The following is a 57,409-nucleotide window of genomic DNA, read 5'->3' as shown; positions in this document are numbered from 1 at the left end:
TCCACGTTCACCGGATTGTTGGGGTTTTTGATAAACGTGCCGACGCCATAGCCGGGCTCTTTCATCAACTGCACCGCAAACTCGATGTCAGCCGAAGTAAACGGCGTGCCATTGTTCCACTTCAGCCCCTCGCGCAGCTTGAAAGTATATGTGCGCGCGTCCTCGCTGACTTCCCAGCTTTCCGCCAGATTGGGGATGATTTCCTTCCATTCGCGGTCGTAACGCACCAGGCCATCATAGGCGACGGTGCGGCCGATCCAGGCATTGTCGAGCCCGCCCCGCAGCGCCGAGCGCCAGGTGCCGCCATAAACACCAACGCTTTCCACCGGCTCCACCACCAGCGGATTGGCCGGCAGGCGCTCTTCGAGTGGCGGCAATTCACCGCTCGCCACCATTTCGTCCAGCATAGGCGCCTGCTGCTGCGCCAGTGCTGCGCCGCTCAACATCAGCAAGGCGGCCAGACTTGTTGTTATGGCTAGGCCGGCACGATGGCGCCGCCCGGATCGGGTGTTCATCATGGATTTCTCTCCCTCGATGGCCGTCTGTTGTCCGGCCGGCGCCTTGTGACGCGTAACGAAAGCTAGGGCAGAATTTGCGCTCTTGCAAGCAATTTGCGCAATTCACGCAATAAACGCAAATAGCGAGATTTGCGCTGTGGCCACAGTCACATAGGGGAGGGAAAAGCGACCCGATGCGCACCCAAACGATAACAGTCTGCTAACAAAAAGGGAGGGTCAGTGACTCAGAATATGGTCTCGCAAGTATCAGCAAGGAGCCCCAAAACCGACCGGGATGCGAAGCTCAATGCTAGCAGTCTGCTAACGCAAACCGCTCATCGGTGACACGGTGCTACAGCCTCGGCCCTAGCGATGAGCAAAGGTCCCGACATTGAAAATGGTCTCACCGGGCACCAGCGAAACCCCGGTTTCCAGCTGCTGGATGGCCGTTTCCCCATCCATGTGCTGCGCCAGGAGCCGCACCGCTCCCCGCCCGATGGACTCACGATCCACGCGCATCGTGCTCAGCCGCGGCGTCGCCATCCCGGCAATCGGCAAATCGTCGAACCCGATAATGGAAAAGCTTGGCGTAAAGGGGCTTTCCGGCCCATAAAGCGCCTCCAGCATTTCCACGGCCGCTATATCGTTCCAGCTGAACAGCGCCGTCACATGATGCTTGCCGGCCATGAGATCAGCCAGCAGCAGCGCCGTATTGCGCTCCGCTGTATTGACGATGGTGCCGACCGCTCCCGGAGTTGCCGCAATCGCCGCTTCGAACCCTCGTTGCCGCTGCAGAATGGTGGGGCGATAACGGTGCGTATAGTGCAAGATATGCCGGTGCCCGGCATCAAGCAGTCTCTGCGTCGCCTGGAATGCCCCATAGAAATTGGCCGGCGAAACCGAGCTCAGCCGCATCTTGGGATCGCTCCCATTGACCAGAACAGCCGGGATATTTTCTTGCCCGCACCATTCGATCAACTCGTCCCAGGGATCGATCCCGGCAAGAAGAACCCCGCCCGCATCGGCCTGCGCGATCTGCTTGCGGATCATGTCGAGCGTGACGACGGCTTCGTTGACCAGCCGCACATCGAGCACCATGCCGGCCTCCGCCGCCTGCGCCCGCATCCCTTCCACAATGCCGAAATAAAACCCGGAAAGACCGCTCGTGGCACTTCCCAACGGCACCAGGGCGACCGCGCGCTTATCCCCGGCCGCCATGCCGGTGATATGCTTGGATTTATACCCCAGCGTTCGGGCCATGCGCTGCACATCGCGCCGCACGGCCTCGCTGATCCCGATCTCGTTGGCCAGCGCACGCGACACCGTGCTGACTGACACACCGAGCCGTTCTGCAATATCAGCCTGGTTTGCGCGCTTCTGCATGGATGGGCCCGAACTTATCCTCCTTCAACGCAATATTTGCGTTTTTTGAGTAAAGCAAGCCCGGAATTCCCTAGCCGAAGAGTTTCCCCAGCCAGGCCATCTGCTCGCGGTCCTGGAAAGGCCCGCCACCTTCATGGTTGTTGTACTCGTATTCTACCATGCTCTTGAGCCCCGCATAGGCATTGAACGCCCCATAAACGGTCGAGGGCGGGCAGATATCGTCCATCAGTGCCACCGAGAACAGGGCCGGTGCTTGGGACTGCCGGGCAAAACACACGCCATCAAAATAGCGCAGTGTTTCAAACACTTGAGCCTTCTTATCCCTGTGCTGCGCCAGCAAGCGTACAATCTCTCCATAAGGATCACGCACCGCCTTTTGCAGGGCACGGGGAAAGTCACACAGGAACGGAACATCGGGCATGACAGCCTTCACCCGCTTATCGATGCCGGCCACCGCCAGCGTAATGCCGCCGCCCTGGCTGCCGCCGCAAACCGCCACGCGCTCTGCATCAACGAAATCCTGTTCGAGCAGCATGTCGATTGCCCGTACCGCATCGGTAAACACGCGCCGGTAATAATAGTCGTTCTTGTCCAGGATACCCTTGGTCATCATGCCCGGAATGGATGGCGTCGTGCCCACCGGGTCGGCTGTCGCCCCCGTGCTCCAGCCACTCCCCTGCCCGCGGGTATCCATGCGGAAATAGGCATAGCCCGACGCGGCCCAATGCAGGTTCTCATGAGGAAAGCCGCGCCCGCCGCCATAGCCGACATATTGCACCACAAGCGGCAACCGCCCGCTTCGCTCTCGCGGCAAATGCAGCCACCCCTTGACCGGATGCCCGCCAAAGCCCGGGAATGTCACATCGAAAACCTCGACGAGCTTGAGGCTTGTCTCCGCCGGCACCATGCTGGTTGCGCCACCAGCCTGACGCGCCTCAGCGATGGTCGCGTCCCAGAACTGCGTGAAATCGGCAGGTGTTTCCACCCGGCTCTGATAGGCGCCGAGTTCAGGTTGAATGAGATCTGGAAAGGGCATGGTATCCTCGCAAGGCTTTTTGCCGACCATGCACGGCCAAAGGCCCTCAGGCCAGAGGCCTGAAGGCTAACGCACAGCTAAACCGCTTTACTGGGAGAACGGCACCGAAGCGCGCAGCACTTCGCCGGAATCGTTGAACTCCACTTCGAAGTCCACGGTGATGTCGCCATTGGCGAGGAGGATCTTGGACCCGATCCGCACGTCGCTGCCGCTACGGTCCTTGTCACGCTCCTGCAGGTCAAAGCTGATCCGCTCGCCCTGCAGCCGCCCCACGGCCAGCCCGGTAAAGCCCGCATTGGAGCTCATCGCCGCTTCATAGCGCTGCGCCTGGTCGTTGAAGGCAATGGTGCCGCTGATCGAAAGATTGGCGCTGACGAGGCTGCAGCGGCCAGTATAGTTGATCTTTTCGGCATTGCCCTTGGCAACGCTGAGCCGGCAGGTAAAGGGCTCGGACTTGCCTCCGCCCACAAGGGCCCCAGCCCCGCGCCAATCCCCGATATAGGATGTCAGGACATTGAGCTCCTTTGGACCGGCCACGGCAGGCGCAACGCTAAACAACGCCACCAGGGCTGCCAGTCCAGCGGCCGGCATCTTTGATCTAATCGTCATGAGGCATACGCATCCAGCTTGGGGTAAAATTCATTGTGGCTATATTGCGTGTGCTTGGGGCAATGTCGAGATGGATCACCAAGCCGCATGAGCCCTAAACGCCCGGAAACCCGGCAACTGCGTCCTCGCGGCCTGGACAATATTAGTTTACCCCTTTTGTGCCATAAAGGTAGGAACCGTTCCACAAGCGGGCAAACAGACACGGGATTTGGCTCTTGCATACGACTGCCTCTGCGATCATCGATGCCCAGAACATTGTGTATTCCCTTGAGATTGCCTCTCGCCCACTTCACATCCTCAAGGGCGTGTCGCTGCGCGTAGCCCCTGCTGAGGTTGTTGCCATTGTTGGACCTTCCGGTAGCGGCAAGACATCGCTGCTGATGCTGCTGGCCGGCCTTGAGCGGGCAACATCAGGTAACGTCATCGTACGCAACAAGAATTTGTCGGAAATGGGCGAAGACGAGCTCGCCCGCTTCCGCCGCAAGACGCTGGGCATTGTGTTCCAGAGCTTTCACCTGATCCCATCCTTGACGGCCCTTGACAATGTCGCCCTGGCGCTGGAGATCGCCGCGCCCGAACTAGCCATGAAGGACGTCCGGGCCCGCGCCGCTGAGGCGCTCGCAGCCGTAGGCCTGGGCCAGCGCCTCGATCACCGCCCCACTGCCCTCTCCGGTGGCGAGCAGCAGCGCGTGGGCCTTGCCCGTGCCATGGTCGCCAATCCGCCCCTCCTCCTGGCCGACGAGCCCACCGGCAATCTCGACCAAAGCACTGGCGCCGTTGTGGTGGAGCTCATGTTCGACCTGGCCCGCAAGAATGGCACGGCCGTCGTCCTCATCACCCATGATCCCGCCCTGGCAGCCAGGGCCGACCGGGTCTTCACCATGACCCAGGGCGAACTCACCGAGACCACGGTAACAGCCTGATGGGCAATCTTTGGGCGGCCGTCCGCATCGGCCTTCTCGACCTGCGTGGCGACCTGCGCCGCTTTGTTCTCCTCGTTGTTTGCCTCGCCGTCGGCACGGCCCTGATCGCCGGCGTCAGTTCCGTCGGCTCCAGCATTGCCGGCGCCATTGATACCAATGCGGCAGTCCTGATGGGTGGCGACCTCGAGCTATCGCGCGCCGATCGCCCCGCCAACCCCGACGAACTCGCCATTTTGGAAGGCTTCGGCGCCGTTTCCAGCGTCATCGACACCAATGTGCGCGCCCAATCCCCCCAGGCTGATGCCTTTGTGGACCTGACCGCCGTCGGCACCACCTACCCCCTGGTCGGCTCGGTTCAAAGCCCCGAACTTACCGCTTCCGGCACGCCCCTCACGCAGTTCCTGGGGCTCAAGGACGAGGTTTTCGGCGCCCTCATCGATCCCTTGATGCTGGACCAGCTCGGCATAAGCGTGGGCGATCGCTTCCAGCTCGGCGGCACGGAGTTCGAGGCCCGCGGCACACTATCCAAGCTTCCCGATGCCGCCGTGCGCGGCTTCCGCCTGGGCCTCACAGCCCTTGTGAGCCAGGAAGGTTTCTCGATCATTTCCGATCGCACCTCGCCCCTCCCCGGCCTTGGCAGCTGGTTCCGCTACAAGATCCTTCTTGATGGCGAGGACCCTGAAGCCGCCAAGGAGCGGGTAACCACCGCCCTCGCCGACAGCGCCTGGACCGTCCGCTCCGCCCGTGATGGCCTGGGCCCCATGGTGCGCTACTACGACCTTTTCATGCGCTTCCTCGTGATCGTGGGCCTTGGCTCCCTCCTGATCGGCGGCGTCAGCGTCTGGAGCGGCATGCAGGCCTATATCGCCGAGCGCGCCAATGTCATTGCCATCCTGCGCAGCATGGGGGCTGACCGTTCCCGCGTCTTTATCCACTTCTTTTCCCAGGTGCTGACCCTTGCCGCCATCGGCGTCGCGATCGGCCTGCTGATCGGTGGCGGCGCGGCGTTCCTGGTCCTGCCCTTTGTTGGCCAAGCCGTGGGCATTAACCTGCCGTCCCAGCTCCACCTGCAGCCGCTCCTGGTCGCCGCAGGCGCTGGCCTCGTCACCGCCTTTGCCTTTTCCTACCTGCCTCTCCAGCAGGCGCAAACCATTCGCCCGGTTTATCTTTTCCGCTCCAAGGGCCTTGGAGCGCCCGCAACGGATTGGCGCCGGCTCATGCTTTCCCCAGCGATCCTTCCGCTGATTGTCGCGGTCGTGGCCTTCCTGCTGCTTGCCTATGCCATGACGGGCGACGCCATGCTCGTCGGCGCCTTTGCCCTCGCCAGCGCGGCAGGCGCATTGCTGTTCCAGCTCTACATAGCGCTGGTGCAACGCGGCCTGCGCCGCCTGCCCGAGCCTCCCACCCGTATCCTGCGCCACGCCATTCGCTCCATCGCCGGCACGGGCGGCAACAGCAGTTCGGTTGTTGTGTCTGCCGGCTTGGCGCTCACCATGCTGATCGTGGTTCTGGTTCTCCAAAGCAACCTGCGGCAGGAATTCTTTGGCGCCTCGGCCTTTGATGCCCCAACCCTGGTGGCCTCCGACCTCTTCCCCGATGAGGTGGAAGCCCTTGAGGCCATGTCCGGTCCACGTACCGACATCCCATTCTTTGTCGCCACGCCCATGCTCCGCGGCGCCCTGACCCAGATCAACGGCACCCCCGCCGCCGAGGCGGAAACACGCGGCCCCGAAGCCACCTTCCTTCTGTCCGGCGAAGTGCCGCTGACCTTCCGCGACCAGATGCCGATCACCTCCAAGCTGACCGGTGGCGATTGGTGGCCACCCGGCTACACCGGCGCGCCCCTTGTCTCGCTCCACCAAAGCCTGCGTTCAGGCTTGGGCGTCGACATTGGCGACACCCTGACCTTCCTGATCTTTGGCGAAGAAATCACGGCCGAGATCAGCAATTTCCGTGAATATTCCTGGCAAGGCGGTATCGACTTCCTCGCCACCTTCTCCCCCGGCGTGCTGGAAGCCTACCCGACAACCATCTTTGCTGCCGTCACCACCCTTGCCGGCCGCGAAGAAGCCGTCGAGCGGGAACTCGCGACAGCCCTGCCCTTTGTCAGCTTCATTGCCATTGGCGATACGCTCAAGCAGATCACCAATGCCCTTAGCCAGCTTTCCTTCGCCGCGGCCCTGATCGGCGGCCTCGCTGTTGGCAATGGCCTTCTGGTGCTGATCGGCAGCCTCGCCACCGGCCGCCGCCAGCGCGAAGCCGATGCTGTCATCACCAAGGTCCTGGGCGCCACCCGCACCGAGCTGATGCTGACAGCCTTCGCCCAATACCTCGTCCTGGGCATCCTTGCCGCCATTCCAGCCACCCTTTTGGGCATCGGCCTGGGCTGGCTGATCAGCCAGATCATGCTGGAGGTGGATTTCACCTTCGGCGGCGACATCATCCTCCTTGTGCTGGCTGTCGCAACACTGATCACGGCCCTGCTCGGCGCAACCACCATCCTGCGCGCCGCCTCCGCCCGCCCGGCAAGGCTCCTGCGCGACCTTTAGCGACCCAATCCCCGTCATCCGGGGAAACCTAAGCCAAGGCTATTTCATTATGGCCTTGGCTTAGGAGGCCCCCAATGGCTCGCTATTTCTTTCATGTCATCAACGGCGAATTCATCCCCGACAGCACGGGGCTTGAATGCGCAACACAGGACGACGTGAAGGATCACGCCGTGCGCATCGTCGGCGAAATGCTCAAGGACCAGGGACTAAAGCTCTGGGACACCGGCCATTACGACATGTTCGTCTGCGATGAAAAGAACCGCACCTTGCTCAAGCTGTCGTTCACCGCGGAAGCCTTTCCACACACCGTAGACGCTTGGTTATCCGCAAAGGACCCCGCATAAACCGAGCAACGCCTGCAGCTTGGCAAGTGTGCTGTACGGGCACCAAGGGAGCCGTCATTCAGGGCACCAAACAGGTTAAGCGCAACATTCCGACGGAACGCCACCGCACCATCCGCATTAGCCAGTCAAGTTCCAAGGAGATCGCCCATGCTTGCCATGGATTATCGCGGACCCTACCGCGTGCGCGTCGAACAAAAGCCGATGCCGACCATACAGCACCCCGAAGACGCCATTGTGCGGGTCACCCGCTCCTGCATCTGCGGATCGGACCTTCACCTTTATCATGGCATGGTGCCCGACACCCGCATCGGCATGACTTTCGGCCATGAATTTACCGGCATTGTCGAGGAAGTCGGCTCCGAGGTGAAAAACCTCAAGGCCGGCGACCACGTCATCGTCCCTTTCAACATCGCCTGCGGCAAATGCCATTTCTGCCAGCAGGGCCTGTTCGGCAATTGCCACGAGGCCAACCCCGAAGCGACTGCTGTTGGCGGCATTTTCGGCTATTCGCATACGGCCGGCGGTTATGATGGCGGCCAGGCCGAATATGTCCGCGTACCCTATGCCGATGTCGGCCCAACCAAGATCCCAGCCGGCATGGACCTCGATGATGCGGTCCTTTTGACCGACGTCGTGCCCACCGGCTATCAGGCCGCCGAAATGGCTGGCATCAAGCGCGGCGACACGGTTGTGGTCTTTGGCGCCGGCCCCGTCGGCATCATGGCCGCACGCTGCGCTTGGCTTTTCGGCGCCGGCCGGGTGATCGTCATTGACCACGTCGAATACCGGCTTGATTTTGCCCGGCAATACTGCCCCGCAGAGGTCTACAATTTCCGCTCGGTGGAAGACCCGGTCTTCTTCATCAAGAAAATCACGGACTCCCTGGGCGCCGATGTCTGCATTGATGCCGTGGGCGGCGACGCTGCCGGCAGCGCCATGCACACCCTGCTCGGCACCAAGATCAAACTTGAAGCCGGTGCCGCCACCGCGCTCCATTGGGCCATCAACGCCGTCAAGAAGGGCGGCATTGTCTCGATTGTTGGCGTTTATGGCCCCACGGGCAACATCGTGCCCATCGGCAATGTCGTCAACAAGGGGATTACCATCCGGGCCAACCAAGCCTCGGTCAAACGCCTGCTGCCGCGCCTGATCGACCATGTCCAAGCCGGCCGCATCAATCCCAAAGCCCTTATCACGCACAAGGTTCCGCTCGAAGAGGTTGCTGATGCCTACCACATCTTCTCCGCCAAGCTCGACGGATGTATCAAGCCCGTCCTTGTCCCTTCCTCAGTCGACCGCTCCTGATAATATCGCGGTGCAGCAAAGGATTGATCCGACCACAGTTGTCGGCTGGGGCGTCGATGCCGACCCGGCCAACGATCCCACCTACCCCATGCGCGACGTCTCGCGCGACAGCAAGGGTGGGCTTGATTGGCAGCGACCAACCTTGCAGCCCGAGCAGGTGGAAGTCCTCCGCTCGACCGAGCACAACCGCCGCCCCGCGGTCTATGGCACATCCACCCCGCCAAGCGGGCTGAGCGGGGCCATAAGGCGCCGCGCGTTTCGCAAAAGCGAAGGCAAGTGGAGCCACTGGCTCATGCTGCTCGCAGCAGATCGCATCAATGTCATCGAGGGCATTGGCGACGATCTGATGCACGGCCGGGTGCCCAATATCCCGGGCGAAATGGGCATCCGCTCGGAAATGCAACACAACATGCCGGGCCTCATCCGCAAGGTCGCGGTGACCGGGGCTGTTCTGGCCGTGATCGCGGCCCTCGTACGCTCGAGTCCTCACTCGAGCACGCGCAACCGGTACTGACCAGAAATGGCCGAAGCCGCCACAGCAAGGCCAGGCCGGCAGCTCCACTGGAGTTTCTATCTGCTTGGCTTTGCCCTGGGCGGCTTCTTCGACGGCATCCTGCTGCACCAGGTGCTGCAATGGCATCACCTGCTGAGCGGTCTTGAAGAGGCGCGGCACGATGTAAGGCTGCTGATCCTTGCCGACGGCCTTTTCCATCTCCTCATGTATGTTCTGGCGGCAATAGGCCTCGTCCTTCTATGGCGAAGCCGGAATGCCTTCGCGAGCAGCAGTGACCGCCTCACCCTGGCTTGCGCCCTGATCGGCTTTGGCGCCTGGCATGTGGCCGACGCCATTCTCTCCCATTGGGTACTCGGCATCCACCGCGTGCGCATGGATGTCGACAATCCTCTCCTCTGGGATCTGGTTTGGCTGGCTGTATTCGGCCTTGTCCCACTCGTCTGGGGCATAGCCCTGCGGCGCCGGATCGACACAAGGTCAAAGGGGCTCATGCTTAGCCCTGCAGCCCTGACCCTTGGCGTTCTGGCATCGGCTGCCGTCGCATCCATGCCACCACCCGGCGGCGGCCCCGTCATGGTTATGTTTGGCCCCAATGTCACGCCACAGGCGGCCTTTTCCGCAACCCAGGCCTTGGATGCCAAGATCCTCTGGACCGATCCATCACAACAGCTTTGGGCTCTTGAAGTGCCCTCCGACACCCAGGCCACCGGCTTCTACGCGCTTGGGGCCGTCCTGGTCAGCAACAATATCGTGCCCCTCGGCTGCCTGGACTGGTTCGCCGCAAAGGCCTAGAAAAAGGCGCCCGGCTCAAGATGAGCCAGGCGCCAATCCTTGGCTAGATCATGATCTCGCCGCCGGTCACTGGAACAACGGCTCCAGTCATGTAGCTGCCCTGGTCGGACGCCAATAGGACATAAGCCCCCGCCAGTTCCGCCGGCTGACCTACCCGGCCGATCGGGGTCTGCTGGCCAAAGGTACTGACCTTTTCCGGCGGCATGGTCGAGGGAATAAGCGGCGTCCAGATTGGTCCTGGCGCCACGGCATTGACCCGAATACCCTTGCTGCCGAGCATCTGCGCCAGGCCCGCAGTGAAGTTGGAAATAGCACCCTTGGTCGTGGCGTAAGCCAGCAGTTCAGGCGAAGGCGATTTCGACTGGATGGACGTCGTGTTGATGATGGAACTACCCGGCTCCATATGTGGCACGGCCGCCTTGCTCAGAAAGAACGGCGCGTAGATATTGGTGCGCAGCGTGGTGTCCCATTCTTCCGACGAGATATCGGTCAGCTCGGCATAGGTGCGCTGAAAGGCGGCGTTATTGACCAGGATGTCAATGCCGCCCAGTTCATCCACCGTCCGCTGCACCAGCGTCTGGCAATGCGCCTCATCGGTGATGTCACCCGCAATAACCAGGCACCGACGCCCTGCCCCTTCCACCAGTTCGGCGGTCGCGCGGGCGTCCTCATGCTCGTTGAGATAGGAAACAACGACATCAGCGCCCTCGCGAGCAAAGGCGATGGCCACAGCGCGGCCAATGCCACTATCGGCGCCTGTGATCAGGGCGATCTTGCCGTTGAGCTTGCCACTGCCGACATAGCTGTCCTCGCCATGATCGGGGATGGGCTGCATCTTGCCCGTCAAACCTGGCGGGGACTGCGGCTGCTCAGGAAACTCGGTCGGCATGTTGTTGTCTGGCATGGCTTTCTCCATTGTTTAGAAAAGCCAATCCGAACTTGCCCCTAAGGTTCCCGACCACACAGCTCAAAGAGATTTCAGCCCGCTATAGACTGTGAGTAGGCTAATCCTTGCCACCGAAATCGGCCATGATCCGCGGGATCTCCGTTGGTATTTCACTGGCCAGATACCCCAGCAAGCCATGCGTGTTCTTGAGGCGATCCCCGGCCTCGCCATGCATGAAAACGGCCCATTGCGCCGCCAGCAGCGCCGATGCACCGCGTGCCAGCAGCCCGCCGATAATGCCCGACAGCGTGTCGCCGGAACCCGAAACAGCCAACCCGAAATTGCCATGCGCAGATTGCCAGATTTCACCCTGGGGGCTCGCGATATGGGTCCGGCTCCCCTTCATGATCACAACAGCACCCGTGGCAGCAGCGGCACGCCGCGCGGCACCGGGCGGATCTGCCTCGATGCTTTCAATCGGAACATCAAGAAAGGTCGCCATCTCACCCGCATGCGGGGTCAAGACCACCCGCCCGGCATGCTTTTTCACGCGCTCAGGGCTGTTGCGCAGGCCCGTCAACGCCGCCGCATCAAGGACAAAGCTCGGGCCTTCCGACCCAGACAGAATGGCGGCAGCCAAAGTCCCGGCAGCTTCGTCGTCCAGCATGCCGGGTCCAAGAACCAGTGCATCCTCGCTCTTGATCCTCGGCAGGATAGACCCAGCATTTCCGGGATCGATGTCGCCATTCCCGTTCTCGCTTAGGCCGACTACACGCGCTTCGGGGATTGCCAGGCCAAGCCCGAGCGCGCTCTGTGCAATGGTGGCAATCTGCACCTTGCCGGCCCCCGACCGGAGCGCCGACAGCGCCGCGAGAAGCACTGCGCCCGGCACCTCCCGATTGCCCCCAACCACGATGACCCTGCCGCGCGAATTCTTGTCGACCTCCCCCAAGGGAAGCGGAAGCGGGTTGCGCCGGAGGAAATCGGCTGTAATCGAATGATCGCTCATTGTGGCGCCTTCACCAGCGGCGGTTCCGCAGTTACGACGGCCCCTGCCTCCTCCAGTGGAGCAACGAAATTATAGCGCTGCAGCGCCATTTCGCCGCCCCTGCGATCGCCTTGGACAAAGCGGTACTCGGTGATCGAGCAATTGGCGACATCGCCTTCCCTATCGATCGCCAGGATCTCTTCCTCGCTCAGGCGCTCAAGCAGGTAACGCAGGCAGAGCACCACCACCTGATGGCTGACGATCAGCACGTCCTGGCCCGCATGGTGGAGGCCAATCGTATCCATGAGACCGCGCAGCCGCAGGATCACATCGCACCAACTCTCCCCCGCTGGCGGACGATGATAGAATTTGCCCAACAGGCTGCGAAACCGCGCCTGTTCGGGGTATCGCTCGCGGATCCCTGCCGTGGTCAAGCGATCAAGAATGCCGAACTCCTTTTCCCGGAGCCGCTCGTCCCAACTGAACTCCGCATCGGCAAAGCGGCCATGCTCTGCAACCAGTTCCGCCGTCCTGCGCGCTCGGGAATAGGGCGATGCAAGAACGACCTCGGGCAATCCGCCCGCACCATCGCGCGCAAACCAGCGTCCAAGCGCAATGGCTTGCTGTTCGCCATTGGCACTTAAGGGAACGTCGATGTCGCGATGGTCAATATTGATCTCGGCCAGCCCTGCATCCATGGCAGCCTGCCGCGCCACATTGCCCGTGCTTTCCCCGTGGCGAACGATCCACAAGCGCCTGGGCCATCTTTGTTCCATTCGACGTTCCTTTATGGTGCCATTGTTATCGAGCCAGCGCCTGCACCAGCCCCGCCTGCGTGCTGGTTCGAAGGGTCGCGGCCGGTTCCATGCCCGTCAAAATCTCCCGCAGCATGATAGCGTTCTTGATCGCGTAGCCATCGAAGTCATTGTTGAAGTAAACCCAGACCCGCTTGGCACCGGAAGCGCGAATGCGGTGTGCCCAAACAAGCAGTTCGTCATGGCTATAATCGTGGCGATACCATCGCTCCACGCCATGGAAGCGGACATAGATGTCGTCGGCTGTCTTGATCAAAGCGTCAGGCAGCTTGGGCCCGCTGCAGGAACAAAAAATGGCGCCGGCCTCCCGAAAGGCCGTGTAAACCGCCTCGTTCCACCAGCTTTCATGGCGAAACTCGACCACATTGCGCCGCCTGGGGTCGAGTTGCCCCACAATCGTCTGCAGCAAGGCCGGCGAATATTGCACACTGGGCGGCAGCTGAAACAAAAAGCAACCCATCCGCGGCCCCAACAGATCAGCGATCAGGCCGAAATCCTTGACCAAGGTCCCGGTGTCCTCGAACTTCTTGATGTGCGTGATCAGCTCGGACACCTTGACGGTGTAGACCATCTCCCGCTCGCCTGCCTGCTGGCTCCAGGACTCCACGGTTTTGAGGGTTGGCCAAGTATAAAACGGAGCATTCAGCTCTACCGTGCTGAAATGATCGGCATAATGGGCGAACCACTCACTGGTTGGCATTTGCGTCGGATAAAAGCTGCCCTTGAGGTGCCAATAGAACCAGCCCGAACACCCGACGTTGAGCGCTGGCAGCGGATAGGAACGCGGTTCAGTGCCGCTTTCTTCCGCAAGCAGTCGCGCCTTGTGCATCTTGCCGGCGCGCAGAACCGTAATCTCGCGCTGCTTGGTGCGCTTTGCAGCTTTCTTTTCGCGCCGCTCTTCTGGTGTCAGCTTCGGTTCGGCCATTTAGCCATAACCAAATTCCACGCGGGAAGGTTCAGGTGACGGACCATTTCTTCCCAAGTTTGCGCCTAGTTTCGCCGCCGCCCCACAATTTCATCGCCACACCAAGGACAGCAGGAAATGGCAATGCCTTCATCCAGCGCGAAGAACCCGTCGCCACTCACCGGAAGCACGTAAAACAGATTGCCTCGCCGCACCCCCTCTCCAACGGTCTCGGCACTGACAAAGACCAGCTTGCTCTCGACCGCAGCCGCCAGCTGACCACACGAGCAGACTGGACGCTCCGCCCAGCGAAAACTGCCCCAGACATCGCCGGCCCTGACGTTAACTCGCTGAAGCTCTTTCATTACCCTGTTCTTCCGCCTTTTGCTGGCTACCTGTGGAACATCTAAACGCACGACACATGTTGAAAACCATCATGGCGCCTGCAATGTTCCGGTGCTGCCGTCCCACAGGCGATCACCACGAATGAACTTTCCCATAAAGCCGCACGACATTCTAAGCCTGACCGAGGACTCCGTTGCTGCGCTGGCAGCCTCGCCCGGCTCGGCTCGTCGTGCCTATGTTTGCCTGATCATGGCCGCCCATCTGGCCGAACACGTCGCTGCCGCCAAAGGGGTCGATCCTTCCGACTACCGTTCGGAAATCGAACTACGCCAACCTGCCCTCAAGCTCGTGCGGGATCTGGGAAACTATGCCAAGCACGTCCACATCACGCGTTATGCGCCTGAGGCTGAACGGATAGGGAGCTACGCACCGCCATCATTTGCCGACTTCGAGGATGACACCGACGAGGACGACTGGGCCGACGATGCAATGGCCGAAGGCTTCTACATCCGCGACAGTGCCGACCAGGTCCAGCCGCTGCTCACCATCATGAGAACCGTTATTTTCTTTTGGCGCGATGAATTGCTGCGGCAGGGGCTTTTGCCCCAGCCCTGATGACCGACAGGGGAGAACGATAGTGATCAGCGAACTTTCAGAGCCGGTCCGACTTACCGAACAGCACGCCCAAGCCGCTGCACAGGTGCACCGGCGCTCCTTCGATGCGCAGCTGCCGTGGCTTTCCGGTCTTCATACGCCCGAGGAAGACACCTTCTATTTCCGCAACCATGTCCTTCGCGACTGCACCGTTTGGGGCATCTTCGCGGGTGATGGTCTGGCTGGCATCATCGCCTTTCGTCCCGGCTGGGTCGACCAGCTCTATGTGCTTCCCGAACACCAGGGAAAGGGCATTGGCCACACGCTCCTGAAAGTGGCGCAGGCTAATTCGGACGAACTCCAGCTCTGGACCTTCCAGAAAAACGACGCCGCCCGACGCTTCTATGAGAAGCACGGCTTTGCGGCCGTTGAGTTCACCGACGGAGCCGGGAACGAGGAGCGCGAACCCGATATGCGCTACCACTGGCGCCGCCCGGCTGCCGAGGCGCCTACACCTTCCGCCGCAACCCAATAAACCGGCCCAAGCCCCAATCTATGGCTCTTGGGGGTAAGGCCATCAGCACGCCATGTTCGAGAATAGGGTGGCTTGCAGGCCGGTAGCGCAGCTTTGGCCGCGGCTCGGTCAGTGCGCGCCAGATTACCTCGGCAATTCCCTCAGGACTGCTGCCGTAGTTCTTGCCTCCTTCCACCATGGTGGCGCCGCCTTTGTTGAAAGGCTCCTCGTAGATCGTGCCGTCATAGCGCCCCTTAAGCGCCGCCACCTTGTCCCAAACGGGCGTATCCACAACGCCGGGGGCAACGGCACAGACATGGATGCCGTAAACCTTGAATTCGCGCCTTAGAGCGCCGGTAAATCCCTCCACCCCATGCTTGGACGCGATATAGGCTATGGCAAGAGGCTGCCTGAGCTTACCTCCCATCGACGACAAATTGACGATGCGCCCAGGTTTTCCCGCAGGGCTGGCATCAACACCCAACAAAGGCCCAAAAGCCTTGGTCACAACAAACAGGGAAACGAGATCCGTCTCGAGCTGCGCGCGAAGTTCCTCGAGCGGCTGCAGCATCAGGGGCCCGGGAATGGCAATCGCTGCATTGTTGACCAGCCCCGACAAGCGCCGGCCACCCAAAGCCACCCGGACCTGTTCTGCTGCTGCAGCAACGGCCTTGTTGTCACGAACGTCGCAAACAAGTCCATGGAAGCGCGGGCCCAATTCCCTGCCAACCCGGTCTGCATCATCCTAGCTGCGCACAATTCCAAAAATGTGAGCGCCATTCCCGATTGCCAAACGGGATAGGGCATGGCCAATGCCGCTCGACGTGCCGGTCACAGCAAAAGCAGGCGCCGTGCCGATGCCGGGCGATCCTGTTGCTTGCTCCACCCTGATGCCCTCCTGCTACATCTATCCAGAGGCGTGCCTATCGCGAGGGTGAGGCCTCCGCCCCAAAAACCCTTCACATCCATTGGCTGGTATGGCCCTTCGAGTTGCTCGATCTCCTGCGGGCTCAGGGTCAACGCCTCTGCTGCCACCGCGTCCTCGATATGAGACAGCTTGCTTGCACCCACGATGGGGGAGGTCACACCCGGTTTTTGCAGAACCCAGGCCATGGCTATTTGTGCCATAGGCACGCCGCGTGAATTCGCCACCGCCTCAACGGCTTCCACAACGGCCGGGGCATTGCCTTGGGTTTCTTCATACATGCTCTTGTTGTAGCGATCGGTCGTGGCACGCTTGGTCTGCGTGCCCCACGGCCGCGTCAGCTTGCCCCCACCAAGAGGACTCCAAGGCAGCAGCGCCACCCTCTGGTCGAGGCAGAGCGGGATCATCTCGCGTTCTTCCTCACGATATGTGAGGCTTACCTGGTTCTGCATGGAAACGAACTTGGTCCAGCCGTGTAATTCAGCAGCATGCTGGAGTTTGGCGAACTGCCAGGCCCACATGGAAGACGCCCCGATATAGCGCGCCTTGCCGGCCCGCACGATGTGATGGAGGGCCTCCATGGTTTCTTCCACGGGCGTGAACGGATCGAACCGATGTATCTGGTAGAGGTCGACGTAGTCGGTGCCGAGACGCCGCAGGCTATTGTCGATCTCGCTGAGGATGGCCTTGCGCGACAGGCCCTGCCCGTTGGGCCCTGGGCGCATGCGGCCGAAAACCTTGGTGGCAAGAACGATTTCGTCCCGCGGCGCAAGCTCCTTGATCACCTGCCCGGTAATCTCCTCGCTTGTCCCTTGCGCATAAACATTGGCCGTGTCAAAAAATTGACACCAGCCTCCCAGGCGCGGCGGAACATGGGAAGGGCCTCCTCGATACCGAGCACCCAAGGTCGCTCCTCCGTTACCTTGCCGAAGGACATGCAGCCAAAGCATATGCGGCTGACTTCAAGGCCTGTGCGGCCGAGGCGGGTAGTTCTCATGGAATGCTCCTCGGAGATGGTTTTGGCAGCCAAGCACGAACAAGCTGCCCGCTCCCCGCTGCCCAAGGTTTTCCGAAGAATGTCCACCGGCGCGGATCGTTCACACAGACCGCGCCGATTGATCTTGATTATTGCAGCTTGCCGAGATCATGAGGTCGCCTGGCAGGCAGGAATGCCGTTAAGCCAGCACTTCCACCTTCACAGCTGCCGTGCCGGGCCCAATCATGTCGATGGCCTGAGCTGCGCTCTTGGAGAGATCGATGATGCGGCTGCCAACATAGGGGCCGCGATCATTGATCCGAACAACAACGGATTTGCCGTTCTTTTGATTGGTTACGCGCACCTTGGTGCCGAACTTCAGTGATTTATGCGCCGCTGTCAGCCCGTTCATGTTGTAGCGTTCGCCATTGGCCGTGGTACGACCATGAAAGCCAGGTCCATACCAGGACGCTACCCCGCTTAGGACCTTTGCCTCGCTAGCGTAAGCCTGCGGTAGGATGGGAGTGGCGCAAAGAGCAAGAGAAAGAGCGATGCTCAGGGCGGCCTGGGGAAATTTCTTCATATGCGTGGAACCAAGTCTCGTGAGTGGCGTTGTTGATGCCGCCATTCACCTGAGAGATGTGTTCTAAGATCGCAATTGTATGGGCAGAACAGGGGTTATTCTGCGGTCCTGCCCTGCTCTTTCCTCATTTTACGGCTCCTGTGCCCCACATGTGGCACTCATGAGAACGGTCAACTGGGCATTTGGACCCGCAAGCGGGAACAAGCCGCAGGTGTGACCATTGAGACACGCATCGACAATGGCCTCGCTCCAGTCGATGTAATTGCCTCCAAGACCCTCCAACGCCACCTTAAAAAGGGGACCTGATGGTCCCCTTTTGAACTCGGCGATTTAGCTCGACATCGGCGGCATTGCCTTTTTGGGCGTGCCATGCAAACGCGGATCGGCCGGCGGCAGTTCTGTAACCGTTTCGCCAAGCGGCTTGGGGTCGGCCAGGTACTGGAACTGGCCCTTGCCGTCGGGCGTCGGCCCCTTGGCCCAGCGCCCTTCGGCGCTTTCGGTGCCCTCCGAGCAGTTCCAGAACTGGTAAGCTACTTCCGACTTTTCCTTTTCCTGCGGGAAGCTCATGGGCGCCGGCGTCGCATCAAGACCGTCTTCCTCCAGTTCGCGAATGGCGGCCAGCCACTGGTTCTGGTGCATGGTGTCGCGTGCGATAAGGAAGGATAGCATGTCACGAACGCCAGGATCATCCGTCATCTCATAGAGGCGCGTCACCTGCAGGCGGCCCTGCGTCTCCGCTGTTACGTTGAAGCGGAAGTCGGCAAGCAGATTGCCCGAGGCAACCGTATAGCGGGCGGTCCAGGGGAAGCCGACGCTGTCATTTGGGGTAGCGCCGCCGCCCGAGACGATAGCGTGCTGCGGATCCATGCCCGCCACAATGACGTCCTCCACGCGAGCGCCGCCCATCACAGCGCCGATCACCGAATTTTTGGCGGCTTCCTCACGTGCCTCTACCGGCGAGCTTTCCAGCAGGCGGGCAATCATGGTCGCCAGCATTTCGACGTGAGCGATTTCTTCTGTACCGATGTCCAAGATCATGTCCCGGTACTTGGCCGGTGCACGACAATTCCAGCCCTGGAACAGATAGGTCATCATGACGCTGATCTCGCCCCACTGGCCCCCGAGCACCTCCTGCAGCTTGTTGGCATAAACCGGATCTGGCTTTTCAGGGCGTGCATTGTACTGGAACTGGTTGGTTCTGAAGAACATCCTCAACTCTCCTGATTGTTGTCCGACGTTGCTGGCCGGGACCGGTCAAACGGGAGCTTCGCGTTTTAGTTGCGATCAGATTAACCACTACAACCCAGGTGGATTTGCCAAAATCCTCCTGCCTATGGCCAAGTTCGCGGCCGGGGCTGCCCTGTTGTTGCGGGGCCATTCTCCTCACCCCTTCATATGTTTGTTGCGTTCCTGCACGCCAATTCACCGGAAAACTCAATGGAACGGCTTGGCCATTCCGATCGTCTTGCTGAATAGGCAGGCTGGCGGGCGACGGATCGCGACCAGCTTTATTGTGGGGTCAAGAAGGTGCCGGAAGCAATGAGTGCAGAGAACCCGTATTTCACCATCGGGCACTCGACGCGAAGCATCGAAGAATTCGCTTCCCTATTGCGGGAGGCTAATGTCCAACTTCTGGTGGACGTCCGCTCCATCCCACGCTCCCGAACAAACCCGCAGTTCAACATCGACGTCCTGCCCCACGAACTCGCCCCATACCAGATCAGGTGCATTCACATTGCCGAACTTGGCGGCCTAAGAGGAAAGCAAAAGGCTGTGGAGCAAAGCGGAGGCTTCTGGCGCAACAAGAGCTTCCAGAATTACGCCGATTATGCCCTCTCTCCGGCATTCCAAACTGGCCTGGCTCAACTGCGTGAACATGGAACGCAAGCGCGCACGGCGATCATGTGCGCCGAAGCCGTTTGGTGGCGCTGCCACCGACGCATTATTGCCGATTATCTTCTGAGTAATGGCCAGGAAGTCTTCCACATCCTCAGCCCCGGCAACATAGCTCCTGCAAGCCTCACCAAAGGCGCCCACGCCAGCAATGGCCGCGTGAGCTACCCGCCGGGAAAGGGCGAACAGAAATGAGGGTCCAGGCCAACAGGCAGCCTTGAAGCCATTCGTTTAAGAAATTTGGCGCCAACGGCACATTGATAGTCGGAAGCAGTTCCATGATCGTGCTTCGCCAAACATCTTGGAAAGCTGTTCATATTTGAAAACTGGGACCAAGCTTAATGGTTCGTTCGGGAATAAGGGCAATGTTGCCGGCAACGCGACTTTAAGACGAAGTGGACTGGCTCATGCCCGGGCAGTTCTTTTTTTCCCTGCTGAACCCCGTGCTCAGCCTCGTTTTGGCCGCGACTTTCTTCGCTATCTGGACCAAGCGCCCGCGTTTGCACTACCTGCCGATGATGGGCACTGCTTTCCTGTTCAATGGATTAGGGTTCGCCCTCAACGATCTGCTGAGGCTCTATGAAGGTGAATGGCTCCGCGCGGCGGCCAACTTTGCCTTTTTTGCAGCGATATCTCTTGCCTGCATCAGTGCCCTAAGACGTGCAAATATCGGTATTCCGGTGCTTGCCCTGGCTGCGCTGTTTATTCTTACTGCCGCGGCATTCCACCACTACCTGATCGTCGAACCCTCTTTGGAGGCCCGCATCTATGTGGTGAGCGCCGCCTATGCCGTGATGACTGGCTATACATCCTGGCTTCTGATCCGGGCAAAGCCGAGCACACTTGTTGACTGGATTTTGTTCGCATTCATCATGCTCATCTTCCTGTTCGCCGTTGCCCGGCCAACAGCCACCTGGCTTGGCACACTCGACTTGAACGAAGGCGGGACGTTCACATCCTCGGACTACTGGGCGACCGTTGTAGCGTTCACACCCATGCTCGCTGTTGCTGCCGCACTGGCGTTCATTGCTGCCGTCGCAGGACAGATCATGATTGACCTCAGGAAAGAGGCAAACCAGGACTACCTTACCGGTTTGCTGAATCGGCGGGGCTTCGACAAGGAGGTCCTTGCACTCATGCCCGGGTCCGGGACAATTGAAGCCCCTGCGGCAGTGATGATCGCCGACATCGATAATTTCAAAGAGATCAACGACACTTTCGGCCATGCGGTTGGGGACGAGGTCATCGCGCTGGTTGCAAAAGTGCTGTCTACAATCGGCCGGCCCAATCTAGTCGGTCGAACTGGTGGGGAGGAGTTCGCCCTCTTCTTTCAGCAGCTCAGCCGTAACGCCCTTCTCCGGACCGCTGAAAGCATCAGCGAGCATCTGAGCACGGCCAGGCTGAATTGCCTGCCTGAAGGTCGCCACGTAACGGTCAGCATCGGTATTCACATCCGCGATCAACAGGAAACCCTGAGTGAGATGATGTCGAAAGCCGATGCGGCTTTGTATCGTGCCAAAAGTGAGGGCAAGAACTGCGCGATCATGTCCCCTCATGTCTTGCGCACGCTGAGCGGGGGATCACTTCAACGCGCCTCGTGGGGAAGACCAAGAGCGTATGTGCCTTTCGGGCCGGCTTATAGTTGCCCCTGTTTCACTGGGTCAGCCCGTCAACAACACGGATTTGACGACTGCAGATTTCCGCGATCTTTTCGTCATGCGTTGAGATCAGGAAGGTGGTCTTTTCGTTTCTGTTGATCTCGCCGATCAACTCCATGACCTGCATTGCAGATTCCCGGTCAAGATTTCCGGTGGGTTCATCTGCGAGTACAAGTTCTGGCTGGTTCATCAAGGCGCGTGCTATAGCGACGCGCTGCTTCTGCCCTCCGGACAATTTGGTCGCAAGATAGTCCATGCGGTGCTCAAGGCCGACACGTGCCAGCAACTCCCGTCCTCTCTCACGGGCAGCCTTGGTTTCTCGGCCAAGCTGGACAGACAGGGGAAAGATGACGTTCTCGAGCGCCGTGAAGTCCGGCAGGAGATGGTGGAACTGGAACACAAACCCGATATGCCGGTTCCGGAACTCAGTAAGCTCCCGGTCACCTGCACGGGTCAAGTCCTCCCCCAACATTTCATGCTCACCTGACGTGGGGCGCATCAGCGTGCCCAAAATGGTCAGCAAGGTGCTTTTCCCTGAGCCCGATGGACCCAGAAGCGCGACGAGTTCAGCTGAGTCGAGCCGCAGATCGAGTCCCCGCAAAACCCGTGTTTCGGCTTCTCCCTCACCATAGGTCTTTACGAGGTCTCGAACTTCGAGCAGTGCGCTCATTGCCCGATCACCGACACAGGGTCTACCCGGGCGGCGGCACGTGCTGGCAGGATCGATGCGAGGATGGCCCCAATCGCTGTAAGCGAAATGGCAAGGCCATAGGCACCCTGCCGCACATCAACCGGCAACCCTCCAGGCGGAGCCAGTTCCGGAACTGGAAAGGGCAGCAGGGCCGCATACCCCAGCCCTGCCCCGATCAATCCACCCAGGAGGCCAATTAGTGCGCCCTGCGTCACAAACACTAAGATCACGAAGCCTCGGCTGGCGCCCATTGCGCGCATGATGCCGATTTCCGGCCGGCGCCTATACGTCGACAGCAAGAGTGCGCTGGCTACACCAATGACAATTGTGATGAGCGCAAACGCCTTGATCAAATTGCCGGAGTTCGCCTGCGCCCGAAGGCCGTCGAGGAGCTGGGAATTACCCTCAGTCCAAGGCGTTGCCTTTAGGCCGGTCTCGTTTGCAATCCGCCGGGCGACAGGCGGCGCCTGATTGAGATCACTAAGCTTGATCTCTATACGCGAAATGCCCTGTGGCAGGTTGAACAAGGTCCGCGCTGTGGAAAGGCTGACAAAGGCAGACCTTGCATCCAACGCTTCGACGCCAAGCTCGAATATGCCACTCACCACCAAGGGACGCTCGACATCCTGATCCGACTGGAGGCGCACCACCTGGCCTACACTGACGCCGAGATCACTCGCCAATGTAGACCCCATGATGACGCTGGAATTGGCAAGATCGGTCGAACCATCTTGAAGCGCCTTCTCGATATCGGCAATTGCAGACACCTTGTCTGTCTCCACCCCGGTAACACTAACCGGCGCAGTGACGACACCTCGCACCATGAAGCCATTACCCACGATCTGCTGCGATGTGACGGCGACTTCGGGGAGCGCCTCGATCAAGGGCAAAAACGCATCTGCAGTGCGCAATTGCTGGCGCTGATTGGTTGCGCGTTGCTCCGCAACCAGCGCCCCAACATCGGGGGGTAGCAGAGATGCAGGATCACGCGATGGAGCCTCTACCGTGACATGGGCGATATCGCCCACGGTGCGCTGCACCAGAAATACCGCCAGCCCTCCGATCAATGCGCTCATGAAGATGAAAACGAAAACGCCCACCGCCACACCGGCAATTAGCAGTCCGGTTTGCCCCTTGTTTGCGGTGAGATAGCGCAGAGCAATCTTGAGGCCATAGAGCATGCGTTACTCCGCAACGACGCTTTGACGTTCCGCAATCGCAGAAGAGTCGGAGATCACCACATCACCTTCATTGAGGCCTTCCGTGACAATGACGCGATCGGCGGGCCAATCGGAAAACTCGACAGGCCTGCGCACAGCTACGCCATTCTCGAGCACGAACACGTGGCTGTCCGCGCCTTCGGTGACGATAGCTCCCCGCGGAACGGTGAGCGCCTCGGTTTCTTCGGACACAATGATATTGGCGTTCACAGTCAAACCAACCGGCAAATCCGCTGGCTCGGCGAAGGCAATCTTGATGGCACGCCCACCAGTCGCGGGATCAACGCTTGGTGCGGCAAACACAACATTGCCTAGGCGGGAGACACTGTGGCCAACCGGCTTCAAAAGCGCTTCTAGCCCGGCTTTGATCCTTGATGAGTAAAGCTCATCCACATCGGTCTCAACCAGTAGCTCAGAAAGATCGGCAACACGAAAAAGCTCAGCCTGAGGATCAACAATTTGCCCACGATCAACAGTCCGAGTTAGGATCACGCCTTCGAGCGGCGCCCGAATAGTGTATTGGTCCAGCTGACTCTTTGCCTGATCGAGTGCTGCTTGCAGCCGGGCAACCTCGTTGGTGGCACCTGCAAGGGCAAGCTCGGCATCTTCACGCGTCGAACGTGGGGCATTTTCGCCTAGGGCCACAGCCCTGTCTACGGTGGCCTGCGCCTGGGCTTGCCGAACAATACCAGCATCTAGCGCTGCTTGCGCTTGATCCACCACGCTCTTTGGCTGCGTAGCATCCAATTGCACAAGCACATTGCCTGCATTGATCATGTCGCCTTCGCCGGCCAGGACTTCGATCGCCTGTCCAGACACGGACGATCGAACCGGAACTGACTCGCGCGCTGCCACACGACCGTTGACGGCAAGCACTTGCGTATACGGACCTGGCGCGAGCACTTCGGCTGCCACACTTTTTGGCTTGGCCTCCCACGGACGTTCAAGGATTGCAAAAGCACCCGCACCAAAGAGCGCCAGCACAAGCAAGATCTTCCACGCAGATAAGCGACGCATGCGGGAGCCTTTTTGTTTCCGTGCTGAACTCGCCATTCTATGTCTCAATCGATAGACAAAATGTTGTACGATTGCCAGACCGCTTTGGATTAGATTCCTAAACTGGAGTTGTTGAACATGCCTCGGCCCAAGGGCAGTCGCGATCGTGCTTTCGAGGAAAGAAGGAGGGCCCTGATCGGTCTGGCTCGTATGCACCTGTCCTCGCCACTGGGGCGAAAGGCAAGTTGGCGGGACATTGCAGCTGCATGCAACGTCTCCGTATCGACCATGAACCACTATTTCTCTGACCGGAGTTCACTTGTAGCAGCAATATTGGAGCAGGCTGCACACGAAGGCGCGCCATTTCTGGCTCTGGCAAGCAAACCATCAGGCCCCTTCCCGCAGTCCATTGAAGACCTCGTTTCCAAGCTCTCCCTTGGCTTCAGTCATGGCGTTCTTGCCCTCCAAGTGATTGGGCTTGGCGAAGGCTTTGCGGACCCGCGAGTGGGTTGTGCCTATCTTGGCGACCATTTGGAGCCCGTTCTCGGGGCTATTGCCAAGCGTCTTTCACAGCACGTGGCCCTGGGCGAAATGAGAAATGTCGATACACACTTTGCGGCGATTCAACTTCTTTCTCCCCTGCTGATCATTCACCTGCATCAGACTGTGCTAGGTGGCGACCAGCATTTCCCCAAGGTGATAGATGATTTCTGCGCTGAGCACGCTGCAGCATTTGTTCGCGCCAGTCGAGCAGCTTAGCTCTCCCTAATAACATCTCAGCCTAGTTGAGACGGGTACACGCCCAGTCCAGTACAACCTGCCAAGCTTCAGGTCCGCAGAACAAGCACGTCTGCGGCAATCAAGGTGCCGCAGGCGGTGCAGAAGTGTCCACAGTGGAAGCGGTCCTCGCTTCAGGCGGTTCATCGATGGATGGATCTGCGGCGCTCGGCACGGTATGAACTTGTGCTGGTTGAGCGCTGCCGCTCAAAATCACCAGTTGGTTAGCGAGCCATCTTCCCGATAAAAGATGGGTAAGCTTACCTGCTCAAATGGATAGCGGCTGAGCCCTTCCCAGTCTACTTCCAGGCCAAGACCCGGTTCATCCGAGGCAATCAGCCAGCCGTTCTCCCAGCGGTGAGAACTGGTAATCACGTCGGCCAGGCTTTCTCCAGGACGGCGTGGCAGTTCCTGTACCAGCATGTTGGGCGTAGCCAGATTCAGGTGCAAACACGCAGCTGTTGACACGGGACCGATCGGATTATGCACTGCCAAGTCGATCAGGTGCGTTTCGCACCAGCCAGCAATCTTGCGAGCTTCCGTAAAGCCAGCAGCAATGCACATGTCGATACGGGCATAGTCGATCAGTTCTTCCTCGATCAACGATCGGAATTGCCATTTGGTACCGAGCTGTTCGCCCGCTGCAATCGGCACCGCGGTCTGGTCGCGCAGTCGGCGATAGGATTCGGGGTTTTCAATGCGCAGAGGATCTTCGATAAACATGGGACGATAAGGCTCAACGCCCCGGCACAAACGCACGGCATCAGGAACGCTGGTCCTGGTGTGAGCGTCGAACGCCAGCTCGATTTCGGGCCCAAGCTCACTGCGCAACAGGGCGAACGCGTCGATCGTCCAATCTACAGCGTGACGCGGTTCATACAGGGTAGCACCGAACGGACCGCTGTCCCAACGCAGGCAATTCCAGCCTTCTTCCGCCCGTTGGCGCGCAACCCCCAGCAACTCCTCTGGCGAGGCTGCTGCCATATGACAATAGGTGTCCACCTTGTCGCGCACCTTGCCACCGAGCAACTGATAGACGGGTACGCCCAGCGCCTTGCCCTTGATGTCCCATAGCGCGATATCAATGGCAGCGATAGCCGAGGTCAGCACTTGGTTGGACGGGTGAAATCCGCTGCGCCACATCAATTGCCAGAGGTGTTCGGACCGCATGGGGTCCTCGCCAATCAGCAGGGGCGCGAGGGACTCAATTACACCCGCCACGCCCAGTTCGCGAGAGGTCAATCCGCCCTCGCCGATCCCGATGATACCCTCATCGGTTTCCACCTTGACGAACAACATGGTTCGCCATTCCTTGACTAGGTAGGGGGTGATCGCCACGATTTTCATGATCGAGTACTTTCTTGGAGATACGGGGCCGCAGGGCCTACCAATTGGTGACGGAGCCATCGCGGCGGCTCAGCAGCGGAGCCTGCCAGAACTTGAACTCCTGTTTGCGCACCAGTTCTTCGTTGACTTCTACCCCCAGGCCAGGAGCATCGGAAACTTGATAGCAAGCACGCTTCAGGCGTGGCTGCACCGGGAAGAACTCCGAGTTGTCGAAGCCCAGATGAGTTTCAGCAGGGGACGAGCGGGTTTCCAACCAAGAAAAGTTCGAGACAGCCGCTGCAAAATGAACCGTCGCGGCGGTGCAGATGGGACCCAGCGGATTGTGGGGCATCATGTCGACGTAGTGGGCTTCGCTCCAGCCTGCCACCTTCATAGATTCAGTAAGCCCACCGACATTACAAACGTCGATACGATTGAACTGGTGAATGTCACGCTCGATGTAAGGCAAGAACTGCCACTTGGAGGCGAACTCCTCGCCAATGGCGAAGGGAATATCGGTCATCCGGCGCAGGGCTTCATAGGCTTCGGGCGCCTCGTCGCGGATCGGCTCTTCCAGGAAGTCCAATGTGCCTCGCGGCATTTTTTGGCAAAAACTGGCGGCTTCTGCGACGGAAAGCCGATGATGGTAGTCAACGCCAAGCACCACCTCGTCACCAAGCGCCTCGCGGGCCTTGGTGCACCATTTAGCAGTCGTGGCGATATGCTCGCGCGGCTCGTAGATGGTTTCCTCGTGTCCCGAGGGCGATAGGCGCATCGCGGTCCAGCCCGCTTCCATCAGCATCTGTGCCTGCTCGATCATCGACTCGCCTGGCTCGCCGGAGGTGGTGGCAAAAGTGGGTATGCGGTCGCGCTGCTTGCCACCGAGCAGTTCATAGACAGGGACGCCCAGCGCCTTGCCCTTGATGTCGTAAAGCGCAATGTCGATGGCGGATTGCGCCGCCGCCAGGACGCGGCCGCCTTCGAAGTACTGGCTGCGGTAGAGCTTTTGCCAGATGCCGCCGATATTGAACGGGTCCATGCCGATGATGATCTCGGCGAAGTGCTCCAGCGCCCCCACGACAGCTTTTTCTCGTCCCGTAAGGCCGCTTTCACCCCATCCGAAGATGCCCTCATCAGTTTCGATCTTGACGAGCAGTTGGTTGCGAATGCCGACCCAAACTGGAAAGGCGTGAATAGCGGTGATTTTCATTTCAAGCTGCTTCGGGTTCGAGTGCTGTTACCAGTGCCAGAGAGTACCGTCTTCAAGACGGTTCACCGGCAGATAGGCGCGCTGGTAGGGATATTTGGCGGCAAGTTCTTCATCTATGTCGACGCCATGGCCGAGCGCCTCGCCAGGGTGAAGCATGCCTCCCTTTAGGGACCAGGCACTGGGGAACACCTCAAGGATTTCCGGAAGGTAGCCCGAGAATTCCTGAATGCCGAAATTGGGTGCCCATAGATCGAGATGCAGATTGGCGCCAAGGCAGATGGGCGACATGTCCATTGCGCCATGGCATCCGGTGCGCACCGCATAGACCGATGCAAAATCCATGATCCGGCGCATCGGGGTAACGCCGCCCGCATGCACCACAGTCATGCGGATATAGTCGATCAGCTGCTCCTCCATGAGGAGGCGCGCATCCCAGATCGTGTTGAACACCTCGCCCACGGCCAGAGGCGTGGTTGTGTGTTGACGGATGAGGCGGAAACCTTCCTGCAGTTCCGCCGCTACCGTGTCTTCGAGCCAGAACAAATTGTAGGGTTCGAGTTCCTTGCCCAGCCGCGCTGCTTCGATCGGGGTCAGCCGGTGATGACTGTCATGAAGCAGATGCAGGTCCTTGCCATAGGTTTGGCGAACCTGCTTGAAGAGCTCGGGAACGTAGTTGAGATATTTGGACGTCGACCATGCTTCTTCGCGCGGCATGGCGTCGTCGGCGGCATTGGTGGTGACGGAATATTTGCCTGTGCCATAAACGTTGGGTAGGCCCGGAATGCCGGTCTGGCAGCGAACGGCCTTGTAGCCCTCGTCTACCCGCTTCCCCACTGCATCGACGCATTCAGCAATGTCAGTCCCCTGGGCGTGGGTATAGCACAGGATGTTTTCGCGTGAGGCGCCGCCCAGTAGCTGGTAGAGCGGCATACCGGCGGCCTTGGCCTTGATGTCCCAAAGCGCTGTGTCTATCCCAGAAATGGCACACATGGTAACCGGACCGCGACGCCAATAGGCACCGCGATAAAGGTATTGCCAGATGTCCTCGATCCGATGGGGATCGCGTCCGATCAGGCAGGGGATGACGTGTTCCTCGAGATAGGCGACCACGGCCAGTTCGCGGCCGTTGAGAGTGGCATCGCCGACGCCGTAGAGCCCCTCGTCGGTCATGATCTTGACCGTGACGAAGTTACGGCCCGGCGAGCAAACGATGACCTTGATGTCGGTGATTTTCACTTCTGGATCTCTTGGTAGCGAAAGCGATCAGCAAGGCGCCGGTCTCGCGGATCTGGATGGGGAATGGCCGATAGCAGGGCTTGGGTGTAGGCGTGCTGGGGTGAGCCGGTGACCGCCTCGGTGTCTCCAGCTTCCACGATCTTGCCGCGATACATCACAGCGACCCGGTCGCACATGTAGCGAATGACCGACATGTCGTGAGAGATGAAGATAAACGAGAGCCCCATCTCGTCCTGCAGCTTCATCATAAGGTCGAGCATTTGGCTGCGCAGGGAAACGTCGAGCGCCGAAGTGGCTTCGTCGGCAATGATCAGGCGCGGGCGGACAGAAATAGCCCGCGCGATGCCGATGCGCTGGCGTTGACCACCGGAAAAAGCGTGCGGGTAGCGTTCGCGCCAGCTGGGTTCTAGTCCCACCTGTTCCATGAGGCCGGCAACGCGATCATCAAGTTCCTTGCCGCGCGCCAGCTTGGCCAGTCGGAGCGGCTCGGCGATGATGTCGGCCACAGTCTTGCGCGGATTGAGGGAGCCGACCGGGTCCTGGAAGATCATGCGGATTTCCCGGCGCGCGGCCTTGAGTTCCTCCCCCCTTGCCGAGCACAGGTCGGTGACCGAGCCATCGGCGCGGCGGAAATTGGCCGTGCCTTGCTGCGGGTCATAGACGCGCAAGAGGCATCGGCCCATCGTGGTCTTGCCGGAGCCGCTCTCGCCGACAATGCCCAGGGTTTCGCCAGGGGAGACGGTGAGCGACACGTCGTCAACCGCCTTCATGCCGCCGGGAAACGTAAGGCTCATGTTGCGCACGTCAAGCAGCAGATCGGGTGCCAGAGATGCGGGTTCTCGAGCGACGCGCGCCTCGGCCTTGCTTTCAAGCTTCAGGACCGAGCCGATAAGCATGCGAGTATAGTCGCTTTGCGGCTCATGGAATATCTGCTCGACCGCCCCACGCTCCATGACCTTGCCACGATACATGACGAGCACTTCATCAGCGATCTCGGCAACAACGCCCATGTCGTGGGTGATGAACAGCACGGCCATGCCGTACTCCGCCTGCAGCCGCTTGATCAGCGTCAGGATCTCCGCCTGGGTGGTCACATCAAGGGCGGTTGTAGGCTCGTCGGCAATTAGCATGGACGGATTGCAGGCTAACGCCATGGCGATCATCACGCGCTGCCGCATGCCGCCGGAGAACTCGAACGTGTAGCGGTCAATTGCCTGCTCTGGATTGGGGATTTCCACTTGGGTCAAGAGCTCGATTACCCGCGCCCGCCGTTCTGCCTTGGGCATGCGGAAATGGATGCGCAAGGATTCCCCAATCTGCTCGCCCACGCGATGGATCGGCGAGAGCGAAGACATGGGCTCCTGGAAGATCATGGCGATCTCCCTGCCTCTAATAGACCGAATCTCGCCACCGCGCGGATCAAGCTTTGCAAGATCTACGCTGGTGCCATCGGGGCGAGTGAGCACCATGGAGCCGCCGACGATCTTTCCGGGCCGATCCACGATCTGCAGGACGGCGCGGGCCGACACGGATTTGCCTGATCCGCTTTCGCCCACAACGCACAGGGTCTTGCCGCGATAAAGGTCAAACGAAACGTCGTCGACAGCCTTCACGAGACCCATGCGGGTGGGAAACTGCACCTGCAGGTTTTTGACGCTCAGGACCGGAGTGGCTGGAGTAGCGGAGGTCATGAATGGGCCTCGTATGGATCGGCAGCGTCGCGCAAGCCGTCACCAAGGAAGTTAAGGCTCAGGATCGAGATGATAATGGCGGCTGCTGGAGTGAAAAGCAGCCAGGGCGCCTGCGACACCGCCCGGATATTCTGCGCTTCCTGCAGCAGGGTACCCCAGGAGACGATGGGCGGCTGCAAGCCGATGCCAAGGAACGAGAGCGCGGTTTCAGCAAGGATCATTGTGGGGATCGCAAGGGTGAGCGTGGCGATGATGTGGCTCATGAACGAAGGCACCAAATGATGGAAGATGATGCCAATTTCGCTCATGCCATCGAGGCGCGCCGCGGTAACGAAATCTTCGTTTCTGAGCGAGAGGAACCGGCCTCTGACCTCGCGGGCAAGCGACGTCCAACCCAGCAGGGAAACGATCAGAGTGATAACGAAATAGGTCTGCAGCGGTGGCCATGAGAGTGGGATAGCCGCCGCAAGCCCCATCCACAGTGGTATGGTTGGAATTGAGCGCAGGAACTCAATAACGCGCTGGATTACCGTGTCCACTGCACCGCCAAAAAAACCCGAGATACCGCCAATAGTGATGCCAAGCACAAGGCTGAGAAACACACCAACAAGCCCAATGGAGAGCGAAATCCTTGCACCGTGCACAACACGGGAGAAAATATCGCGACCCAGCCGGTCAGCACCAAACAGATACATGGATACACCCGGACCTTCGTCGAGGGCCCCAATAAGCTTGTGCTGCATCGGGATGAAGCCAAGCAGGGTGTAAGGCGCAGTGGGGACAAAGAACCCAACGCGAACCGGCGCTTCCGGGTCGGGAGTAAAGACGCGCCGCATGGACTCGGTGTTGAGCTCCATGGCCAAGCCATCGACATGGGGAGCAAAGCTGCCATCAACAAACAGCCCAAGCGCCTGCGGCGGCGCGTAGGTGAAGCGCGCATTGGTGGCGTTAGGGTCGTAGGGCGCAATGAAGTCAGCGAGCGCCGCAACTAGGTACAGGAACAGCACGACAAACAGGCTGGCCACGGCCAAGCGATGCTTGACGAACTTGAGCCAGAACAGCTTCCACTGACCGGCAACGGCGATATCGGCGCTGCGGGCATCAACGACGGCATGGTCGATGCCGGACGGCGGCAGGTTTGAAAGTTCTGTCGTCATTGCAGGCGTATCCTTGGGTCGGCGATCGCGAGCAGAATGTCCGAAATCAGGGTGCCGATAATGGTTAGGACAGAGATGAGCAGGATCAGCGAACCCGCCAGATACATGTCCTGGGACAGCAAGGCGCGAAGCAGTAGCGGCCCCGTAGTGGGCAGGCTCATCACCACTGAAACGATGATCTCACCGGAAACAACTGCCGGCAGAATCCAGCCCAGGGTCGAGATCAGAGGATTGAGCGCCATGCGCACAGGATAGCGCAGCAGCAGCTCAAGCTCGGACATGCCCTTGGCGCGAGCGGTCGTGACGTAAGGGCGATGGATCTCGTCAAGCAGATTGGCACGCATGATGCGGACAAGCGCAGCCAGACTTCCGATGCCGATGACGCAAACCGGCAACCAAACGTGCGAAAGAAAGTCCCAGACGCGCGGTAGGCTCCAGGCGGCGTTTACAAACTCGGGCGAGAAAAGTCCGCCCACGCTCTGCCCGAAATAGGTCGAGAGAATATACATGGAGACCAGTGCCAAAAGGAAATCGGGCACGGCGAGCATGAAGAAGGCAAGGAAGGTGACGCCGTAGTCGGTGATCGAATACTGGCGAACTGCCGAAATGATGCCGATCGGTATGGCCAATGCCCATACGAAGCAAAGCGTTAGTGCGGCCAACAGGAACGAGAAGCCGAGCCGCCCCCAGATAACATCCGTAACCGGACGATTGAGCTCGAAGGAGATCCCAAAATCGCCACGGAAGACGATGCTGGAAACCCATTTCCAGTATTGAACATAGATAGGCTGATCGAGGCCGAAGCGCTCGCGCATTGCCGCAATCGTGCCTTCTTCAAGCGAACCGCCGGAGCTGGCAAGATCAGCCATCAAGGTCGAAAGATAGTCGCCTGGCGGCAACTGGATGATGATGAATGCAACGATCGAAACGGCGATCATTGTGGGAATGGCGAAGAGTAGGCGCTTGAAGATGAAAAGCAGCATCTTCGCCTCCAGAAAAATTAGGTGTTTGGTCGAGACGGGGTGGCTTGGCGCCACCCCGCAACTGGTTGGCTTATTCGGCGCGGTCGAAGTACCACTGGCTCAGTGTAGGAGCTGGGTGCCAGAGGTTACCGGTGATCGGGATGCCCTGGACGACGTTCTTGATGTCGTTGTTGACCAGCATGTATTTCGGCATTGGCCGGGAAATGCCAATCGTGAAGAGATTGTCCGCGCTGATCGCAAGGAATTCCTTCATCTCGCGGAGCCGGTCCTCGTCGGTGACGGCAGCCTTGACCTCGTCATAGGCCTGGTAGGCATCCTTCACGCGCTGCGGAGGCTCTTCACCCGTTGATGGGTCGGAGTACCACTCGGACCACTTAGAGGCGAAGAAGATATCCGCTTTCTGGAAGGGGATATAGCAACGGACATCGGTATAGGCTTCCGAAAGGCCGCCGACGCAGTTCCAGATATAGGCTTCCTGCTCGTTGGCGTACCACATGGTATTAAGGCGCGCCCGGTCGGTGGTGCGGATCTGGATGTCAATGCCGACCTCGGCAGCGTATTGCTGCACCATCTGCATGATGTCCGGGTAGGACAAACCGAACACGTCTGCCACCATGAAGTTGATGGTGAAGCGGTTACCATCGGGCCCCAAGCGGAAACCCTGGGCGTCCTTTTCGGGCATGATCTTGTCGAGCATCTGGTTGGCCAGTTCCGGATTATACTCGGTGTACTGGGTCGACATCTTCTCGTCGTAGAGCTCGTGGTCGGGCTGCGGCGCGACTTGAGACGGAGCCCCCTGCCCCACGTACACGAGGTCGATGATATCCTGCCGGTTGATCGCATGGCTCAAGGCGATGCGGAAATCCTTGTTGTTGAAGATCTCGTTCTTGATCGGATCTTCGACGTTCAGGTTGAGAAGCAGGGTTGCATCGTTCGCCGGCAGATCCTTGACGTCCACGAAGTGGTAATTGCCTGTCTCCTGTCCATCGAACAGCACCGACTTGTAGGTCGAGTTGTTGATGTGGCGGAAGGCGAAGTCGAGTTCGCCGGCAGTCATCCGCAGCAGCATCAACTGAGGATCATCGAGTTTTGCCCAGGTGACGTTGTCGATATAGGGCAGCTGGTTACCTTCGGGATCGACCTTCCAATAATAGGGATTGCGCACCGCCTCGACTCGATCGGTATCCGCATAGGGAACCGTAAGGACATACGGGTTCAGCGTAGGCAGCTCCAAGTTCTGCCAATAGGCAGGCTGGAAGCTGACAGAAACCTTGGAATTGAACAGCGCCACCCAATCGGCCGCCGTGGCATCTTGCTCAAGAAGCGCCGGAATGCCCTCGGCATTGTACTTCTCGTGGAACTGGCTGAGGTAATGCCTCGGGTAAATGACGGGCAAATGCCCCTGGCCGTAAGCGAGCTGTTGCAAGAACAAGCCATATGGCGAAGCAAACTTAAACTCGACTGTTTGCTCGTCAATCTTGGTAACGACGACTGGCTCGCCGCCGACCACAAAGATCGGGTTCTTGTCGGGCGTCAACGCGGGATTGGAGAACACGTCCTCGTACCAGAACATGATGTCATCGACAGTGAAAGGCGCACCATCAGACCACTTGAGCCCCTCGCGCAGCTTGAAAGTATAAGTCGTTGCATCGTCCGAAGCAGTAACTTCTTCGGCCAACGAAGGCACGACTTCAGTCCAGTCGGGCGTCCAACGCACCAGCAGTTCGTTGGCAATCGTGCGTGTTAGATTGTAATGATCACCATTGGCGAGGATGGTCGTGCGGAGCGTTCCGCCGTACTGTCCGATCCCATCGACCATGGTTTCGACATACGGATTGGCAGGCAACCGCTCTTCCACGGGCGGCAAACCGCCAGATTCTACCTTGGCATCAAGCATGGGTGCTTGCTTGAATTCTTGAGCCCATGCCAGCGAGCTCGTCGACAGCAATGCCGTCACGAACGCACCGAACGCAAGCTTACCCAAACCGCGTTTAGTCATATGAAAGGTCATTTTTCCTCCGCCCGGCGCAACGCCTGCAAACGACATTTGGAACATACCGGGCCGCTTGATGCGGCCACTCATTGCGCGGCATTCTCGGCTGCCGGTACTCAGTACTTTCCAGATCGTACATTATCTGTCAACTTCGAAGTACCAAATCCGCAAACCTTCTATAACATGCCTCCGAAAGCCACAACATGACCGAAGTCGTAGAAGACCCTATTAGCCCTGAGCAGGACCTCGGCAGCGATGGAGCTGTGGATGCGGGCATCTACCAGCAGATCCTTCAGGACATTTTGGAAGGACGTCTCACAGCCAATGAACGGCTAAAGGTGAGAGCACTTGCTGAGCGCTATGGCACGAGTACCAACCCTATCCGGGAGGCGCTGCAGCAGCTGCGAGGCGAAGGCTTCGTGCTCTTTACGGCTAATCGTGGAGCACGCGTCCGGCCAATCGATGAAGATTTCGCCCGTGACATTTACGAAGTAGAGGCTCAGATCGAGCCCTATCTAACATCCTGGTTTGTTGGCATCGCCACAAATGACGACATTCGGCGCCTGGAATTGGTGCAGGATGAGATCGAAGCCTTGGGCTTCGATGATCCACTGCGCCATTCGGAGTTGGACACCCAGTTCCACCAGATAATCTACGACGGTCACTACAACCGCCACGCAGCAGATCTATGGTGGCGCCACCGCGAGATCCTGCGGGCTATTGCACGCCGGTTCCCCTACTCAATGGTGCGACGCAAGGAGATTATCTCTGAGCACCGCCAGATAATCGAAAAAATAAGGCTCCAAGACGCCGCCGGCGCAGCCGAAGTGGTTCGAATGCACATCATGGGATCGGGTCGGCACATCGTCGAGCACATGCGCTCCGCACGTATTCGGAAACTTTAGCTGATGAATACAGGGTGCCGCGCCTACGGCAGAGACGCTCTCTGGTTCGTCCGATTATAAAGGCTAGCGGCACGATGATAGCCGTTGGATCGTCAGTAGTCGTCGCAAAGGCTATTAAGGCTTACCAGTCATAGCCCCCGAGCTCGTGGAGATAGATGATTTGCTACGACTTGCTGTGGAGACGGTGGCGAGCGTACTTGCGCTGAAGCAGGTTTCGTCAAAGCCTCGGCCCTAGGTGTCATTATCGCCGTTGCCGCAGCAATAACCGGAAGCAACACTCCGAGCTATTGGGCGCCTGCCGCTCAACACCCAAATTTCAAAACGGGAATCCTTGTTCAGCATGGTCAGGAGGTTAGTTACGGCAACACCATCTCCTACCTTGCGACTACAAACGGACAGGCTGCTTACGGCCCCTACCCTGCCCTTCAGGGTGCGCAACCTAACGGCAGAAACGAGTGGTAAGCAGACTGGCGGCATCTGGCGCGCAAATGGCGAAAGCCGACATCGCGGACTTGCGGACGAAGAGTTATTGACACCGTATTGTATTACCTCGTGACGTAGACACTCCCCGTAGGCGTCTGGTCGCCAATCTGGCAGAGCGCAAGCACCCGGCATGTCCCGGCGACCCATCTTGCCGCCGCAAGGACCACCGGGACAAGCCCGGTGGTGACGACAATTGGGCATGACGGTTCGGCATAAGGTCCAGTCAGCGCGGTGTGACTTGATCCAGCATTGCCGAGACGAAATCGGACCCGCCCAGGGGCTCGCTGCCGGCGCGGACCGCGTTGGCGAAACCGATCAGCGATGAGGTTGGATTGTGGCGCGAGGCGCCCGCTCGCAGGTTCATGACCAGCGTCGGGCAGAGGAACAGCGATAGGCGGACGACACGGCGCCAGTCTTGCGGCAGCAAGTCGCGATTCCTAAGCAATTGCAGCAGCGGCTTCCAGGACTTCTCGGCCTTGATGCGCAGGAGGTCGGCGCGCACGGGCGTCAACTGCCAGTCCGTTTCGATCTCCAGCGTGCCATTGCTGTAGCGCGCGCTGGCCGAATAGGTTCGCTCGAGCTCTTCAGGGTCGTAGAGCCAGAGCGGATGCGCGAGGATATTGTGGAAGGTGGTCTTCACCTCCGCCAGCAGGGTCGGCACATTGTCGCCGGCAAAGGCCGGGTCGAAGAAGCTGAGATCGGCGCTGTTCCCCTGCTCCACGAACCAGACATTGGCATTATGCGCATCGCCATGCGCGACGACGCCACCCACATCAGCCAGCAGCGAAGGCTTGAGGCGAGCATGAGCGCCGTCGAAAAGCTGGCGGATCGTTTCGCTATAAGCGACGCCATTGATGACGAACCGAGCATCGGCGAAGTCCGGCCAAGTGAGAGTGGCGCCGGGAAAGGCAAAACTCTGGTCGACATAAAAGCTCTTGAGACGCCCGCCGGGATAGGCGCCCGTGGCCGGATCGATCAGGCGCTCGAAAAACAGGCGATTGATCGGCTCATTGGCGGCCTCATCGGCTGCGATCGGATGGAGGGTCTGTCGATAGACGTCCATGACCCGGTCACTCAGCCGGCTCTCCGCATCGGCAGCAATACGGCGCAGCGCCGGATCGTCCTTGAGGTCGAGGGCCCGCAGCACATCGGAAAGGCGGCGATCCTTGCGCCGGCGATAGACCAGGATCTGCTCGCCCGGCAGCACGGACATATGCACCGGCCGATCGACCGGCAGGCCGGCGCGGGCGAGGATGTCGGCGCGATAATATTCCCCGCTCATCGCCTCCTCGCCTTCCTCCTGGTGGAACTTGAAGAAATAGGCCTCGGTGTCGGTATCGAAGAAGCCGTTGAGCGAATTGAGGCTGTACTGATCGTAGTTGATCGTGACGTTGCGCGGATGGATGTCGAACAGATCGTGCAACAGCTCGCCCAGCATCAGCTGGGCGCGATCAGGATTGTCCTTGGCGACCGCGCGGATTTCGGCCGTACGGCTGGGAGAGGCTGTCATGGCTGCTACGCGATCTCGATAATGGTTTTCAGCCCCCTCGCCTTTCCGGCAAGCAGGCGCTGGAAGGCGTCGGGCACCTCTTCGAGGCGCACGGTCTCGTTGATGAACTGCGGCAGGACGGCACTCAACTCACCCGCCATGGCAATGGCGTCCGGCAACTCGTCCTTGAAGGCGTGGGAGCCAAGGAGGGTGATTTCCCGCTCGACCAGCACGTTTGGATCGAGATCGAGCTTGCCGTGGCTGATGCCGACTAGAACCAGCCTGGAATTGCTGCCCATGAGCTCTATGACCGCGCAGAGCGCTGCAATGCTGCCGGTGGCGTCAATGGCGAAGCGGATCGGCTTGCCACCCAGCGCCTCTGCGATGGCAGCGCGCTCTAGAGCGACAATCTTGCAAGCAGTGGCTCGCGCTACGGCGTCGGCGCGTTCGACATTGCGGTCAGCCAGCAGAATGGGGCCGTCATGGCGCTTCGACAGAGCGAGGGCGCAAAGGCCCCCAATCGTGCCGCAGCCAACGACCAGCACCGGCGCGCCGGGCTCGACGGCGAGCTTGCCGAGCGCATGCAGCGCCACAGCAACCGGTTCAGACATGACGGCGAGATTTGCAGGCAGATCATCGGGCCGTTTGATAACGAGACGGGCGGGCAACAAGAGCTGCTCGGCAAAACCGCCATCGCAGACTTCGCCGATAAAACCCAGCGAGGCGCATGAATTGCGATCGCCCGAGCGGCAATTGTCACATTCTCCGCACCAATAGCGGGAATCGGCCACCACGGCGTCGCGTGGCATGAACCCCGTCACATCCGCTCCGACCGCGGCCACGCGGCCGCACACTTCATGGCCTACAATGGACGGCGACCGGCTGATCCACTGGCCGGTCGAGAAATTATGCAGGTCCGAGCCGCAGATACCCGCGGCTTCCACATCGATCAGAACCTCGCCCGGCCCGGGCTGCTGCGGGGCATCGACCTCTTCAAAGCGCAGGTCGCGGACGGCATGCAGACGAACGGCTTTCATGGGCTTTTACCGGACGTGCTTGTAGCGTTCGGGCGAGACGGCGATGGCATGGGACGAAAAACCTTCGTAGAGGGCCAGCTTGTGGGCATGGCCGGCGAGCAGCGGGAAACCGGCGGCGGTCACATAGCCGATGGAGCTGCGCTTGACGAAGTCTGTCACCGACAGAGGCCCATAGGTGCGGGCCCAGCGGCTCGTGGGCAGCACGGCATTGGGTCCAAGGCCGAAGTTGCCGATCGAGCACGGCGTATATTGGCCGAGCAGGATTTCCGAGGCTTCAGTTATACGGCCGAGATGGTCATAAGGCTCGGTCGAGAGGATTTCGAGATGCTCGGGCGCATAGGCATTGATGAAATCGTAGCTCTGCTCCACTGCCTCGGTCAGCACGATGCCACCATTCTTGCCGGTCAGCACCGTGGTCGAAAAGCCGACGCGCTGTTCGGTCATCTGGGCCCAGAAGCCGGGCAGCGCGGCCAGTGCCTCTTCGGCGACGCGGCGGCTGTGGGTCACGAGATAGGCGGACGAGTCCGGGCCGTGCTCGGCTTCGATCAGCAGATCGAGGGCTGCGAGGCTGCCATCGACAGTATCATCGGCAAAGATGACGGCTTCCGACGGGCCGGCAGGGAGGCCGGTATCGAGCACTCCGGCGAGGAGGCGCTTGGCTGCGACGACCCAGGGGCTGCCCGGGCCGACGACCTTGAGCGCTGGCTTGATCGTATCGGTGCCATAGGCAACCGCCGCGACGGCCTGCGCACCGCCCACCTTGTAGACGGTTTCCACGCCGGCGAGACGCGCCGCCACCAGCGTTGCGGCATCCACCGTGCCATCGGGAGCCGGCGGGGTGACGATGGCGACATTGGGAACCCCGGCCACCATGGCAGGACCGGAGGTCATCATGGTCACGGACGGGAAGGAGCCCTTGCCGCGCGGCACGTAGAGCGCCACCGACTGGATGGGGGTGAAGCGATCGCCCGCGAAGGCGCCGGGACGGATCTCCTTCATCCACATAGTCTCAGGCTTCTGCTCTTCGTGGAAGCTGCGGATGTTTTCGGTGCCGAATTTGATGGCATCGATCACCTCAGCATCGACCAGTTTGAAAGCAGCGTCGAATTCGGCCTCGGTGACCTTAAGATTGCCCTTGTGCACGCCTTCGGAGCGATCGAAGTCACGCGCGAAGCGAACCAGCGCTTCGTCGCCTTGGGTCCGGACGGCCTCGATAATGGGCTTTACCTTCTCGATGACACCGGAGAGGTCGGCCTCTGAACGGCGCAACAGGGCTGCGCGCTGCTCCTGGTCGAGTTCGGCATAGGTGTGGAAGGACACATTGGTCATGGCGGGTCTCATGGAATAACGAGCGGCGACGCGAACGCCGTCACTTGGATTTGAGGAAGATGTCAAGGCCGACGAGCCGGTCCAGCAGCGCGATGATAATCGCCGCGCAGGCGATGAAGACGACCGAGATTGCGGCAAGATCGGGAGTGATGATCGAGCGAATGGAATTGTAGATCTGCACCGGCAGGGTGACGGTTCGGGCATCGGTCAGCAGCAGGCTGACGAGGAACTCGTTGAGTGCCAGGATGAACATTAGCAGCGACCCGCTGATCACACCCGGCATCACGGCCGGTAGCGTCACGTGAAAGAAGGTAGCGATGGGTGGTGCGCCGCAATTGGCGGCGGCAAGTTCGAGATCGGGATCGAGGTTCGCAGCGCTGGCGGTGACGGCCCAGATCATGAAGGGCAGATTGATGACGCAGCAGGCGATACCGATCGGCCAGATTTGCCCCAAAATGCCCATCTGCCCAAACAAGAGCATCAGGCCGATTCCCGAGCCGATTAGCGGGATGGTGAAGGGCAGCAGCAGGTAGACCTGCAGGCTGCGCTCGAACTTGATGGCATATTTAGCAAGGGCGATGCCGGCCAGTGTGCCAACGGGGATGGCAATCACAGTGCAGATCGCGGCAACAGTCAGTGATCGCATGAAGGCGCCGCGCAGGCCAACATCGCTGGCTATCTTGCCATACCACTGCAGCGAGAAGCCATTGGGCGGGAACACGATGATATTGCCCGAGGTGAAGCTGGCGCCTAACACTACGACGGTTGGCGCTGACAGGGTCAGGAGCACCAGGCCGACCATGACCCAGATGACGATTGATTTGCTCAGGGGAGCGGTCATTTCTTGCCCCTCCCCATGGCGAGCGTGCCGGCGCCGAAGACGGTGAAGATCACCCCGACAACCAGGGAGCCGATGCCGACAAGGAAGAGCGTCAACGCGGCACCCATCCCTTGGTCGGACGTGCGGAAGAACTGGTCATAGATGGCGTTGGCGATGAAATCCTGCGAGCCACCGCCCAGAACCGCTGGCATGGCGAAGTCGGTGAGCGAGAGGGTCAGAACGACAAGCCCTGCTCCGACCAGACCCGGCTTGGACATGGGAAGGATCACGTGGGTGAAGGTGCGCCACCAGTTGGCGCCGAGCGAGCTGGCGGCAGACTCGATCTCTTCGGGAATGGCAGTGATGGCCGGCGCCAGCATCAGCACGGCAAAGGGCAGCATATATTGCACGAGGCCGAACAGCACGGCGGGGTAATTGAACAGCAGGCGCTGCGGCTCTATGCCCACCCAGCCCAGCATTTCATTCATCACGCCCTGATTGCCTAGAATGATGAGCCAGCCATAGGCGCGCACGACCTGACCGATGAAGAAGGGCAGGAACAGCGCGATCAGCAGGAATTTTCGCAGCAGCGCACTGGGCGTGCGCACCATCAGATAGGCATAGGGAAAGGCAAAGATCAGCGACAGCAGCGTCACCACTGCCGCGCCAAGGAGAGAGCGCCAGATGATCATCCAGTAGAGCGGCTGCCTTAAGGCGGTCTGATAATTCGCCAGAGTAAAGTCGGCAGACGGCAGGAAGGTCGATCGATCCAGCACATGCAGGCTAGAATCCGCGATCTGCGCCATGCCGATGACCAGCAGCAGCACCAGCAGCACGGCCGGCGCCAGCATTAGATAGGGCACGGCGCCAGAGAAGCGGTTCGGCCAGAGGACTCGCGCCAGCATCTCGAGGGTGTCCATCACCCTCCATCGAAATGGATATGCGGTGCGATAGGATCGCATGGTAACTCCTTGCCGGTGGATGCCGCCCGGCATGGGCGACATCCCTGATCACAACGCCGGGCAGGCTTAGCCCTGCATGATCGCCTTGAACTTGCCGAACCACTCGCTCTCATGCTCGACCTGGATGGCGGTCGGAACGCGGATGAGGCGCTCGAAGTCCGCCGGCTCGGTCGGGTAGGACGGATCGCCGGCAAGGCCTTCCGGCGGCGTCAGGCCCGGTACCACGCCGGGCAGGCCCAGACCATCGAGCCAGACCTGCTGGGCGTCCTTGGAAATGGCGAAGTTGATGTACTGCTTGGCCCAGTAGAGTTCGTTCTCGGGCAGGCCCTTCGGGATCCACAGGCCATCGGTTTCGAACTTGGAGCCCTCTTCGGGGACCGTCCAAGCCAGCTCGATGCCGTTCTTCATGGCTTCACGAGCATTGGTCGAAATGGTCACGGCCAGATCGATCTCGCCATTCTGGAACCAGTTGGTGAAATCGGGATCTTCGCCGAGAAGGGGCTGCTGTTCCTTGACCTTCTCGATGAAGGACCAGGCAGCATCCATATTGTCCGGAATGTCTTCCAGCTTGCCGCCGCCGGCGACCTGTGCTGGGAAGTGGAAACCTATGCCGTCATTGTAGAGCGCGATACGGCCCTTGAATTTGGGATCGAGCAGCACCTGCAGCGACGTCGGCGCGCCCTCGGGGAAAGCCGATGGGCGATAGGCCAGCACATAGACATAGCCATAGGTATTGACGATCGGGTAGCCCTCGAGGCCAACCGGCTTGGCCAGTTCGGTCGTATTGGCAAGGTTAGCCAGATCGGACAGGTCCTCGGTTACGCCACGCAGTGCCGACTTGGTGGCATTGGTGGTGGTGTCCCAGTTGATGTGGATCGGCGGGATGCGACCCTGCGCAACGGCGGCCCAGACCTTGGGCTGGATTTCATTGTCTTCCGTGAGGTCATGGCGCACGGCAATGCCGGTTGCGGCAGTGAACGGATCGGACACGCCGGCCTGCAGGCTGGCGACCCAGGAGCCACCCCAGGCGCGCACGATGATTTCGGCTGGCTTTTCGGGTTCCTGCGCAAAGGCCTGCCCGGTCCAGCCGGTCGCGGCGAGGCCGCCAAGCGCGGCTGCGCTACCCAGGAAGCGGCGGCGCGTCAGCGCATAAGTCGATTTAGTCTTGGTCATCCGTTCTCTCCTGTTCCCACCGGGCACGCCCGGCCTAATTTGGATAGATCATTACGTCCTGCGGGTTCCAGCCGATGAACACGGCTTCGCCGATGCCGAACTGCTTGTGTGCAGCAGGGTCGTGGTCGAAGACCCTGATGATATTGCCATCCATGCCGACAGTGACTTCATACGCTGTCCGCTCCCCTTCGAAGATGGCATCCGTCACCGCTGCGGACAGCACCGTGCGGCACTGCCCGAGTTCGTCTGCACTGGTAGCCATGCGGACCTGTTCGGCCCGCAATGCGCCCACCACGTTTGCAGACACTGTCGGAGCGCCAGCGGCAGCGCTCCAATGTCCGATAAATTCTCTTTCGCCGGCCGCGAATATCACTTCCTGGCCGGCGGTCGACTTGACTGTGCCGTTGAGGAAATTGGTCACCCCGATAAAGCCGGCGACGAAGGCATTGGCAGGCGTGCGATAGGTCGCTGTGGGCGACGCCATCTGCTGGATACGCCCCTTGTCCATGACGACGACTTCGTCCGACACCACGAGGGCCTCGCGCTGGTCATGGGTGACGTTGATCGTGGTCACGCCCAACTCGCGCTGAATACGACGGAATTCGAGCTGCATTTCCTCGCGCAGCTTGCGGTCGAGCGCCGCCAGGGGCTCGTCGAGCAGGAGCAGGTCAGGCTCGAACACCAGGGCCCGTGCGATGGCGACGCGCTGCTGCTGACCACCTGAAAGCTGATGGATGCGGCGGTCGGCATAAGAACCAAGCTGCACCAGATCGAGGTAGCGCTGCACGCGCTCCGGAATGGTCGTGGCATCGAAGCGGCGCATCTTGAGCGGGAAGGCAACATTCTCAGCCGCCGTCATGTGCGGAAACAGCGCCAGCTTCTGGAACACCATGCCGACCGAGCGCTTGTGCGGCGGAGCTGCACTCACCGGCGCGCCATTGATGAAAATCTCGCCCGAACTCGGCTTCTGGAAACCGGCGATCATGCGCAGCAACGTCGTCTTGCCGGATCCGGAGGGACCAAGAATAGTCAGGAAACGTCCCTGGTCCAAATCGAATGACGCCGAGTCAACCGCATGGAAGCCATCGAAGGTCATGTTGACGTTCTGGACGGATACGGCGACCGCAGCCTTCTGTTTCCCGTCGCTTTTGGTCATGCCAGTCATTCAGGATCCTATCAGATCACCCACCAGGCGCCCGCCCTGTAAATGATGTCTATACATATTGGACTGCAGGTCAATCCATTTTTGAGCAAACCCAATTGCTGCCCAAATCTTCAGCAGAAGGGTCAGATCGACGCCAGATAGCCTCCATCTATTGCAATGCACTGACCTGTGACATAGGCCGAGGCATCACTGACGAGGAAGACCACGGCACCACCAATATCGGCCATTTCGCCAAATCGGCGCTGCGGTATTTTGGACTGCATGGAGCTTGCCCACGCCTCATCCGCATAAAAGCCTTCGGTCATCTGCGTCCGGAAATAGCCCGGCGCTATGGCGTTGACCCGGATGCCGCTCGTGGCCCATTCGGCCGACAAGGCCTTCGTCATGCCCAGCAGCCCCGATTTCGAGGCACCATAGGGCACCGCGGTGGGAATGCCGACATAGGTGGTCAGCGAACACAAGTTGACGATCGCCCCGCGTCCGCGCCCGGCCATATGGCGAGCCACGGCCTGCGAGCAAAAGAAACTGCCCTTGAGATTGGTATCGACAATCGCGTCCCAGATGCTTTCGTCGACATCGAGGGAGGGGGCGACATGCTCGATGCCGGCATTGTTGACGAGAATATCCACGGGCCAGTCCGCATCGAGCCTGTCGATGGCCCCGCGAATGGCAGCACTGTCCCGCACATCGAGAGCAAGGCCCCTACCCGGCCTGCTGGCAGCCTCCAGCTGATCAAGAGTGTCACCGAGAGAGGCCGCATTGCGCGAGGTCACGCAAACCTCGGCGCCCATCTTCGCTAGGGCCAGGGCCATGGCCTGGCCAAGCCCCCGGCTGCCGCCGGTCACGAGGGCGTGGCGCCCGGTCAGATCAAAGGCTGCTGGACCATTCATGCCAAGGCTCCTCCATCCCTGTTGACAGATATCAGCACTTCCGATCAATCATGTCTATACATAATTTCCGGCCAGATTCAGGGCCGACAGAATTCGGAAGGGCCGGCAAATGGCAAGTGACCTGAACATCGTGCGGCCCGAAGTGAAACAGCTCACACCATACAATTCCGGCCTGACCATTGCCGAGGTGCAGCGTCGCTATAACCCCAGGAAAATCAGCAAGCTGGGTTCCAATGAAAACCCGCTTGGCCCCTCGCCCGCAGTCGTCTCGGCCCTGACTAGCTATGCTGCCAACTCGCACATCTATCCCGATCCGGCTGGACAGGCCCTGCGCACGAGGCTTGCTGAAAAGCACGGCGTGGCGGTCGAACAGATAATTCTTGGTAATGGATCGGAAGATCTGCTGAGCGTCATTTGCCGAACCATTCTGCGCCCCGGCGATCGCATGGTCACGCTCTACCCGTCTTTCCCGCTGCATGAAGATTACACCACCGTGATGGGAGCCGAGGTTGATCGCGTGGGCCTCGACGCCGCGCTCGAAATCGACGTCGACCTGCTGCTCGCCAAAATCGGCACTGGTCCACGACTGGTCATGTTTGCCAATCCGATGAACCCGGCCGGCGCCTGGCTCAAGCCCGACGACCTGCGCCGTGTCGCGGCGGCAGTGCCTGCCCAAAGCCTTTTGGTGATCGACGAAGCCTATGCCGAATATGCCGAAGGCGATGGCTATCTCGAAGCGCCGGACGCCATGCGTGGCAAGGATAGCGATTGGATCGTCCTTCGGACCTTTTCCAAGGCCTGGGGGCTCGCAGGCCTCCGCATAGGCTATGGCATCGTCAGCACGTCGCTGTTGACCGGCTATCTCGATCGCGTCCGTACGCCCTTCAACACCAATGGCGCAGCGCAGGCCGCCGCGATTGCTGCGCTGGATGGTGAGGCGCATGTGCGCACGGTGGTCGAACTCGCCAGAACTGAGCGCGAGCGCGTCAGGTCAGCCCTGGAAGAAGCCGGCTATCGCGTGGTGCCGTCCAGGGGCAATTTCCTGTTCTTCGACACCGGAACGTCAGGCACCGATATTAGTGAGGCGCTGTTGGCCGAGGGTGTCATCGTAAAACCCTGGAAACAGCCCGACTACGAGCGCTTCGTGCGTGTCAGCATCGGCACTGCAGCCGAGAACGACCACTTCCTCGACGCGCTGTCGAAGACGCGGTCATGACGCCGGAGCGAAGGTTGCCGTCAATGCATGGCGGTCCCCGGGATAGGTGAGGCGGACCTGGGTGACTGGCCCGCCATTGCGCCAGGTCCGGCGCTCGATAACGAGACACGCCGTGCCGACTTCGACGCCGAGAGACGCTGCCGTTGCCGCGTCGGCGGCCGAGGCATGGATGCGATGTTCCGCCGAAGACCACGGCACCTGACGCAGCAACCACTGGCCGGGGGTGATTTCAGTAAAGATAGCGTCCTCCGCCTCCGGCACGGTTTCGAGGCTGATCAGGCGCTCTTCGAGGCAGAACGGCTTGCCGCCGGCACGATGGAGGCACGTGATATCGATGACCGAAGCCGAAGCAGGCACATCGAGCCGCAGGCGATCGGCGCTAGTCGCCTTGTGCTTGCTGCGCTCGATGACACGGAAGTCATAGGGCAGTTTCAGCGATTCCACTTCCCGCCGGATATCGCCGATTTCCAGCACGGCCGACTGCGTGTGCGGCTGGCTGACGAAACTGCCGCTGCGCTTGACGCGATCGATCAGGCCGGCGCGCGCCAATTGGGTCAGCACCTTGTTCACGGTCATGCGCGACACGCCATATTGCTTGGCGAGGTCTACCTCGAAAGGAATGCGGAAACCCACGGGCCAATCGCCCGACAGGATCTTGTTTTCGATGTCGCCCTGAATCCGCTGATGGAGCGTCTGCTCTTTGGGGTCCTGCTCTCGAATTTGGCCGCCTCTGTCGATGTCGCGCAAACCGGAGTCCCTACACAAACTGGGAATCTAATCGGATCGATCAGGGGCGGCGTCAAGCCGACATGACGCGCCGCATGGCCAGTTCGAATTGCTGGCGGACTATTTCGCGGCTCTGGTGACGACCTGAAGCGACGCGCTTCCGGCCCATGACCCAAACATCCTGAACAGCAACGTCATCGCCAAATATCCAAGCATCGAGAAGGTCGGTGGTGGGAAGATAGCTGACACGCGAAATATCCAGGGACACAAGATCCGCTGGCAGACCTGCCGCAATACCCGACTGCCAGCCAAGCGACTGCGCGCCACCCGCAGCGGCCTTTTCAAGCAGCGTCGCTCCCGTAGAGCCACCAGGCGACGCCACAGCATTGCGAATGCGATTGCCCAGGCGCTGGCTATATTCGAACTGCCGCAACTCACCGGCAAGGCTGATGCTGACATTGGAGTCTGAACCGACGCCAAAGGCACCGCCTTCGCCAAGAAAAGGCATGCCGGGAAAAATCCCGTCGCCCAGATTGGCTTCGGTGATCGGGCAGAGACCGACGACGGCGCCGTACCTCGCGATACCGGAAATTTCCTTGTCGTCGAGATGTGTCGCGTGGATCAGGCACCATTTCCCATCCACCGGCAATTCCCCCAGCAGCAACTCCACGGGCCGCCTGCCGTGGGCCTTGATGCACCCCTCGACCTCGAGCACCTGCTCGGAAATATGGGTATGGACCGGCCCGCCCTCGGCCATAGGCAATATTGCGCGGATCTCATCGAGCGTTGCGGCGCGCAGGCTATGCGGCGCGATACCGATACGGGCGCCCTCGACACCGGCAATGGCCGCGCGACTGGCAGCCATCAGTTTTTCATAGCCATCGACCGAGTTGATGAACCGCCGTTGATCGACGCCCGGCGCCGTCGGCCCAAAGCCGCCATGGGCGTAGAAGACGGGCAGCAAGGTCAGGCCAATACCGGTCTTCGCGCTGGCCGCCGCGATACGCGCGCCCATCTCCGCAATATTGGCATAGGGCGAGCCATCACAATCGTGATGCAGGTATTGGAATTCACCCACCCGGCAAAAGCCGGCCTCCAGCATTTCGACATAGAGTTGGGCGGCAATCGCCTGCACGTCATCCGGCGTCATGGACAGGGCCATCTTGTACATGACCGATCGCCAGCTCCAGAACGTGTCATCGCCCTGCCCCCGCCGCTCCGCCAACCCGGACATGGCGCGCTGGAACGCATGGCTATGCAAATTACTGACCGCCGGAGCCAGCACACCGTAATGCTCATCGGCATCGGCAGACGACGCACCGGTGACGACGGAAAGGATCCGATCGCCCTCGATCTCCACCAGCACATCATGCGCCAGCCCCTGGGGCAGCAGGGCGGTCTTGGCGAACAATCTGGTCATGGCCGGGCTCCACGCATCGGTAGCAAATAGCCTCTTGCCACCCTCCACATTATGTCTATACATTTTAGACAGAACTGGAAAGCGACAATGCGGTCCCGATGACAGATTTCTTCAACCCAACATCAACCAAGGCCTGGAAAGACTGCCGCCTGCTGACGGGCGTCGCGGGGCAAAACGTTATCCCGGACGGGGTGATCGTGGCGCAGAACGGCCGGATTACTTACGCCGGATCGGCGGACGATGCCCCGGCGCTCGATGGCGTCGCCGAAGTCTTTGACCTCGATGGCTGCTTAGTGACGCCGGGACTGATCGACTGCCACACCCACACTGTCCATGGCGGCCACCGGGCCCGCGAGTTCGAGATGCGGCTCGACGGCGCAAACTATGTCGAAATCGCCCAGGCCGGCGGCGGCATCATGTCCACAGTACGCGCCACGCGCGAGCTGAGCGTCGACCAACTGATCGCCCAGGCCTTGCCCCGCCTCGACGCGCTCTTGGCCGAAGGCATCACCACGGTCGAGATCAAGTCAGGCTATGGCCTGACCATCGAGACAGAGCTCGACATGCTGCGCGCCGCACGACGTCTCGCCACGCATCGCGACGTCAGGATCGTCACTTCGTTCCTCGCCGCGCATGCCGTGCCAGAAGAATTTTGCGGCCGGAAACAGGACTATCTCGCCGACGTGGTCCTGCCGGCGCTCGACCAAGCGCATGCAGAAGGCCTGGTCGATGCCGTCGATGGTTTTTGCGAAGGCATCGCCTTTACCGCTGATGAGATGGCGCAGGTGTTTGATCGTGCCGCGGCCCTGGGCCTGCCGGTAAAACTCCATGCCGAACAATTGAGCCAATCCGGCGGCACCAAACTGGCTGCCTCCCGTGGCGCGCTGTCGGCGGACCACCTCGAATATATCGAGGACGCCGATGCCGCCGCCCTCGCCGCATCCGGCAGCGTCGCCGTGATGCTGCCCGGCGCCTTTTACGCCATCCGCGAAACCCGGAAGCCGGATATCGACGCCCTTCGCCGGCACGGCGTCGCCATGGCCATAGCCACCGACTGCAATCCCGGCACGTCGCCGCTCACCTCCCTGCTCCTCGGCATGAACATGGCTGCGACCCTCTTCGGGATGACCGTCAGTGAATGCCTCGCAGCCGTCACGCTCAATGCCGCGAAGGCCCTGGGCCTCGAGGCAGAAACCGGGACGATTGAGGCCGGAAAGTCAGCCGATCTCGCTGTCTGGAACTGCGAAACACCGGCCGAACTCGTTTACCGCATGGGTTTTAACCCGCTCGAACGCCGTATTTTCAAAGGCAAGACGCTATGACCATTGTCCTGACCCCGGGCGCCGTTACGCTGAGCGTGCTGGGCACCATCTACTGGACCGGCGTGCCCGCCGTGCTCGACCCCCAATTCGACGCGGCGGTGCTCAAGGGCGCCGAACTTATCGCAGCGATCGCCCGCGGCAATGCCGCGGTCTATGGCGTCAATACCGGTTTCGGCAAACTGGCCTCGATCAAGATCGACGCGGCCGATGTCGCCACCCTGCAGCGCAACCTGATCCTGTCGCATTGCTGCGGCATCGGCGCGCCGCTGCCGGAAAACATCGTTCGCCTGATCATGTCGCTCAAACTGGTCTCGCTCGGTCGTGGCGCTTCCGGCGTTCGCCTGGACCTGATCCGGCTGCTCGAAGCCATGCTGGCAAAGGGCGTCATCCCGCTGATCCCCGAAAAGGGCTCGGTCGGCGCCTCGGGCGATCTGGCACCGCTCGCCCACATGGCCGCCGTGATGATGGGCGAAGGCGAGGCCTTTTTTGGGGGTGAGCAAATGTCGGGCAGCGAAGCCCTCGCCAAGGCAGGCCTGTCGCCCGTCGTGCTGGCGGCCAAAGAAGGTCTCGCACTGATCAACGGCACGCAGACCTCCACCGGCCTGGCGCTGGCCGGCCTTTTCCGCGCCCACCGGGCGGCCCAGGCGGCACTCATCACCGGCGCCATGTCGACCGACGCCGCCATGGGGTCGTCCGCACCCTTCCACCCCGACATCCATACCCTGCGCGGCCATCAGGGCCAGATCGACACCGCGGCGGCGCTGAGAGCTCTGTTGGCCGGCTCGGAAATTCGCGAGAGCCATATTGAGGGCGACGAGCGGGTGCAGGACCCCTACTGCATCCGCTGCCAGCCCCAGGTCGACGGCGCCTGCCTCGACATTCTGCGCACGGCGGGGCGGACGCTCGAAATCGAGGCCAATGCCGTCACCGACAATCCGCTGGTCCTTTCCGACGGCAGCGTCGTCTCGGGCGGCAATTTCCACGCCGAGCCGGTCGCCTTTGCCGCCGACCAGATCGCTCTCGCCATCTGCGAGATCGGCGCCATCGCCCAGCGCCGCATCGCGCTGCTGGTCGACCCGGCGCTCTCCTATGGTCTCCCCGCCTTCCTCGCCAAGAAGCCTGGTCTCAATTCCGGCCTGATGATCGCCGAGGTCACTTCGGCCGCGCTGATGAGCGAAAACAAGCAGATGTCGCACCCGGCATCGGTCGATTCCACGCCCACTTCGGCAAATCAGGAAGACCACGTCTCAATGGCCTGCCACGGCGCCCGCCGGCTGCTGCAGATGACCGACAACCTCTTCGGCATTATCGGCATCGAGGCACTGACCGCGACACAGGGGGTCGATTGCCGCACCCCGCTCCAGACGGGCACTGAACTGCTCAAGGCGCGGACAGCATTGCGCAGCGTCGTGCCCGAGCTGGAAGTCGACCGCTACATGGCGCCCGACATCGAGGCTTCCGTCCGCCTCGTCGCCGACGGGTCGCTGACGGGCACAGTTTCGCCGGGCATTCTGCCGGGGCTGGCGCTGTGATGGACGTTTTCGAAGTACAGCAAGGCTCGTCGCCAGTCATTCTCGGCTTCCCGCATACAGGCATCTTCATCCCCGACGCCATCGGCCAAAGGCTTAATGAAACGGGCGTCGGGATCACCGATACCGACTGGCATATTCACCACCTCTATGCCGGCCTGCTCCCTGGTGCCTCGGTGGTTCGCGCGCTGTTCCACCGCTATGTGCTCGACGCCAACCGCTCGCCATCAAACGAAAGCCTCTATCCGGGTCAGAACACGACCGGCCTCGTGCCCCTGACCGATTTCGATGGAAAACCCATCTGGAAAGTGGGCGAAGAGCCTAACGCGGACGACATTGCGGAGCGTATCGCGACCTTTCACGTGCCCTATCACGCCGCCCTCAAGGCGGAGATCGCGCGCGTCCGGGCCGAGCATGGCGTCGCCGTCATCTTCGACTGCCATTCCATCCGCTCCAACATCCCCTTCCTTTTCGAGGGCAAGCTGCCCGACTTCAACATCGGTACCGACGGCAGCACCACCTGCGACCTCGCTATAGAAAAAGCCGCCATCAACACGGCGCGTGATGCCACGACCTATACCAGCGTGCTCAACGGCCGCTTCAAGGGCGGCTGGACCACGCGGCACTATGCCGACCCGGCCAATAACGTCCATGCCATCCAGCTCGAGCTAGCCCAAGACACGCATCTCGTTCGCGAGAGCGCGCCCTTTGAGCTTGACCCCGACAAGACCGCCCGCCTGCGCCCGCACCTTCAGCTGATGCTCAAGCGCATTGAGGCCGTCGCCCGCACCCTTTCCGCAAAGGCACCAGCATGACCGATCCCCGTCACAATGTCCGCGAAATCCGCGCGCCGCGCGGCACCGAGCTCCGGGCCAAAAGTTGGCTGACAGAAGCTCCGCTGCGCATGCTGATGAACAATCTCGACCCCGACGTCGCCGAAAACCCCAACGAGCTGGTGGTCTATGGCGGCATCGGCCGCGCCGCTCGCACCTGGAAAGACTTTGACCAGATCCTCGCGGCTTTGGAAAAGCTCGACGATGACCAGACGCTGCTCGTGCAATCGGGAAAACCGGTCGGCGTCTTCCGCACCCATGCCGATGCGCCGCGCGTCCTGATCGCCAATTCCAACCTCGTGCCGCACTGGGCCACCTGGGACCATTTCAACGAGCTCGATAAGAAGGGCCTGGCCATGTATGGCCAGATGACCGCCGGCTCCTGGATCTATATCGGCACCCAGGGCATCGTGCAGGGCACCTACGAAACCTTCGTCGAGGCCGGCCGCCAGCACTATGGCGGCAATCTGAGGGGCAAGTGGATCCTCACCGGCGGCCTCGGCGGCATGGGTGGGGCCCAGCCGCTCGCCGCCGTCATGGCTGGCGCCTGCTGCCTCGCGGTCGAGTGCAACCCCGATTCCATCGATTTCCGGCTGCGCACCCGCTATGTCGACGAAAAGGCTGAGACGCTTGATGAAGCGCTGGCGCTCATCGAAAAATGGACGGCCGCCGGCGAAGCCAAATCGGTCGGTCTCCTCGGCAATGCCGCCGATATCCTGCCCGAACTGGCTCGCCGCGGCGTTCGCCCCGACATCGTGACCGACCAGACCTCGGCCCACGATCCGATCAACGGCTACCTGCCCAGGGGCTGGACCATGGCCGAGTGGCGCGAAAAGCGCGAAAGCGATCCCAAGGCAGTCGAAAAGGCGGCCCGCGCCTCGATGCGCGAGCATGTCGAAGCTATGGTCGCCTTCCATGAGGCCGGCATTCCGACCCTCGACTATGGCAACAATATCCGCCAGGTCGCCAAGGACGAAGGCCTTGAAAAAGCCTTCGCCTTTCCCGGTTTCGTGCCGGCCTATATCCGCCCGCTGTTCTGCCGCGGCGTCGGCCCCTTCCGCTGGGTGGCCCTCTCGGGCGATCCCGAAGACATCTACAAGACCGACGCCAAGGTACGCGAACTGACGCCGGGCAACACCCACCTGCACAATTGGCTCGACATGGCGCGCGAGCGCATCGCTTTCCAGGGCCTGCCGGCGCGCATTTGCTGGGTGGGGCTAGGCGATCGCCATCGCCTGGGCCTGGCTTTCAACGAAATGGTCAGCAATGGCGAGCTGAAAGCGCCCATTGTCATCGGCCGCGACCACCTCGATTCAGGCTCGGTCGCCTCGCCCAATCGTGAAACCGAGGCCATGCAGGATGGCTCCGACGCCGTGTCCGATTGGCCCCTGCTCAACGCGCTGCTCAACACCGCCTCTGGCGCCACCTGGGTGTCGCTGCACCACGGCGGCGGCGTCGGCATGGGTTTTTCCCAGCATGCTGGCATGGTCATCGTTGCCGATGGCACCGATGACGCAGCGCGACGCCTCGAGCGGGTGCTGTGGAACGACCCCGCCACCGGCGTAATGCGCCATGCCGATGCCGGCTACGAAATCGCCCAGGACTGGGCCCGCGAAAAGAGCCTCGACCTACCAGCCATCCTCTAGGACAAACCATTGCGGGCTCTCCAGCCGGGAAGCCCGCCTCAAACGGGATCAAGCCTTGCGCCTCTTGCGATACCGCGATCTCCCCATAACGCCATGGAAGAACGGCGGCGGCATTACCCGCGAGATCGTCTCCACCTTGGACGATGGAGGGGGAGCTGATTTTCTCTGGCGCGTGAGCATCGCAACAATTTCTGCGTCGGGACCTTTTTCGCTCTTCGACAACGTCGACCGCACCATTGCAGTCCTTTCCGGCAATGGCATACGCCTGAGCCATCCGGCAGGAACGACCGAGTTGACGACCTCTGCCCCACCTTACGCATTTGTCGGTGAGACACCGATATTTGCCCACGTCATCGAAGGCGAAACGACTGACCTGAATGCGATGTCACTGCGGCACAGCTTTCATCACGAGATGCAAAGGCACCTCGTGTCGAAAGAGACCATCCTCCGAACAACGGCACATCAAAGCGTCATCGTCTTCGGTGGCCCCATGACTGTACATTACTATGGTGAAGCCCACGCAGTGGCAGCGCTCGACGCAGTGACAGGGATTGCTCAGGATTCGATCCTGACACTAAACGTTTCAGAGCCTACGCCCTGCTATCTGATAATGTTTCGGCCGCTGAAATAGCTATGGCAACAATTTTTGCAAGCCATTGCGGGGGGGCGGACTGACGGCTTTCAGGCGGAATAGATGGCAACTAGACGTCGGATTGTGTGTCCATGTCTGCGTCGAGACCGACGGTGTTCGGGAGCCTCGGCAGGGCCAACAGGTCGTCGCACTCGTCACTGACGGAATTTTGGAATTTGGCCAACGGCCTTACGAAGCGCCTGCTCCTCTCTCGCAAGCCATCCTCGGATCACCGGATTTGGAGCAAAGCCCGAAACATATGCTCCTCGAGGCACAAGAATCTGGCGCCAAAGATAGCGCCACAGTCATCGCCTGGCGAACAAATAGCTCAGAGCCTGGGCTGAACCCAAGCGCCTGATCTACTGCTGGCCTATTAGCGCCCGAAGGGCTGTGTCAGGTTTTGGGAATAGTGACCGAACCGGCGAACGACCGAAAAGGGGTCGGCACCTGACTGGTACCTTGAGGGTGGGTTGCAGAACCACTGTTTCCGAATACATGCTGGGACATACAGACATGCTCGACGGCGAAGCCGGCGCGTCCATTGCGGAGCTTCGAGTTGCCTAGAGAACTGCCATCGGAAAAGACCGCTTGCGAAATCGCCGGACGAGTGTTCGGCTGGACAGCAGTAACGGCTCGACGGTTCACAACAGGAATGGCGTTCTTCGTCTATGAGGTGACCTCGGGCAGCCAACAGGCGGTTGTGCGCATCGGCCTTCCACAACAAGCCGATGTCCTGCAACAAGGCTTGCGACTGACAGCGCAACTGAAGCCCCTTGGAGTGCCGCTGCCTGAGATCTTAGGCCATGGCAGACATGGGAGCTTTCCGTATGTGTCCATGGCGCGCCTTCGAGGGACCGACTTAGGTCACGTACTGCACAGACTTTCAGACGAGCAACTTCGCCGCATCGCCTCAGCGGTCTCTGATGCACAGGCAGCAACGGCGCGCTTGGGGCGTGGCACTGGGTTTGGTTATGCTTCGACTCCACACGACGCACCGCATGCGCATTGGATGGATGTTGTTCGGGCGCATATAGATCGCTCTCGGCTAAGGATCGTGAAAAATGGGCTATTTCCTGTCACGGTCATAGAGAGCGTCGACGCCATGCTGTCGGGATTTGCTTCGCAACTCGACATCGTTGAGGCTAATCCCTTCCTCCACGACACGACGACAAAGAATGTCATCGTCTCGCCGGAAGGCTACTTGTCCGGCATTGTGGACGTGGATGACCTTTGTTATGGCGATCCGCGCTATCCCGCTGCTCTTACGGCTGCCGCATTGCTCAATAGCGGGAGGCCAATCGACTATGTCAGTGCTTGGCTGGCTAGCGCTGGGCAGGCCTGGGATGGGCTCTTCGAGTTTTATATAGCTACGTTCTTGCTGGACTTCATGTCCGAACACGGGATGAGCTTCAACGGCAACGAAGTGGCGTCGGTGGCGCATGACCGTGAGACGTTAGGTAGACTGTTTCGGGAGGCCGTCTCGCGTGCTGAAGCCGGGGCTCGGCAGTTCCTGCCCGGGTGAATGACTGATCCTGATCGAGGTCCCGTTTGTATAATGGCAGAATTAGGCCGACCCACGATTGTGTCGGACACAGTTACTGGCAAGATCATGAGTTTCAACATTGTCTCAGAGCCTAAGGCAGCGCGCCTGTGCGGCTCATTTCCTAACCAGCATGGGCAATGTCAGTCCCCATTGTGTTTCTTGCGGGTGCCCTGTTGGCTCGAACCCTACCTTTCTATACGCGGCTATCGCGCGCAGATTATCTGGGTGCGGGTCGGTGGCAATCACAGGCGCTCCTTCCTCAAAAAGAGCTCCTACCCGCATCGCGATAAATGCGGATCCATGCCCCAGACCGACCATCTCAGGATCGCCTATGAATTGGTCGATGCCCCTTGAGCCCTTTGGAAGATAGGCGAACGGGTGGTCTTCCCAACTGTGAACCGTGTAGTCCTGGATATAGGCGAACGGCCGATCGCCGTTCAGACGATCCAGCGTGAAACTCGGGCATCGGCCAAGTTCACCTCATTGTACGGCTCTCGGTCCCACCATTCTCGAACATGCGAGTTTGATTGCCACTCCGCTAGCAGCTCGAGATCGTTGGGCATCACCTTACGAAAGCGATAATGATAGGATTGGCTCATGCGTTCAGTCTACCATTCACCAGCCAGCCGGCACTTCATCTGATGTCCGCTTCTAAGAATTAGAGCTTCGATGTTTAACGTCAGAAGTGGGGTCGGATGGCTGCCCCTGCCCAGCGTCTGCAAAGCGGCGAACAGTCCCCGTCCGCGACCCTGCCATAATCGTTCTTCTTGCGGCCGCTTCGGCCACAGGAGAAATGTAATGGGTATCTCACACTATGATCCTGCTGCTGCAGGAAGACCCGCTTCGAATGCCGGCAGGCAGGTTGGCGCCAAGCGGGCGCTCAAGGTCAAACAGATTTGGTCAATCCGCTTCTTCCTCGACCGGGAAGGTCGAATGAGAGATCGGGCGCTCTTTGATCTCGCGATCGACAGCAAGCTGCGGGGATGCGATCTGGTCAAGATCAAGATCGGCACACTCGTGGCTGGACCAACAATCCGTTCCAGATCAATGGTGATCCAGCAGAAGACGGGCAGACCCGTTCAATTTGAAATCACCTCGGACACAAGAGCTAGCCTGCTGGCCTGGTTGGAGCGACGAGGCGGCACGGTTGATGACTTTGCGTTTCCGAGCCGCGTCAATGCTGATCGCCACCTGAGCACGCGTCAGTATGCACGGCTTGTCGACGAATGGGTCACCGCAATCGGTCTGACACCGCAGGAATATGGCACCCATTCGCTGCGCCGAACCAAGGCGTCGATCATCTACAAGGCAACGGGCAATTTGAGAGCCATTCAGCTACTGCTCGGGCATAGCAAGATCGAGAACACGGTGCGGTATCTGGGAGTCGATGTAGACGATGCACTCTCGCTATCGGAGGCAACGGAGATCTAAGCAATGCGGCTTTGCCTGATCCTTGGCAGAGCCGCTACATGCCCCTGCCCTGCCCGACTTCACTCGCCCCATTTCGGTCGGCTGATTGCCCCATGGATACTCCCCAATAGCTGCCGTCGTTCTGGTGGAACTGTGAAGGCCCTCAGGCTTTGCTCTCCTGATCCAGAAAGTTGAGGAGCTTACTCGCGCATGAGAAAACTGTTTGCACCGCTGACCCTTATTGCTCTTTCTGCCTTGGCTGCTTGCGACAATGCTCCCGAAAGCGAGCCTCGAGCCAGCGTGCAGTCCAATGCTGATGGTTCACGTACGGTACAGCTCAATGTTCCTGAATCCTTCGCTCCGGCGGTTGATGCCATTGCCAATCCTCAAGCCACCATTGATGATCTGCGAGATCGAGCTGGCACGATGACGGAAGAGATGCGCCGGGATGCTGTTGCCGCTGCACGCCGATCCGCTGAAGAAGGCGCTCGTGCGCTTGGTCAAACAGAAGCCGAAATCCGCGAAGCAGGCGATGTTGCCGATCGATCGGCTCATCAGGCTGCGGGT

The 57,409-nt window shown here is 60.2% G+C and carries 53 protein-coding genes and 2 pseudogenes (1 of these 55 cut by a window edge); 22 read left to right on the top strand and 33 right to left on the bottom strand.

Features of this window, described 5'->3' with window-relative positions; genetic code table 11:
- From DDE77_RS08345 to DDE77_RS08330, 4 genes are all read right to left on the bottom strand, one after another.
- Positions 1-518: the start of an ABC transporter substrate-binding protein gene (locus DDE77_RS08345; RefSeq protein ID WP_108397008.1), read on the bottom strand. It extends 1,411 nt beyond the left edge of the window; the window shows 518 of its 1,929 coding nt (coding positions 1-518); the start codon lies at positions 516-518; the stop codon falls past the left edge of the window.
- 345 nt (positions 519-863) lie between these two features.
- On the bottom strand, positions 864-1,880 hold the full coding sequence (locus tag DDE77_RS08340) for a LacI family DNA-binding transcriptional regulator (RefSeq protein WP_108397007.1): 1,017 nt from the start codon (positions 1,878-1,880) through the stop codon (positions 864-866).
- A 70-nt stretch (positions 1,881-1,950) separates the two neighbouring features.
- Complete coding sequence (locus DDE77_RS08335) at positions 1,951-2,916, bottom strand: acetylxylan esterase (RefSeq protein WP_108397226.1); 966 nt, start codon at positions 2,914-2,916, stop codon at positions 1,951-1,953.
- Positions 2,917-3,003: 87 nt separating this feature from the next.
- Positions 3,004-3,525 (bottom strand): heme-binding beta-barrel domain-containing protein, encoded by a 522-nt coding sequence (locus DDE77_RS08330; protein WP_108397006.1) that lies wholly within the window; start codon positions 3,523-3,525, stop codon positions 3,004-3,006.
- A gap of 215 nt (positions 3,526-3,740) precedes the next feature.
- Here DDE77_RS08330 and DDE77_RS08325 point away from each other — a divergent pair, with 215 nt between their 5' ends.
- From DDE77_RS08325 to DDE77_RS08300, 6 genes are all read left to right on the top strand, one after another.
- Complete coding sequence (locus tag DDE77_RS08325; protein ID WP_210204359.1) at positions 3,741-4,448, top strand: ABC transporter ATP-binding protein; 708 nt, start codon at positions 3,741-3,743, stop codon at positions 4,446-4,448.
- On the top strand, positions 4,448-6,997 hold the full coding sequence (locus DDE77_RS08320) for an ABC transporter permease (protein ID WP_108397005.1): 2,550 nt from the start codon (positions 4,448-4,450) through the stop codon (positions 6,995-6,997). The genes DDE77_RS08325 and DDE77_RS08320 overlap by 1 nt, the downstream gene beginning before the upstream one ends.
- 74 nt (positions 6,998-7,071) lie before the next feature.
- On the top strand, positions 7,072-7,341 hold the full coding sequence (locus DDE77_RS08315; protein ID WP_108397004.1) for a DUF6894 family protein: 270 nt from the start codon (positions 7,072-7,074) through the stop codon (positions 7,339-7,341).
- A gap of 147 nt (positions 7,342-7,488) precedes the next feature.
- Positions 7,489-8,646 carry a zinc-dependent alcohol dehydrogenase gene (locus DDE77_RS08310; RefSeq protein ID WP_108397003.1) on the top strand — a complete coding sequence of 386 codons (1,158 nt, stop codon included), beginning with the start codon at positions 7,489-7,491 and terminating at the stop codon, positions 8,644-8,646.
- Positions 8,618-9,160 (top strand): hypothetical protein, encoded by a 543-nt coding sequence (locus tag DDE77_RS08305; RefSeq protein WP_245895138.1) that lies wholly within the window; start codon positions 8,618-8,620, stop codon positions 9,158-9,160. Before DDE77_RS08310 ends, DDE77_RS08305 begins: the two co-directional genes overlap by 29 nt.
- A 6-nt stretch (positions 9,161-9,166) precedes the next feature.
- Complete coding sequence (locus tag DDE77_RS08300; RefSeq protein WP_108397001.1) at positions 9,167-9,952, top strand: DUF2243 domain-containing protein; 786 nt, start codon at positions 9,167-9,169, stop codon at positions 9,950-9,952.
- Between the two features lie 43 nt (positions 9,953-9,995).
- On the opposite strand, the gene DDE77_RS08295 is transcribed toward DDE77_RS08300, so the two are convergent.
- The 4 genes from DDE77_RS08295 to DDE77_RS08280 form a co-directional block, all read right to left on the bottom strand.
- Positions 9,996-10,856: an SDR family oxidoreductase gene (locus tag DDE77_RS08295; RefSeq protein ID WP_245895137.1), complete on the bottom strand. Its 861-nt coding sequence runs from the start codon at positions 10,854-10,856 to the stop codon at positions 9,996-9,998.
- A gap of 100 nt (positions 10,857-10,956) precedes the next feature.
- Complete coding sequence (locus DDE77_RS08290; RefSeq protein WP_108397000.1) at positions 10,957-11,847, bottom strand: NAD(P)H-hydrate dehydratase; 891 nt, start codon at positions 11,845-11,847, stop codon at positions 10,957-10,959.
- The gene (locus DDE77_RS08285; RefSeq protein WP_108396999.1) at positions 11,844-12,602 is read right to left on the bottom strand and encodes a histidine phosphatase family protein; all 759 of its coding nucleotides are present in this window, start codon (positions 12,600-12,602) and stop codon (positions 11,844-11,846) included. Before DDE77_RS08285 ends, DDE77_RS08290 begins: the two co-directional genes overlap by 4 nt.
- A 25-nt stretch (positions 12,603-12,627) precedes the next feature.
- Positions 12,628-13,566, bottom strand: coding sequence for a DUF72 domain-containing protein (locus tag DDE77_RS08280; RefSeq protein ID WP_245895136.1), 939 nt, complete (start codon positions 13,564-13,566; stop codon positions 12,628-12,630).
- A gap of 35 nt (positions 13,567-13,601) precedes the next feature.
- Here DDE77_RS08280 and DDE77_RS08275 point away from each other — a divergent pair, with 35 nt between their 5' ends.
- The 3 genes from DDE77_RS08275 (at position 13,602) to DDE77_RS08265 (ending at position 15,019) form a co-directional block, all read left to right on the top strand.
- Positions 13,602-13,955, top strand: coding sequence for a hypothetical protein (locus DDE77_RS08275; protein ID WP_157959736.1), 354 nt, complete (start codon positions 13,602-13,604; stop codon positions 13,953-13,955).
- Between the two features lie 76 nt (positions 13,956-14,031).
- Positions 14,032-14,505 carry a hypothetical protein gene (locus DDE77_RS08270; protein WP_108396997.1) on the top strand — a complete coding sequence of 158 codons (474 nt, stop codon included), beginning with the start codon at positions 14,032-14,034 and terminating at the stop codon, positions 14,503-14,505.
- A 22-nt stretch (positions 14,506-14,527) separates the two neighbouring features.
- Positions 14,528-15,019 carry a GNAT family N-acetyltransferase gene (locus tag DDE77_RS08265; RefSeq protein ID WP_170116496.1) on the top strand — a complete coding sequence of 164 codons (492 nt, stop codon included), beginning with the start codon at positions 14,528-14,530 and terminating at the stop codon, positions 15,017-15,019.
- On the opposite strand, the pseudogene DDE77_RS08260 reads toward DDE77_RS08265, so the two are convergent.
- The 4 genes and pseudogenes from DDE77_RS08260 to DDE77_RS08245 all read right to left on the bottom strand — a co-directional run.
- A pseudogene (locus tag DDE77_RS08260) lies at positions 14,994-15,725 on the bottom strand (SDR family oxidoreductase); the annotation flags it as partial. The gene DDE77_RS08265 and the pseudogene DDE77_RS08260 overlap by 26 nt on opposite strands.
- A gap of 224 nt (positions 15,726-15,949) precedes the next feature.
- A pseudogene (locus DDE77_RS08255) lies at positions 15,950-16,920 on the bottom strand (aldo/keto reductase); the annotation flags it as partial.
- 178 nt (positions 16,921-17,098) lie between these two features.
- Positions 17,099-17,482 (bottom strand): septal ring lytic transglycosylase RlpA family protein, encoded by a 384-nt coding sequence (locus DDE77_RS08250; protein WP_210204358.1) that lies wholly within the window; start codon positions 17,480-17,482, stop codon positions 17,099-17,101.
- A gap of 330 nt (positions 17,483-17,812) precedes the next feature.
- Positions 17,813-18,691 (bottom strand): manganese catalase, encoded by an 879-nt coding sequence (locus DDE77_RS08245; protein ID WP_108396993.1) that lies wholly within the window; start codon positions 18,689-18,691, stop codon positions 17,813-17,815.
- A gap of 330 nt (positions 18,692-19,021) precedes the next feature.
- Between DDE77_RS08245 and DDE77_RS08240 the strand changes: the two genes are divergently transcribed.
- Together DDE77_RS08240 and DDE77_RS08235 are read left to right on the top strand one after the other, a co-directional pair.
- Positions 19,022-19,570, top strand: coding sequence for a DUF488 domain-containing protein (locus DDE77_RS08240; RefSeq protein WP_108396992.1), 549 nt, complete (start codon positions 19,022-19,024; stop codon positions 19,568-19,570).
- A gap of 212 nt (positions 19,571-19,782) precedes the next feature.
- Positions 19,783-21,132: a GGDEF domain-containing protein gene (locus DDE77_RS08235; RefSeq protein WP_108396991.1), complete on the top strand. Its 1,350-nt coding sequence runs from the start codon at positions 19,783-19,785 to the stop codon at positions 21,130-21,132.
- Here DDE77_RS08235 and DDE77_RS08230 read toward each other — a convergent pair.
- Genes DDE77_RS08230 through DDE77_RS08220 form a run of 3 tightly spaced genes read right to left on the bottom strand, consistent with a single transcriptional unit; the run spans position 21,029 to position 24,156 of the window.
- Entirely contained in the window at positions 21,029-21,703 is a 675-nt protein-coding gene (locus DDE77_RS08230) for an ABC transporter ATP-binding protein (protein WP_108396990.1), read from the bottom strand. The two genes, DDE77_RS08235 and DDE77_RS08230, sit on opposite strands and share 104 nt — an antisense overlap.
- Positions 21,700-22,905: an ABC transporter permease gene (locus DDE77_RS08225; RefSeq protein WP_108396989.1), complete on the bottom strand. Its 1,206-nt coding sequence runs from the start codon at positions 22,903-22,905 to the stop codon at positions 21,700-21,702. The genes DDE77_RS08230 and DDE77_RS08225 overlap by 4 nt, the downstream gene beginning before the upstream one ends.
- Before the next feature lie 3 nt (positions 22,906-22,908).
- Positions 22,909-24,156: an efflux RND transporter periplasmic adaptor subunit gene (locus DDE77_RS08220; protein ID WP_245895135.1), complete on the bottom strand. Its 1,248-nt coding sequence runs from the start codon at positions 24,154-24,156 to the stop codon at positions 22,909-22,911.
- 117 nt (positions 24,157-24,273) lie between these two features.
- On the opposite strand from DDE77_RS08220, the gene DDE77_RS08215 reads away from it, so the two are divergent.
- A complete protein-coding gene (locus DDE77_RS08215) occupies positions 24,274-24,699 on the top strand; it encodes a TetR/AcrR family transcriptional regulator C-terminal domain-containing protein (RefSeq protein WP_245895134.1) in 426 nt (141 codons plus the stop codon).
- Positions 24,700-24,930: 231 nt separating this feature from the next.
- Here the strand turns inward: DDE77_RS08215 and dgoD are convergent, their stop codons facing one another.
- From dgoD to DDE77_RS08180, 7 genes are all read right to left on the bottom strand, one after another.
- Entirely contained in the window at positions 24,931-26,064 is a 1,134-nt protein-coding gene (dgoD, locus tag DDE77_RS08210) for a galactonate dehydratase (protein WP_157959734.1), read from the bottom strand.
- A 37-nt stretch (positions 26,065-26,101) separates the two neighbouring features.
- Positions 26,102-27,253 carry a mandelate racemase/muconate lactonizing enzyme family protein gene (locus tag DDE77_RS08205; RefSeq protein ID WP_108396985.1) on the bottom strand — a complete coding sequence of 384 codons (1,152 nt, stop codon included), beginning with the start codon at positions 27,251-27,253 and terminating at the stop codon, positions 26,102-26,104.
- Positions 27,254-27,280: 27 nt separating this feature from the next.
- The gene (manD, locus tag DDE77_RS08200; RefSeq protein WP_108396984.1) at positions 27,281-28,489 is read right to left on the bottom strand and encodes a D-mannonate dehydratase ManD; all 1,209 of its coding nucleotides are present in this window, start codon (positions 28,487-28,489) and stop codon (positions 27,281-27,283) included.
- Positions 28,486-30,180, bottom strand: coding sequence for an ABC transporter ATP-binding protein (locus tag DDE77_RS08195; protein ID WP_108396983.1), 1,695 nt, complete (start codon positions 30,178-30,180; stop codon positions 28,486-28,488). The genes manD and DDE77_RS08195 overlap by 4 nt, the downstream gene beginning before the upstream one ends.
- Positions 30,177-31,337: an ABC transporter permease gene (locus DDE77_RS08190; RefSeq protein ID WP_108396982.1), complete on the bottom strand. Its 1,161-nt coding sequence runs from the start codon at positions 31,335-31,337 to the stop codon at positions 30,177-30,179. The genes DDE77_RS08195 and DDE77_RS08190 overlap by 4 nt, the downstream gene beginning before the upstream one ends.
- Positions 31,334-32,320, bottom strand: a complete 987-nt coding sequence (locus DDE77_RS08185; RefSeq protein ID WP_108396981.1) for an ABC transporter permease — start codon at positions 32,318-32,320, stop codon at positions 31,334-31,336. The genes DDE77_RS08190 and DDE77_RS08185 overlap by 4 nt, the downstream gene beginning before the upstream one ends.
- A 70-nt stretch (positions 32,321-32,390) precedes the next feature.
- Positions 32,391-34,331, bottom strand: a complete 1,941-nt coding sequence (locus tag DDE77_RS08180) for an ABC transporter substrate-binding protein (RefSeq protein WP_108397222.1) — start codon at positions 34,329-34,331, stop codon at positions 32,391-32,393.
- Between the two features lie 185 nt (positions 34,332-34,516).
- Between DDE77_RS08180 and DDE77_RS08175 the strand changes: the two genes are divergently transcribed.
- The gene (locus tag DDE77_RS08175; RefSeq protein ID WP_108396980.1) at positions 34,517-35,218 is read left to right on the top strand and encodes a GntR family transcriptional regulator; all 702 of its coding nucleotides are present in this window, start codon (positions 34,517-34,519) and stop codon (positions 35,216-35,218) included.
- 706 nt (positions 35,219-35,924) lie between these two features.
- Here the strand turns inward: DDE77_RS08175 and DDE77_RS08170 are convergent.
- From DDE77_RS08170 to DDE77_RS08135, 8 genes are all read right to left on the bottom strand, one after another.
- Entirely contained in the window at positions 35,925-37,139 is a 1,215-nt protein-coding gene (locus DDE77_RS08170) for a peptidase M16 family protein (RefSeq protein ID WP_210204366.1), read from the bottom strand.
- A gap of 77 nt (positions 37,140-37,216) precedes the next feature.
- Complete coding sequence (locus tag DDE77_RS08165) at positions 37,217-38,227, bottom strand: zinc-dependent alcohol dehydrogenase (RefSeq protein ID WP_108396978.1); 1,011 nt, start codon at positions 38,225-38,227, stop codon at positions 37,217-37,219.
- Positions 38,228-38,233: 6 nt separating this feature from the next.
- On the bottom strand, positions 38,234-39,556 hold the full coding sequence (gene hisD / locus DDE77_RS08160) for a histidinol dehydrogenase (protein WP_108396977.1): 1,323 nt from the start codon (positions 39,554-39,556) through the stop codon (positions 38,234-38,236).
- Between the two features lie 40 nt (positions 39,557-39,596).
- A complete protein-coding gene (locus DDE77_RS08155) occupies positions 39,597-40,397 on the bottom strand; it encodes an ABC transporter permease (RefSeq protein ID WP_108396976.1) in 801 nt (266 codons plus the stop codon).
- Positions 40,394-41,338 (bottom strand): ABC transporter permease subunit, encoded by a 945-nt coding sequence (locus tag DDE77_RS08150; RefSeq protein WP_108397221.1) that lies wholly within the window; start codon positions 41,336-41,338, stop codon positions 40,394-40,396. Before DDE77_RS08150 ends, DDE77_RS08155 begins: the two co-directional genes overlap by 4 nt.
- A gap of 66 nt (positions 41,339-41,404) precedes the next feature.
- Complete coding sequence (locus tag DDE77_RS08145) at positions 41,405-42,511, bottom strand: ABC transporter substrate-binding protein (RefSeq protein ID WP_108396975.1); 1,107 nt, start codon at positions 42,509-42,511, stop codon at positions 41,405-41,407.
- A gap of 34 nt (positions 42,512-42,545) precedes the next feature.
- The gene (locus DDE77_RS08140; RefSeq protein WP_108396974.1) at positions 42,546-43,676 is read right to left on the bottom strand and encodes an ABC transporter ATP-binding protein; all 1,131 of its coding nucleotides are present in this window, start codon (positions 43,674-43,676) and stop codon (positions 42,546-42,548) included.
- Between the two features lie 122 nt (positions 43,677-43,798).
- Positions 43,799-44,566, bottom strand: a complete 768-nt coding sequence (locus DDE77_RS08135) for an SDR family NAD(P)-dependent oxidoreductase (protein ID WP_108396973.1) — start codon at positions 44,564-44,566, stop codon at positions 43,799-43,801.
- A 109-nt stretch (positions 44,567-44,675) separates the two neighbouring features.
- Here DDE77_RS08135 and hisC point away from each other — a divergent pair, with 109 nt between their 5' ends.
- Positions 44,676-45,782, top strand: coding sequence for a histidinol-phosphate transaminase (gene hisC, locus DDE77_RS08130; RefSeq protein WP_108396972.1), 1,107 nt, complete (start codon positions 44,676-44,678; stop codon positions 45,780-45,782).
- On the opposite strand, the gene hutC is transcribed toward hisC, so the two are convergent.
- Both hutC and DDE77_RS08120 read right to left on the bottom strand, forming a co-directional pair.
- Positions 45,777-46,520 carry a histidine utilization transcriptional repressor HutC gene (gene hutC / locus DDE77_RS08125; RefSeq protein WP_245895150.1) on the bottom strand — a complete coding sequence of 248 codons (744 nt, stop codon included), beginning with the start codon at positions 46,518-46,520 and terminating at the stop codon, positions 45,777-45,779. The genes hisC and hutC overlap by 6 nt on opposite strands.
- 61 nt (positions 46,521-46,581) lie before the next feature.
- Positions 46,582-47,928, bottom strand: a complete 1,347-nt coding sequence (locus tag DDE77_RS08120) for a formimidoylglutamate deiminase (RefSeq protein WP_108396971.1) — start codon at positions 47,926-47,928, stop codon at positions 46,582-46,584.
- A 98-nt stretch (positions 47,929-48,026) separates the two neighbouring features.
- Here DDE77_RS08120 and hutI point away from each other — a divergent pair, with 98 nt between their 5' ends.
- The 6 genes from hutI to DDE77_RS08090 all read left to right on the top strand — a co-directional run bounded on the left by hutI (position 48,027) and on the right by DDE77_RS08090 (position 55,411).
- Positions 48,027-49,250: an imidazolonepropionase gene (gene hutI, locus DDE77_RS08115; protein ID WP_108396970.1), complete on the top strand. Its 1,224-nt coding sequence runs from the start codon at positions 48,027-48,029 to the stop codon at positions 49,248-49,250.
- Complete coding sequence (hutH, locus tag DDE77_RS08110) at positions 49,247-50,782, top strand: histidine ammonia-lyase (RefSeq protein WP_108396969.1); 1,536 nt, start codon at positions 49,247-49,249, stop codon at positions 50,780-50,782. Before hutI ends, hutH begins: the two co-directional genes overlap by 4 nt.
- Entirely contained in the window at positions 50,782-51,594 is an 813-nt protein-coding gene (gene hutG, locus DDE77_RS08105; protein ID WP_108396968.1) for an N-formylglutamate deformylase, read from the top strand. The genes hutH and hutG overlap by 1 nt, the downstream gene beginning before the upstream one ends.
- Positions 51,591-53,258 (top strand): urocanate hydratase, encoded by a 1,668-nt coding sequence (hutU, locus tag DDE77_RS08100; RefSeq protein ID WP_108396967.1) that lies wholly within the window; start codon positions 51,591-51,593, stop codon positions 53,256-53,258. Before hutG ends, hutU begins: the two co-directional genes overlap by 4 nt.
- A 55-nt stretch (positions 53,259-53,313) precedes the next feature.
- Entirely contained in the window at positions 53,314-53,889 is a 576-nt protein-coding gene (locus DDE77_RS08095) for a HutD/Ves family protein (protein ID WP_157959733.1), read from the top strand.
- Positions 53,890-54,445: 556 nt separating this feature from the next.
- A complete protein-coding gene (locus DDE77_RS08090) occupies positions 54,446-55,411 on the top strand; it encodes a phosphotransferase family protein (RefSeq protein WP_157959732.1) in 966 nt (321 codons plus the stop codon).
- A gap of 135 nt (positions 55,412-55,546) precedes the next feature.
- On the opposite strand, the gene DDE77_RS08085 is transcribed toward DDE77_RS08090, so the two are convergent.
- Positions 55,547-55,846: a GNAT family N-acetyltransferase gene (locus DDE77_RS08085; RefSeq protein ID WP_210204365.1), complete on the bottom strand. Its 300-nt coding sequence runs from the start codon at positions 55,844-55,846 to the stop codon at positions 55,547-55,549.
- 384 nt (positions 55,847-56,230) lie between these two features.
- On the opposite strand from DDE77_RS08085, the gene DDE77_RS08080 reads away from it, so the two are divergent.
- The gene (locus tag DDE77_RS08080; protein ID WP_108396964.1) at positions 56,231-56,863 is read left to right on the top strand and encodes a tyrosine-type recombinase/integrase; all 633 of its coding nucleotides are present in this window, start codon (positions 56,231-56,233) and stop codon (positions 56,861-56,863) included.
- 189 nt (positions 56,864-57,052) lie between these two features.
- Positions 57,053-57,409, top strand: a 357-nt coding sequence (locus DDE77_RS08075) for a hypothetical protein (protein ID WP_157959731.1), incomplete at its 3' end; no start/stop codon positions are given.

The sequence above is a fragment of the Devosia submarina genome, assembly GCF_003056345.1.
GTDB lineage: Bacteria > Pseudomonadota > Alphaproteobacteria > Rhizobiales > Devosiaceae > Devosia > Devosia submarina.
The sequence above is the reverse complement of the archived record's forward strand: the minus strand, read 5'-3'. Positions and strand labels throughout refer to the sequence as shown.

Coding starts and splice junctions, on each gene's coding strand:
- DDE77_RS08340 (WP_108397007.1), bottom strand. CDS start 1,880: ATGCAGAAGCGCGCAAACCAGGCTGATATTGCAGAACGGCTCGGTGTG.
- DDE77_RS08335 (WP_108397226.1), bottom strand. CDS start 2,916: ATGCCCTTTCCAGATCTCATTCAACCTGAACTCGGCGCCTATCAGAGC.
- DDE77_RS08330 (WP_108397006.1), bottom strand. CDS start 3,525: ATGACGATTAGATCAAAGATGCCGGCCGCTGGACTGGCAGCCCTGGTG.
- DDE77_RS08320 (WP_108397005.1), top strand. CDS start 4,448: ATGGGCAATCTTTGGGCGGCCGTCCGCATCGGCCTTCTCGACCTGCGT.
- DDE77_RS08315 (WP_108397004.1), top strand. CDS start 7,072: ATGGCTCGCTATTTCTTTCATGTCATCAACGGCGAATTCATCCCCGAC.
- DDE77_RS08310 (WP_108397003.1), top strand. CDS start 7,489: ATGCTTGCCATGGATTATCGCGGACCCTACCGCGTGCGCGTCGAACAA.
- DDE77_RS08300 (WP_108397001.1), top strand. CDS start 9,167: ATGGCCGAAGCCGCCACAGCAAGGCCAGGCCGGCAGCTCCACTGGAGT.
- DDE77_RS08295 (WP_245895137.1), bottom strand. CDS start 10,856: ATGCCAGACAACAACATGCCGACCGAGTTTCCTGAGCAGCCGCAGTCC.
- DDE77_RS08290 (WP_108397000.1), bottom strand. CDS start 11,847: ATGAGCGATCATTCGATTACAGCCGATTTCCTCCGGCGCAACCCGCTT.
- DDE77_RS08285 (WP_108396999.1), bottom strand. CDS start 12,602: ATGGAACAAAGATGGCCCAGGCGCTTGTGGATCGTTCGCCACGGGGAA.
- DDE77_RS08280 (WP_245895136.1), bottom strand. CDS start 13,566: ATGGCCGAACCGAAGCTGACACCAGAAGAGCGGCGCGAAAAGAAAGCT.
- DDE77_RS08270 (WP_108396997.1), top strand. CDS start 14,032: ATGAACTTTCCCATAAAGCCGCACGACATTCTAAGCCTGACCGAGGAC.
- DDE77_RS08250 (WP_210204358.1), bottom strand. CDS start 17,482: ATGAAGAAATTTCCCCAGGCCGCCCTGAGCATCGCTCTTTCTCTTGCT.
- DDE77_RS08245 (WP_108396993.1), bottom strand. CDS start 18,691: ATGTTCTTCAGAACCAACCAGTTCCAGTACAATGCACGCCCTGAAAAG.
- DDE77_RS08240 (WP_108396992.1), top strand. CDS start 19,022: ATGAGTGCAGAGAACCCGTATTTCACCATCGGGCACTCGACGCGAAGC.
- DDE77_RS08235 (WP_108396991.1), top strand. CDS start 19,783: ATGCCCGGGCAGTTCTTTTTTTCCCTGCTGAACCCCGTGCTCAGCCTC.
- DDE77_RS08230 (WP_108396990.1), bottom strand. CDS start 21,703: ATGAGCGCACTGCTCGAAGTTCGAGACCTCGTAAAGACCTATGGTGAG.
- DDE77_RS08225 (WP_108396989.1), bottom strand. CDS start 22,905: ATGCTCTATGGCCTCAAGATTGCTCTGCGCTATCTCACCGCAAACAAG.
- dgoD (WP_157959734.1), bottom strand. CDS start 26,064: ATGAAAATCGTGGCGATCACCCCCTACCTAGTCAAGGAATGGCGAACC.
- DDE77_RS08205 (WP_108396985.1), bottom strand. CDS start 27,253: ATGAAAATCACCGCTATTCACGCCTTTCCAGTTTGGGTCGGCATTCGC.
- DDE77_RS08195 (WP_108396983.1), bottom strand. CDS start 30,180: ATGACCTCCGCTACTCCAGCCACTCCGGTCCTGAGCGTCAAAAACCTG.
- DDE77_RS08190 (WP_108396982.1), bottom strand. CDS start 31,337: ATGACGACAGAACTTTCAAACCTGCCGCCGTCCGGCATCGACCATGCC.
- DDE77_RS08185 (WP_108396981.1), bottom strand. CDS start 32,320: ATGCTGCTTTTCATCTTCAAGCGCCTACTCTTCGCCATTCCCACAATG.
- DDE77_RS08180 (WP_108397222.1), bottom strand. CDS start 34,331: ATGACCTTTCATATGACTAAACGCGGTTTGGGTAAGCTTGCGTTCGGT.
- DDE77_RS08175 (WP_108396980.1), top strand. CDS start 34,517: ATGACCGAAGTCGTAGAAGACCCTATTAGCCCTGAGCAGGACCTCGGC.
- DDE77_RS08170 (WP_210204366.1), bottom strand. CDS start 37,139: ATGCTGGGCGAGCTGTTGCACGATCTGTTCGACATCCATCCGCGCAAC.
- DDE77_RS08165 (WP_108396978.1), bottom strand. CDS start 38,227: ATGAAAGCCGTTCGTCTGCATGCCGTCCGCGACCTGCGCTTTGAAGAG.
- hisD (WP_108396977.1), bottom strand. CDS start 39,556: ATGACCAATGTGTCCTTCCACACCTATGCCGAACTCGACCAGGAGCAG.
- DDE77_RS08155 (WP_108396976.1), bottom strand. CDS start 40,397: ATGACCGCTCCCCTGAGCAAATCAATCGTCATCTGGGTCATGGTCGGC.
- DDE77_RS08150 (WP_108397221.1), bottom strand. CDS start 41,338: ATGCGATCCTATCGCACCGCATATCCATTTCGATGGAGGGTGATGGAC.
- DDE77_RS08145 (WP_108396975.1), bottom strand. CDS start 42,511: ATGACCAAGACTAAATCGACTTATGCGCTGACGCGCCGCCGCTTCCTG.
- DDE77_RS08140 (WP_108396974.1), bottom strand. CDS start 43,676: ATGACTGGCATGACCAAAAGCGACGGGAAACAGAAGGCTGCGGTCGCC.
- DDE77_RS08135 (WP_108396973.1), bottom strand. CDS start 44,566: ATGAATGGTCCAGCAGCCTTTGATCTGACCGGGCGCCACGCCCTCGTG.
- hisC (WP_108396972.1), top strand. CDS start 44,676: ATGGCAAGTGACCTGAACATCGTGCGGCCCGAAGTGAAACAGCTCACA.
- DDE77_RS08120 (WP_108396971.1), bottom strand. CDS start 47,928: ATGACCAGATTGTTCGCCAAGACCGCCCTGCTGCCCCAGGGGCTGGCG.
- hutI (WP_108396970.1), top strand. CDS start 48,027: ATGACAGATTTCTTCAACCCAACATCAACCAAGGCCTGGAAAGACTGC.
- hutH (WP_108396969.1), top strand. CDS start 49,247: ATGACCATTGTCCTGACCCCGGGCGCCGTTACGCTGAGCGTGCTGGGC.
- hutG (WP_108396968.1), top strand. CDS start 50,782: ATGGACGTTTTCGAAGTACAGCAAGGCTCGTCGCCAGTCATTCTCGGC.
- hutU (WP_108396967.1), top strand. CDS start 51,591: ATGACCGATCCCCGTCACAATGTCCGCGAAATCCGCGCGCCGCGCGGC.
- DDE77_RS08080 (WP_108396964.1), top strand. CDS start 56,231: ATGGGTATCTCACACTATGATCCTGCTGCTGCAGGAAGACCCGCTTCG.